39 protein-coding genes, 1 tRNA gene and 5 pseudogenes (1 of these 45 running past the window's edge) are annotated in these 57,671 nt (G+C 71.9%); 17 read left to right on the top strand and 28 right to left on the bottom strand.

The window, feature by feature from the left end:
- Both NX801_RS31070 and NX801_RS27095 read left to right on the top strand, forming a co-directional pair.
- Positions 1–129, top strand: a pseudogene (locus NX801_RS31070) (vitamin K epoxide reductase family protein); the annotation flags it as partial.
- A 257-nt stretch (positions 130–386) separates the two neighbouring features.
- The gene (locus NX801_RS27095) at positions 387–803 is read left to right on the top strand and encodes a hypothetical protein (RefSeq protein ID WP_258790578.1); all 417 of its coding nucleotides are present in this window, start codon (positions 387–389) and stop codon (positions 801–803) included.
- Positions 804–1,031: 228 nt separating this feature from the next.
- On the opposite strand, the pseudogene NX801_RS30865 reads toward NX801_RS27095, so the two are convergent.
- Both NX801_RS30865 and NX801_RS27105 read right to left on the bottom strand, forming a co-directional pair.
- Positions 1,032–1,178, bottom strand: a pseudogene (locus NX801_RS30865) (hypothetical protein); the annotation flags it as partial.
- 47 nt (positions 1,179–1,225) lie between these two features.
- Positions 1,226–1,483 carry a hypothetical protein gene (locus NX801_RS27105; protein WP_258790579.1) on the bottom strand — a complete coding sequence of 86 codons (258 nt, stop codon included), beginning with the start codon at positions 1,481–1,483 and terminating at the stop codon, positions 1,226–1,228.
- Between the two features lie 644 nt (positions 1,484–2,127).
- Between NX801_RS27105 and NX801_RS27110 the strand changes: the two genes are divergently transcribed.
- The 6 genes from NX801_RS27110 (at position 2,128) to NX801_RS27135 (ending at position 10,904) form a co-directional block, all read left to right on the top strand.
- Positions 2,128–3,159 carry a hypothetical protein gene (locus NX801_RS27110; RefSeq protein WP_258790580.1) on the top strand — a complete coding sequence of 344 codons (1,032 nt, stop codon included), beginning with the start codon at positions 2,128–2,130 and terminating at the stop codon, positions 3,157–3,159.
- A gap of 1,428 nt (positions 3,160–4,587) precedes the next feature.
- Entirely contained in the window at positions 4,588–5,667 is a 1,080-nt protein-coding gene (locus NX801_RS27115; protein ID WP_258790581.1) for a DNA adenine methylase, read from the top strand.
- Positions 5,664–7,871: an Eco57I restriction-modification methylase domain-containing protein gene (locus NX801_RS27120; RefSeq protein ID WP_258790582.1), complete on the top strand. Its 2,208-nt coding sequence runs from the start codon at positions 5,664–5,666 to the stop codon at positions 7,869–7,871. The genes NX801_RS27115 and NX801_RS27120 overlap by 4 nt, the downstream gene beginning before the upstream one ends.
- A 12-nt stretch (positions 7,872–7,883) precedes the next feature.
- Positions 7,884–8,483, top strand: coding sequence for a hypothetical protein (locus NX801_RS27125; protein WP_258790583.1), 600 nt, complete (start codon positions 7,884–7,886; stop codon positions 8,481–8,483).
- Positions 8,476–9,600 (top strand): AAA family ATPase, encoded by a 1,125-nt coding sequence (locus NX801_RS27130; RefSeq protein ID WP_258790584.1) that lies wholly within the window; start codon positions 8,476–8,478, stop codon positions 9,598–9,600. The genes NX801_RS27125 and NX801_RS27130 overlap by 8 nt, the downstream gene beginning before the upstream one ends.
- Positions 9,600–10,904, top strand: coding sequence for an McrC family protein (locus NX801_RS27135; protein ID WP_258790585.1), 1,305 nt, complete (start codon positions 9,600–9,602; stop codon positions 10,902–10,904). The genes NX801_RS27130 and NX801_RS27135 overlap by 1 nt, the downstream gene beginning before the upstream one ends.
- A gap of 127 nt (positions 10,905–11,031) precedes the next feature.
- Here NX801_RS27135 and NX801_RS27140 read toward each other — a convergent pair.
- The 12 genes and pseudogenes from NX801_RS27140 to NX801_RS27195 form a co-directional block, all read right to left on the bottom strand.
- A pseudogene (locus NX801_RS27140) lies at positions 11,032–11,316 on the bottom strand (transposase); the annotation flags it as partial.
- A gap of 226 nt (positions 11,317–11,542) precedes the next feature.
- Positions 11,543–11,616, bottom strand: a tRNA-Thr gene (locus NX801_RS27145).
- An 89-nt stretch (positions 11,617–11,705) separates the two neighbouring features.
- On the bottom strand, positions 11,706–13,238 hold the full coding sequence (locus tag NX801_RS27150) for an alpha/beta hydrolase (RefSeq protein WP_258790586.1): 1,533 nt from the start codon (positions 13,236–13,238) through the stop codon (positions 11,706–11,708).
- Positions 13,239–13,451: 213 nt separating this feature from the next.
- The gene (locus tag NX801_RS27155; RefSeq protein WP_258790587.1) at positions 13,452–14,657 is read right to left on the bottom strand and encodes a DNA polymerase III subunit delta'; all 1,206 of its coding nucleotides are present in this window, start codon (positions 14,655–14,657) and stop codon (positions 13,452–13,454) included.
- Positions 14,658–14,762: 105 nt separating this feature from the next.
- Positions 14,763–18,221, bottom strand: a complete 3,459-nt coding sequence (gene tmk / locus NX801_RS27160) for a dTMP kinase (RefSeq protein WP_258790588.1) — start codon at positions 18,219–18,221, stop codon at positions 14,763–14,765.
- Between the two features lie 731 nt (positions 18,222–18,952).
- Positions 18,953–21,856 (bottom strand): type I DNA topoisomerase, encoded by a 2,904-nt coding sequence (topA, locus tag NX801_RS27165; RefSeq protein ID WP_258790589.1) that lies wholly within the window; start codon positions 21,854–21,856, stop codon positions 18,953–18,955.
- A gap of 257 nt (positions 21,857–22,113) precedes the next feature.
- Positions 22,114–22,311, bottom strand: coding sequence for a hypothetical protein (locus NX801_RS27170; RefSeq protein ID WP_258790590.1), 198 nt, complete (start codon positions 22,309–22,311; stop codon positions 22,114–22,116).
- 258 nt (positions 22,312–22,569) lie between these two features.
- Positions 22,570–24,090: a class I SAM-dependent methyltransferase gene (locus NX801_RS27175; RefSeq protein ID WP_258790591.1), complete on the bottom strand. Its 1,521-nt coding sequence runs from the start codon at positions 24,088–24,090 to the stop codon at positions 22,570–22,572.
- Between the two features lie 294 nt (positions 24,091–24,384).
- On the bottom strand, positions 24,385–25,125 hold the full coding sequence (locus tag NX801_RS27180) for a small secreted protein (protein WP_258790592.1): 741 nt from the start codon (positions 25,123–25,125) through the stop codon (positions 24,385–24,387).
- A gap of 219 nt (positions 25,126–25,344) precedes the next feature.
- A complete protein-coding gene (locus NX801_RS27185; protein WP_258790593.1) occupies positions 25,345–27,741 on the bottom strand; it encodes a sodium-translocating pyrophosphatase in 2,397 nt (798 codons plus the stop codon).
- A gap of 738 nt (positions 27,742–28,479) precedes the next feature.
- Positions 28,480–28,938 (bottom strand): ATP-binding protein, encoded by a 459-nt coding sequence (locus NX801_RS27190; RefSeq protein WP_258790594.1) that lies wholly within the window; start codon positions 28,936–28,938, stop codon positions 28,480–28,482.
- A gap of 319 nt (positions 28,939–29,257) precedes the next feature.
- Positions 29,258–29,611, bottom strand: coding sequence for an STAS domain-containing protein (locus NX801_RS27195; protein WP_258790595.1), 354 nt, complete (start codon positions 29,609–29,611; stop codon positions 29,258–29,260).
- Between the two features lie 79 nt (positions 29,612–29,690).
- Between NX801_RS27195 and NX801_RS27200 the strand changes: the two genes are divergently transcribed.
- The gene (locus NX801_RS27200; protein ID WP_258790596.1) at positions 29,691–32,147 is read left to right on the top strand and encodes a DEAD/DEAH box helicase; all 2,457 of its coding nucleotides are present in this window, start codon (positions 29,691–29,693) and stop codon (positions 32,145–32,147) included.
- Between the two features lie 170 nt (positions 32,148–32,317).
- Here NX801_RS27200 and NX801_RS30870 read toward each other — a convergent pair.
- From NX801_RS30870 to ssd, 7 genes and pseudogenes are all read right to left on the bottom strand, one after another.
- Positions 32,318–32,758: pseudogene (locus tag NX801_RS30870) on the bottom strand (Rv3654c family TadE-like protein); the annotation flags it as partial.
- Positions 32,650–33,060: a TadE family type IV pilus minor pilin gene (locus NX801_RS27210; RefSeq protein ID WP_258790597.1), complete on the bottom strand. Its 411-nt coding sequence runs from the start codon at positions 33,058–33,060 to the stop codon at positions 32,650–32,652. The pseudogene NX801_RS30870 and the gene NX801_RS27210, both read right to left, overlap by 109 nt.
- The gene (locus NX801_RS31075; protein ID WP_428986247.1) at positions 33,047–33,310 is read right to left on the bottom strand and encodes a DUF4244 domain-containing protein; all 264 of its coding nucleotides are present in this window, start codon (positions 33,308–33,310) and stop codon (positions 33,047–33,049) included. The genes NX801_RS27210 and NX801_RS31075 overlap by 14 nt, the downstream gene beginning before the upstream one ends.
- A 136-nt stretch (positions 33,311–33,446) precedes the next feature.
- Entirely contained in the window at positions 33,447–34,217 is a 771-nt protein-coding gene (locus NX801_RS27220; protein WP_258790598.1) for a type II secretion system F family protein, read from the bottom strand.
- On the bottom strand, positions 34,214–35,044 hold the full coding sequence (locus NX801_RS27225) for a type II secretion system F family protein (RefSeq protein WP_309505915.1): 831 nt from the start codon (positions 35,042–35,044) through the stop codon (positions 34,214–34,216). The genes NX801_RS27220 and NX801_RS27225 overlap by 4 nt, the downstream gene beginning before the upstream one ends.
- A gap of 50 nt (positions 35,045–35,094) precedes the next feature.
- A complete protein-coding gene (locus tag NX801_RS27230) occupies positions 35,095–36,243 on the bottom strand; it encodes a TadA family conjugal transfer-associated ATPase (protein WP_258790600.1) in 1,149 nt (382 codons plus the stop codon).
- A pseudogene (gene ssd, locus NX801_RS27235) lies at positions 36,240–37,342 on the bottom strand (septum site-determining protein Ssd). Before ssd ends, NX801_RS27230 begins: the two are co-directional and overlap by 4 nt.
- A gap of 588 nt (positions 37,343–37,930) precedes the next feature.
- On the opposite strand from ssd, the gene NX801_RS27240 reads away from it, so the two are divergent.
- Positions 37,931–38,761 carry an HAD family hydrolase gene (locus tag NX801_RS27240; protein WP_258790601.1) on the top strand — a complete coding sequence of 277 codons (831 nt, stop codon included), beginning with the start codon at positions 37,931–37,933 and terminating at the stop codon, positions 38,759–38,761.
- Positions 38,762–39,363: 602 nt separating this feature from the next.
- On the opposite strand, the gene NX801_RS27245 is transcribed toward NX801_RS27240, so the two are convergent.
- On the bottom strand, positions 39,364–40,182 hold the full coding sequence (locus NX801_RS27245) for a Fic family protein (RefSeq protein WP_258790602.1): 819 nt from the start codon (positions 40,180–40,182) through the stop codon (positions 39,364–39,366).
- A 103-nt stretch (positions 40,183–40,285) separates the two neighbouring features.
- Here NX801_RS27245 and NX801_RS27250 point away from each other — a divergent pair, with 103 nt between their 5' ends.
- On the top strand, positions 40,286–41,272 hold the full coding sequence (locus NX801_RS27250; RefSeq protein WP_258790603.1) for an ATP-binding protein: 987 nt from the start codon (positions 40,286–40,288) through the stop codon (positions 41,270–41,272).
- Here the strand turns inward: NX801_RS27250 and NX801_RS27255 are convergent.
- Positions 41,250–42,701, bottom strand: a complete 1,452-nt coding sequence (locus NX801_RS27255; RefSeq protein ID WP_258790604.1) for a polysaccharide deacetylase family protein — start codon at positions 42,699–42,701, stop codon at positions 41,250–41,252. The genes NX801_RS27250 and NX801_RS27255 overlap by 23 nt on opposite strands.
- 350 nt (positions 42,702–43,051) lie before the next feature.
- Here NX801_RS27255 and NX801_RS27260 point away from each other — a divergent pair, with 350 nt between their 5' ends.
- The 5 genes from NX801_RS27260 (at position 43,052) to NX801_RS27280 (ending at position 51,129) form a co-directional block, all read left to right on the top strand.
- Positions 43,052–45,556, top strand: a complete 2,505-nt coding sequence (locus NX801_RS27260) for a bifunctional SulP family inorganic anion transporter/carbonic anhydrase (protein ID WP_258790605.1) — start codon at positions 43,052–43,054, stop codon at positions 45,554–45,556.
- Between the two features lie 92 nt (positions 45,557–45,648).
- Positions 45,649–47,604 (top strand): acetate--CoA ligase, encoded by a 1,956-nt coding sequence (gene acs, locus NX801_RS27265; RefSeq protein ID WP_258790606.1) that lies wholly within the window; start codon positions 45,649–45,651, stop codon positions 47,602–47,604.
- A 467-nt stretch (positions 47,605–48,071) separates the two neighbouring features.
- A complete protein-coding gene (nhaA, locus tag NX801_RS27270) occupies positions 48,072–49,625 on the top strand; it encodes a Na+/H+ antiporter NhaA (RefSeq protein ID WP_258790607.1) in 1,554 nt (517 codons plus the stop codon).
- 38 nt (positions 49,626–49,663) lie between these two features.
- Positions 49,664–50,167 carry a phage holin family protein gene (locus NX801_RS27275; protein ID WP_258790608.1) on the top strand — a complete coding sequence of 168 codons (504 nt, stop codon included), beginning with the start codon at positions 49,664–49,666 and terminating at the stop codon, positions 50,165–50,167.
- On the top strand, positions 50,164–51,129 hold the full coding sequence (locus NX801_RS27280; RefSeq protein ID WP_258790609.1) for an alpha/beta fold hydrolase: 966 nt from the start codon (positions 50,164–50,166) through the stop codon (positions 51,127–51,129). The genes NX801_RS27275 and NX801_RS27280 overlap by 4 nt, the downstream gene beginning before the upstream one ends.
- A gap of 687 nt (positions 51,130–51,816) precedes the next feature.
- Here the strand turns inward: NX801_RS27280 and NX801_RS27285 are convergent.
- The 3 genes from NX801_RS27285 to nth form a co-directional block, all read right to left on the bottom strand.
- Positions 51,817–53,016, bottom strand: a complete 1,200-nt coding sequence (locus NX801_RS27285; protein WP_258790610.1) for a MarP family serine protease — start codon at positions 53,014–53,016, stop codon at positions 51,817–51,819.
- Between the two features lie 67 nt (positions 53,017–53,083).
- Entirely contained in the window at positions 53,084–53,770 is a 687-nt protein-coding gene (locus NX801_RS27290; protein ID WP_428986249.1) for an NUDIX hydrolase, read from the bottom strand.
- A 282-nt stretch (positions 53,771–54,052) separates the two neighbouring features.
- Complete coding sequence (gene nth, locus NX801_RS27295) at positions 54,053–55,213, bottom strand: endonuclease III (RefSeq protein ID WP_428986248.1); 1,161 nt, start codon at positions 55,211–55,213, stop codon at positions 54,053–54,055.
- A gap of 317 nt (positions 55,214–55,530) precedes the next feature.
- On the opposite strand from nth, the gene NX801_RS27300 reads away from it, so the two are divergent.
- Positions 55,531–56,205, top strand: coding sequence for a Crp/Fnr family transcriptional regulator (locus NX801_RS27300; protein WP_258790612.1), 675 nt, complete (start codon positions 55,531–55,533; stop codon positions 56,203–56,205).
- A gap of 213 nt (positions 56,206–56,418) precedes the next feature.
- Here the strand turns inward: NX801_RS27300 and NX801_RS27305 are convergent, their stop codons facing one another.
- Both NX801_RS27305 and NX801_RS27310 read right to left on the bottom strand, forming a co-directional pair.
- Positions 56,419–57,303, bottom strand: coding sequence for a prohibitin family protein (locus NX801_RS27305; RefSeq protein ID WP_258790613.1), 885 nt, complete (start codon positions 57,301–57,303; stop codon positions 56,419–56,421).
- Between the two features lie 203 nt (positions 57,304–57,506).
- Positions 57,507–57,671, bottom strand: the 3' portion of a protein-coding gene (locus NX801_RS27310; protein WP_258790614.1) for an MBL fold metallo-hydrolase. The gene runs 666 nt beyond the window's last position; only the last 165 of its 831 coding nucleotides appear in the window; its start codon lies off the right edge, out of view — the gene reads right to left on this strand; it ends in the stop codon at positions 57,507–57,509.

Here is a 57,671-nt window from a genome sequence, read left to right on the forward strand (position 1 = left end):
AACCATCTGCCCGCCCCGGCCTGGGCGCGGGACTTCCTGGCCGAGTTCACCTGGGTCCTGCCGGTCCTGCACATCGGGGTCATCGGCATGCTGGTCCTGACCCGCTGGTGGGACTTCTGGACCAGCTGACCGACCGGCCGGCCCCGGGGTGACGCCGGCCGGAACCCTGGGGTGACGGCGGCCGGGGCCCCGGCCCCCACCCCTCCGGACCCGGCGGCCCGACCGCCGGCGGCAACCGCCGCGAGAAGCAACAGCGGCAACCGGCACCCGACAATGGATCGGCCTCTCCTATTCTGAGCTGACCCGAGCCGTCAGGCGATGCCGGCGAACACGGGTCGGATGGATGGGGTGCCACTCGGCGGTGGAAAGGGTGGGCGGTGGGGGAGGTGTCGGTTCTCCTTTCGGTGCCGGCCACGTGGGGCGGTGGGACCGGACCCGGTAATGGTGTCGATCTCGCTCAAAACTGTCTCGCGCAGGGATGGGTGCAAGCCTGCGAGTCGGGCGCGCACGTCGCTCTCGGTCTCTTCGGCATGGTGGCGCTCAAAGGCCAGGCAGAGGGCGCGAGCAGCGGTTTGATCGAGGCGGTCCTGGCCGAAACGCCACCGGGAGTCGATGTCGCAGGCACGGATCCACGCACCAAACCATCCGGCGAGATCCTCAACGTGTTCCGAAGTCACGGCGTCCAAGACCCTGAGGAGGGCCAGGAAGCGGTGAGGATGGGGCGGAAGGGCAACGCCTTTGAGGATGCGGGAAGCGGTGGAGCGCGGGATCAGCTTGTCGGTCCTGTCCTCGATGGTGCGTAGGCTGGGACGGCCCGCGCGCTGCCAGGCGAGATAGAGGGCAAGGGTGAGGTGGGCAGGGGTGGAGATCCGCTCCGGCCTGGGTGCCGGTATGCCTGGGTCCCCGACCACCGGATTGTGGAGTTGGGTGGTGTGACCAACCTCGGCATGGAGGGTGTCGAGACCACGAAGCGTCTCTTCGATGGCGCCGCAGCCCTGGGCGTAGGCGATGACGACGTCGAGACTGGTGCGCTCGCCGCGGGCGGCACGCTTGAGTTGGGTGGCGGAGAAGCCGGTGATCTCCGCCAGACGGCTGTAGGTGTGGCCGACGGTGAAGCGCAGTTCTCGCAGGCGGTGGGCGATGGTGGTGAGGTGAGGATCAGAGCAGGCAATGGCCAGCTCCGGCCGACCCGGCCGGCACGGAAAGGGTGGTGGTCATGACCGCTTCAGCCCCCGGAGCCGGAGACGAGCACACCGACACCGACCATCCCCAGCGAGCCGATCAGAACGCAGATGTCGCAGGTTGTCATGGTGGTGGACAGGCGCAGAACGATCCCGGCGGCGACGAAGCCTGTCAGGACGAGCGCGTGGGCAAAGCCGAACCCTGCCCGAGTAAGCGGGCAGGAAGCCTGCTCGACGGAGTCGTGGTGGGCGGTCGGCTCGCCCGGGATGGAGGCGGGTTCCTCCGCAGTGGTGGTGGTCATTTTTCCGTCCCTGAAGTTGATGGGACGGCGGCGTGGCCGCCGCCCCTGCTGCTGACTCGAGAACGACCCAGAGACCGCAGGCGCTGGCACGCCCAGGCGCGATCGTGTGGGGTAGTACTGAGGCATCTCACACATGTGTACGCATGCGAGGCGACGCCTCATCCTCAAACCATGTCAGTGCGCGCCAACGGCGGTAAAGAGTTGGAGAATTGGGCCACCGAGTGGCTCACTTTGTTACGCCATGAGGCATAGAACCTGACCAGCGATGATGCACAATCCGCGAATCAGGCACAGGTTGGTCCCTGGCCGCGTCCCATCCGCAGGGTTTACGCCGACTCGCGATGCGGACAAACTCTCCCTCAGTCGCGGGCCGGGAGAGCCGGCTCCGTGGCGCTTCCCTGAATTGCTGCTAACTCAACGATCCGGGGATGCGGACTTCTCACCGCGACAGCGGAGACGAGTCCCGGAGGAGAAAGTGAACTCTGCCTGGCAGCCGCGTTCACCCAACGCCTCCAGCGCAAGCTGCCATGCGGCGGGTCCTGCACAGGACCGCCGCAGCCATCGCAGCGACCGTGAGGGGCCCGGCGCCCTGCCGGGCCCCTCACCCCGCCCCCTTATCAGGATCTCCCACTACGCTGCTGAGCGTGGAGGAACCGGTGCCCGAAACGAACCTGCCAGCATGGTGGCGCCCACTGTCGCGTCTACACCACCGCTGGGTTGAGAAGCACGTGGTTCCTGCCGAGAAGGCTGCAGCCGAGCTGGGCATCGACTTCAATGCTTTAGCGATCCGCAAGGCCCTGGGCTACCAGCGGTGGACATACCTCCGAAGACTGAGAGGCCTCGCGATCTTCTTTGGCGCGCTGGCCCTGTTCGCTTTGGTGACGCGCCCGGCCACATGCCGGCCAGGCGGCCTGCTCACCACAGACCAAGCCCGCTGCCCTACCTACAACGAGTATGTCTTCGGACCGAGCACTGACCCGTGGGTGTCGATCACACCGACGCTGGGTGCGCTTGCCCTACTTTGGATCATTTCAGCCTGGCGGGGGGAGAACATACCTCGCCTCTACAAGCCGCTGTACCCGCTGCTTATCCTCCTCACCGCCAGTGTTGATCTGATCGCGATGGATGGCGGCCGGTACACGAAGGCCACTCGGCTCAGCGCCAAGGCCGCCGAGCTCGGGCTGCCCCTACGAACGATGGCCAGGAACGCTGCTTCCGACTTCGGGAATCGCAGGGTGCTCCGCAAGAGACTCCTCAGCCATGCGGAACTCGTTGAGACAGCGGTGATGCAAGCAGCGGATGGCCTCGTTCATGACCGGACGGCTTCAGCACGGAAGATCGGCACGCTCGCTGGCCTCATTGCCGGAAACATCGCAGATGGTCGATTCACCCAGATACTGCCGCCCGCGGAGCCACCGGAGGAGGCGGCCATCGCGCCCGACCGCCTCGATGGCGGCCGACTGGCCAAAGCCTGTCTCTGCTCGGCTATCACCGTCACCGCGTTCGCGCTACTCCTCGCAGGGTTGGGTACGCCGGTCGAACTTCTGGTGCCCCTGGCAGTAGTGGCCTTCGTGGTGACGGCGTACGTCCTCCTGGGACTCTGGTACGGCCTCGCCGAAGCGACCCGACTGACGCGAAGCCTCATGTCGTTCTTCTCCGCCAGCCCGCCCTTCTGATCAAGCCTCGTGAGTCGGCCCAGCGTCATTTGCACTTCAGCAACTCATCGCAAGCGTCACAAGGCAGGCGAGACTCGGTCCGACACGGGGGCCTCTCCAGCAAGATCGCCCTGGCCCTCTTCGGCGCGCTGGTCTTCGTCTTCATCGCCACCGAGGCCTCCCAGACCGACACCGAGGTCGCCGTGCCAGACCCGTCGACAGCGTCCCGGTGCCCGATCACGGCCGCCCCCGACTCAATCAGCTCTGCATCACGGGCGACGCGCGGCTGAGCCGCCTACGCCATGCGCTCCTCGCCAAAAGCCTAAGTAGCAAGCAACCACCGTCGCCACTAGCTTATTTAGACGTAACATCAACGCGAGCCGACCACACCGGCCTGACGGCCGTCCCAGCTCGCCACAGACTCGACAGCAGTGCGGGCGGTGAGGGGGATACGGGCAGTCCGGGCCTACCACCCGACCCTTCCCATGGAGCGCCGACGGTGCCTCACTTCTTGATGCGCAAGGCTCGCAGCGTCGATGGTGTTCTGCCTAGGCCAGGGTCGCTGTCGAGCTACTTTCCACAGCGGTGCGCTCGGCTGCGTTGAGGTGATCCTGGCCGTGACTCGCGGACCACTTCCACGGCTCCGGCGCCCCTCCGCACCCTGCCGGACTGACTGCCCACCGCCGACCCCGCTCGCAATGCAGCTGACGAGTGGCTCAAGCGAATCAGGGAGGCCCGCAGGGCTGCTGGCCTCCCCATGGTGGCGCAGGGCTGTGTCGACCGCGGCCTCGCGGAGATCATCAAGCACTCGCGAGTTCGCCCTCTCATCGCCGGGCGGCGGCCACCAGCTTGTCCACCCCTCTGCCCGCTCGCTGCACGCCTGCCCACTGGCGGTTACCGTGACGCCCCAAGAGGGGTGTCCCAACGCCACGGATTGATCTTAAGAAGCACAAAGGCCCAGGTCAGAGTATGTCTGTCCTGGGCCTTCACAGGGCCGCCTTCGAGATTCGAACCCGAGACCTACGCATTACGAGGGCCCTCAAGATCGTGACCGGTGATGGTCCACGATCACACTCGGTCCGGTTTCGCCTGGTCAGAAACTTGTCGAGCTCGACAGTGTGATCCTCGATCCAGCAAGTGCCGGCCCGTCCGCTCACGCATCGCTCACGCACACACTGGTGCGCTCAACCCGCTCCTCAATCTCCTGACGCAGAGGCTTCGGCCTCCCCACCGGTCCCTCCGCGAGATGATCTCGGGTATGTCCGGGCAGCTCGCTGCACACGGCCGCAAGTGCGACACATCACGGGGGGCTGCTTGGCCCGTGCCGTAAGCTTTGCTCGTTCCGAGGCATTGTCTGTGGGTGCGACGCGACTCCGGAGAACCCGGGCTGGCGGGTTCGAAGCGGCCGTGCAGAAACAGCAATGCCAGCGATGAGGGAGAAGGCAAGCGGTGAGCGTCCGATACATCGGCTCCAAGGCCAGAGTGTCCGGGTTGATCGCCAGTCTCACCGGCCCCCCTCCTTCCGATGCCGGGGTCTTTGTGGATGGCTTCAGCGGCACCGGTGCGGTCGCAAGCGCCGTGGCCGATCTCGGTTGGCCAGTACGGATCAACGACCACCTCACCAGCTCCGCCATCACTTCCGCGGCCCGGCTGATCTCCCGGAGCGCCGTACCGTTCGCCTCGTTCGGCGGCTATGAGAACGCTCTGGCGGAGCTGAGCGAAGTGGAGCCGTTTCCCGGCTTCATCGCACGCGAGTACAGCCCCGTCTCGGCACAGCACGCCGACGTGGAACGCCGATACTTCACCGAGGCGAACGCATCACGGCTAGACGCCATGCGGGCCCGTATCACCACCTGGCACGAGGACGGCACGATCAGTGCGACCGAGGAACGACTCCTGATCGCGGACCTCCTCGCAGCCGCCAATCGTGTGGCCAACATTGCCGGCACCTACGGTTGCTTTCTGCGCAATTGGTCCAGCACCGGCCTCCGCGAGCTGGAGCTGCAGCCTCGGACCCTGCGGAGCCGACCAGTCGAGATGGACGTCCACGTCGGAGACGTCACCCAGATCCCGGTCCGACCCGAAGATGTCGCGTACTTCGACCCGCCCTACACCAAGCGCCAGTACGCGGCGTATTACCACATTCTGGAGACCATCGCGTTGGGCGACGAACCTGAAGTGAGCGGGGTGACCGGCCTGCGTCCATGGCGGCATCTGGCCTCCGATTTCTGCTACCGGAAACGCGCACTCACAGCCCTGACTTCATTGGTGCGCAACTGCATCGCTGGGCGGGTGCTGTTGTCGTACAGCTCTGAGGGTCACATCAGCCAAGACGAGCTGGAGGCGGCTCTGGCACCCTTGGGCGAGCTGACAGTCCACTCACTCGGCGAGATCGGTCGCTACCGCCCGAACGATGTCGCGGTCCGCAATGCCGACTCGGTTCGCGAATACGTCTTCGAGCTGCGCCGCCCGACGCAAGGCGTCGCAGTCCAGCCGTCACTCCCGCTGGCTGTGCAGGGGGTCGCATGAGCGCTGTGCGGGCCTACGAAGAAGGTGTGCTGGCCAAGGCGGAAGCCGTGCTGAAGAAGGCCGCCGCTGGTGATCCGGAGCGGCGCCTTGAAGTACTGGAGGCCACTTCCTGCGCCTACGCGGGCCTTGATACTGGGGAGTACTGGGCCGCGTTCTGCGCCGATTCCCGAGCGCGGACCGGCACCGGGGAGGCCGCTGTCAAGGCTCGGGCCACCGAGCTGCTCCAAGCACTCGACTCTCCGGCCTGCACTGTCATTCCAGTACCGCTCGCGCTGGCCTCGCTGGCGCGGGCGGAGATCTCACACGGTGAGCGGCGCAGCACGGGTGCCTACTACACGGACTTCCGCCTCGCGCGCTACCTGGCCGGTGGAGTGGCGGAGCACATCACGCCCGGGGTGCGGGTGATCGACCCCGCAGCCGGCTCCGGCCTGCTACTGACCGCGCTCGCGCTGGCGGTCGGCGCCCAGGGGGACGTCAACGTCACGGACTTCGTCGCGAACGCCGTTTGCGCCGCGGACCTGTCCGATCTGGCACTGCGCGGCGCCCGGCTAGCGCTGGCCGCCACCACGGACGATCTCAAGGCCGTGCTGAGCCTGGACGAGCGACTGCTCCAGGGCGACAGCCTGCTCACCGACGATGCCGTCTGGGAACAGGTGAGCCCGGGCGGCTTCGACGTGGTGATCGGCAATCCGCCCTGGGAGAAGCTCAAGGTCACCCGCCATGAGCTTCTCGCCAACGCAGGCGTGGTCCGACACTACGGGGCCGACTACACGCCCCACGACGACGACCTCCCTGAGGCGCTCTCCCAGGAGCGCCGGAAGATGCTCGACTACCTTGAGCAGCTGGCCACCGGTGCCCAGCTGCAGGGGCGGGGCGAAGCCGACCTGTACAAACTCTTCCTGGAGTTCTCCTGCCGCCGCCTGCGTCCTGGGGGATGGCTCGCCCTCCTGGTCCCAGCCGGGCTGATCCGCTCACAAGGCACGGAGGCGCTGCGCCGATTCCTGTTCGAGAGCGCCGCAGAGCTGGATTTCACGATCGTGGAGAATCGCGCTCGGTTCTTCGCCATCGACACCCGCTTCAAGTTCCTCTCGGTCAAGGCTCAGCTGGCCGGAGACGCGGCGCCGGGCCCGATGGTACTCAAGCACGCCTCGGGAACGGACACCGGGCTGCGCGAGACCGCTCATGTCTCCATCGAACGCTCCGAACTCGCACGGGTCCGGCGGGACTTGACCGTCCCCGAGGTGCGCGGACAGGCGGAATGGGAACTGTTCGTACGGATGGCTCGTGCGGGCACTCCCTTCGGCGACGCGGACGGGCCGTGGCAGCCACACCTGGCCCGTGAAGTCGATATGTCGCGGGACCGCGCTGCCTTCCGGACCAGCCCTGCAGACGGCCATCTGCCGGTTGTCGAGGGCCGGATGGTCCATCAGTACCGATCGCGAGCCAAGGCGCACCGGTCAGGCACCGGGCGAGCCGCACAATGGGACGCGCTGGCCGCACAGGACGCGGTGGTCACTCCGCAGTACTGGTATCCCGCGAACAAGCTCCGCCGCGGGCTGGCCGAGCGGACACAAATGGTCCGTGCGGGCTTCTGCGACGTCACCGGGCAGACCAATGAGCGCACTCTGCTCACCGCGGTCATCCCGCCCGGGGTCGTGTGCGGCAACAAGGTACCGACCGTGCTTTTCAATGCCCCCTCGGGTGACGGGGAAGCACGGGTGCACCTGTGGGTGGCGCTGATGAACAGCATTCCGGTGGACTGGCTAGCTCGCCGGATCACCACCACCTCGATGAACTACTTCCTCCTCATGTCCATCCCGCTCCCGCCCATCGCACCGGACAGCCCCGACGGAGCCCGGATCATCGAGCTGTCCCGGGAGCTGACGGAGCTGGAAGGCAGGCGCTGCCCCACTCTGGACGCCGGTGCCGCCGCCCGGGCCCGGTCCGAGATCGACGTCCTGGTAGCCAGGGCGTACGGGCTCGGAGCCGAAGAGCTGCAGTTGATGCTTGAGGACTTCCCTCTGCTCGACCGTGGCCAGCCCGTACTCGATGCCGAGGAAGGCTCGACGATCACTCGCGACCTCGTACTGGCTCAAGCCCACTCCAACGTAGCCGCCGAGCCGTGGGCGGATCGGGTTTCCCGGGCGCAGCGGTTGGGAGCCGTGGGCTACGTACCGGCGGACTACGCACGATTCTGCGAGTAAGGGAGAGCAAGGGTGGCAGCCATCGGGCCGCTGCGGGAGGCCGGCATCCTGCGGGTGGTTTACAAGCAGTTGAGTCCCGGAGACCTGCGGAAGCTCCAGGCAAAATCGAATGACTCCCAGACGGGTGGTGGGGCACGGGACTTCCGGCTCCCCTACCGCGCCTTCGATCAGGTCATGCGCAAGCTCCTGCCACAGACCCGACAGGAAGAGCGGCGCCGAAACGGAGCAAAAACCACGGTGGTTTTCCACTGTGGCCCCGTGAAGTTCGGGGCGCAGGGCAAAGCAGTCGAGGTCGTCGACCTGGACTGGGAGAGCCCTACGGATGCCCGTCCCACGGAAGGCCGGATTTCACGGATTCACACGCACTTCAACCTGCCGAAGGAGGATCCTGCGCTCGGAGCGGTCCTCTTCCTGATAATGCAGCACGAGACCGAGGTCCGGGCCCACTACGCCTACGAACGGGATCTACGCGACGGCAAGTGGAACAGCGAACTGACCCAGCACGTGCTCGCTTGCATGGACAGCCCCAACCGTAGAGCGCGAAGTCTGGCCCAGGGTTTTATCGATTGCGTAGAAGACCTCAAGTACTGCCACGGGATCGCCGGTGAATGACCACAAGTACTCGAACGACTGCATCCGCATCATGGAACTACTGGGGGAGCGGAACAACGTACTGATCGGCGGTCCACCCGCCACGGGCAAGTCGCGGTTGCTGGCCGAGCTGAAGCACGCCTTTCGCGGAGGCTCCGAGACCGGATCGAGCTACCAGCCGGATGCAGACATCCCGCTGCCTAACATGGGCAATACCGCCGTCCCTGCCTGGTTGCCCAGCCAGGACCGCACGGACCGCAGGGTGTTCATCACTGCCTTCGATCAGAGCACGCATCAGCGGGACGTACTGCGTGGCTTGGTACCCAAGGTCCTCAGTGGAGGGGCACAGCTGGGCTTCAGCGTGTCCAAGGGCATTCTCTACCGGGCAGCCGAACACGCCCGGAAGTCGGACGGGGCGGCTCTGCTCATAGTCGATGAGATCAACAGGGGTCCGGCCGTGGCCGCCTTCGGCGCGAGCATCGTCTCGTTGGAGAGCGACAAGCGCCTGGGGGCCGACGGCAAGCTCACCCCGGCCACCCAGACCTTCGAGTTGCTCGATGACAGCGGTCAGATGGTCGACTACGCACTGCCGCGGCACCTCTACATCGTCGGCGCGATGAACCAGGCAGATGCGTCGGTCGCGCCACTGGACGTTGCCTTCCAGCGGCGGTTCGCGCCGTTCTGGCTGACCCCCGACGAGTCGGTCCTGTACAGGCACTTCGGGCTGGACAGCAACGCCACCGGACAGCTCCCCAGCCAGGCGGCCAGCAGCAAGGACGTCTACGCAGCGCTGGTACGCGGCTGGCAGAAGGTGAACGAGCGACTTGCTCTGGGGCGGGGGGCGGCCTTCCAGCTGGGCCACGGCGCACTCATGCACGCGGATGCGCCGGCGCATTCGAACAAGGCGCTGCGGTACGCGGCCGACTGCTGGTCTCTTATGAGGGCGCACATCGACGAGGTCTTCTTCGGTGACCTCCGAGGCGTCGCCGAGACGATCTCCGCCGATGCTCCGGGCAGCCCCTTCACCCTGACGTCGGCAACCTTCGCCGAACAGCCGGTGCTCCAGCTTTCCCCTTCCGGCGAGTTGAAGCCGGACCAGGTCTATCCAGCCCTCAAGGCCATCGTCGAGTCGCCCTGATGAACAGTCCCAGTCCCGTACTGCACCGTGTCCGCGTCGCCGAGAACCGCGATGCGTCACGGCTGGTGCCGGAGCTGGCCGGAGTGACGGGCCAGTCGGAACCGGAGATCGAGGGCCTACTCCTCCGCGCGGGGCGGCGCCTCACCGAACTACTGGGCCATGAGCAGCTCCCACTGCGAATCTCGTCGGCCGGATCAGTCCGGATCGAAGGTGTGGCCGGGCTGCTCCGGCTGTCGCCCCGGTTGGAACTGGAGATCGTGCCGAAGTTCCTCGAGGGCACGGACGCGGACTGGCGGCAGGACTTCTTCCGGGTGGCGCTGCTGAGCAAGACGGGCAAACTGCTGCCGCGCGAGCACCTGCGAGCCGACTTCGCCGCCCGTGGCGACCTCACCACGCTGGTCGGCCGGACCCTCGCAAACCTGTACTGGGAGAGCCATCGGCGCCCGCTGCGCGAATACCGCTCGCGCACCGTGCGCGACTATGCCGTCGTCGGTGATCTCGACCCGGTGGGGATCGTTCTGCCAGAAGCGGGCGGCTTCAAGCAGGAGCAGCTGGTCTTCGATCATGTGAACTCCTGGAACGCGGTCATCTCAGCGGCGGCGAGCGTCCTGCTGCCCGAGGTTCGGGACGGCGAGACACTGCGCCAACTTCTGCGGGTGCGCCAGGCTCTGGCCCCTCAGCGAGAGGTCCGCTCCGCCCAACACCGCAGGCTGCCGAACCGCTACCACCACTGGCAGGCCCTGTACGACCTCTCTGTGGAGGTGCTCAACGGCTTCGGCGTGGGCTATGACGAGCAGCATCTGCGCGCACCCGGCTACGTAATGGTGATGTGGTCCACCTGGCAGCACCTGTGTGAACTCGCCCTAAGACTGGGGCTTGCCCCGGCGGAGGTGCACGCCTCGCCGGCCTTTCCCCTCGGCATGAGGAACAACAAGGTGCTCAAGGTCACTCCGGATATAGCGGTGGGGCCGCGGAACGCCCCCATGCTGCTCCTCGACGCCAAGTACCGAACACGGCTGAACGGCAGGGCGTCCGTGGGTAACTCCGACATCTACGAGTCCCTCGCTTTCCTGCGTGCCACGGGGGCCAAGCAAATGGTCCTGCTCTACCCCCGCCCTGCCTCGGACGGCGCCCCGCTGGAGCCAGGTGCCACGAGGCTTTTCCAGACCGTCACCGTCAGCGGGGAACGGATCGACGCCTTGCTGGTCGAGTGCCGTGGCATTGGAGCCGCACAGGGCTTCGAGATGTTCAGCCGGAACCTCGCGTCAGGGATTGAGAACATTCAGCTGTCCAGCGACGCGTAGGACCTGCAAGATCGCAATAGATGCTCAGCGATTACTTTCGGTCCGGATCCGCCTCGCCAGAGGTCTGTCAACCTCGATCGCCACGGTGACCGGGCTCCGGTCAGGCCACCGAGACACGCGGACAGTCGCCGCGTTCGTCGAGGATCACGCGGTAGAGCCTCGCCCAGACCCGGTCCCGGCTCCACTGGGCGAACCGGCGGTAGACCGTGTGGCAGGCCGGGCCGAACACCGGCGGCAGCTGCCGTCAGGTGCAGCCAGAGGTCGCCACGAAGATGATCGCGGCCAGGGCTTCACGGTCCCCAGCCCGGCGTCGGCCACCGCCCTGCGCACGTGTCACCACTGTCGGTGGCACCACCCGTCGGAACAACACCCACAACTCGTCCGGCACCGACCGCTTAACCAGATCGGTCATGCGCGGATCAACGAACGATCACGCCATGGGAAACGACGTCCAAGAAAGACAAGGCGACAGCCCGGGCCAAGACCGCCAAGAAGGCCACACGCCGCAAGCCCAAGAAGTAGGTCCCGAGCGGCCCCGTTCACGCGGGCGACTTCACGGCGCCCCGGCCATGTGACCCGTCATGCCCCGAGCAACAGAAAACCCCAAGTCACGGACTATGTGACCTGGGGTTCCTCTGAGCCGCCTTCGGGATTCGAACCCGAGACCTACGCATTACGAGTGCGTTGCTCTGGCCAACTGAGCTAAGGCGGCATGCCACGAACACCCCGGGGGTGCAGCGGCGGGCTCAAGTCTACACAGGTCCGGAGGGTGCTCCGCGCACCCTCCGGACCGGTCCGGGGTCAGGCGCAGCGCTTGCCGGACGGGGGGACGGTGCCGTCCAGGAGGTAGGCGTTGATCGCGGTGTCGACGCAGTCACTGCCCCGGCCGTACGCGGTGTGGCCGTCGCCCTCGTAGGTGAGCAGGGTGCCGGAGGAGAGCTGGGCGGCGAGGGAGCGGGCCCACTTGTAGGGGGTGGCCGGGTCGCGGGTGGTGCCGACCACCACGATGGGAGCCGCGCCCCCGGCCTCGATGCGGTGGGCGGTGCCGGTGGGCTCGGCGGTCCAGTAGGCGCAGTTCAGGGACGCCCAGGCCAGGCCCTCGCCGAAGACGGGGGACGCCTTCTCGAAGGAGGACATCGCCTTCCGGACGTCCTCCGGGGAGGAGAAGGCGGGCGGCTGGTCCAGGCAGTTCACGGCGGCGTTGGCGAACATGAGGTTGGAGTAGGTGCCGTCGGCCTCGCGCTCGTAGTAGCCGTCCGCCAGGGCCAGCAGGTCCGCGCCGTCGCCGCGCTGGGCCCGGGCCAGTGCCTCGCGCAGCTGGGGCCAGGCGGACTCGTCGTACATGGCGGCGATCACGCCCGTGGTGGCCAGCGCCTCGCCGAGCCGGCGGCGCTCGCCGGTCCGCAGCGGCTGGGCATCCAGCCGCTCGAAGAGGGTCTTCAGCCGGGCGGCGGCGTCGGTCGGTGAGCCGGTGCCGAGCGGGCAGTCCCGGCGGCGTACGCAGTCGGCGGCGAAGGACCGGAAGGCCGTCTCGAACCCGGCCGTCTGGTCCCGGTTCAGCTCCGCCGTCGTCAGGGACGGGTCCATCGCCCCGTCGAGGACCAGCCGGCCGGTGCGCCCGGGGAAGAGCTCGGCGTAGGTCGCGCCGAGGAAGGTGCCGTACGAGGCGCCGACGTAGTGCAGCTTCCGGTCACCGAGCAGCTCGCGCAGGATGTCCATGTCGCGGGCCGTCTCGACGGTCGAGACATGCGGCAGCACGGCACCCGAGCGCTTGGCGCACCCCGCCGCGAAGTTCTTGAAGGCCGCCGCCAGCCGGTCCTGCTCGCGCCGGTCGTCGGGGGTCGTGTCGACCTGGGTGTACGCGTCCATCGCCGGGCCGTCCAGGCACTCGACCGGCTCGCTGTGGGCCACTCCGCGCGGGTCGACGGCCACCATGTCGTACCGGGCGCGCACCGGGGCGGGGTAGCCGATACCGGCGTACCCCTGGAGGTAGCCGACGGCGGAACCGCCGGGCCCGCCCGGGTTCACCAGCAGCGAGCCGATGCGCTTGCCCGGGCCGGTCGCCCTGATCCGGGCCACCGCCAGTCCGATCTGCTTGCCGCCGGGGCGGGCGTAGTCGAGCGGCGCCTTCATGGTGGCGCACTCGAAGTCGGGCACCCCGCACGCCTTCCAGGCCAGCCGCTGGCCGTAGTAGGGCTCCAGCTCCTCCCGGGTCGCGGCGGTGCCCGACGCGGAGGCGGCGGGGGCGGTACCGCCGTCGGTGCAACCGGAGAGGAGCAGGCCGAACGCCGAGAACGCGACGGCGGCGGTACGGAAGAGACGGCGCGAGTCCATTCCCGGAGCGTAGCGGGGCGGGGACGGATTGCGGATCTTCGTACCCGTACGGGTGAATTTCCCCCGGGGTTCTGTTTTCCGTCGCTGTTCGGTCGCTGTTCCCGTGGCCGCGAGGGCTCCCCGGCGGGCGCGGGGCACTTCACGGTCCGTGGCCCACGGCGGCTCGCGCCCCAGGCACGCGGCTCCGGCCCGGTGGCGGCCGGGCCCCGGGGCTCAGCTGGCGCGGAGGGCCATGGTCATCGCCTCCACCGCGAGCAGCGGCGCCACATTGCGGTCCAGCGCCTGGCGGCAGGCGAAGATCGCCTCGATCCGGCGCAGCGTCCGCTCGGGCGCCGACTCCCGGGCGACCCGGTCCAGGGCGTCCCGGACGTCCTCGTTGGCGAGCGCGGCACGGGTGCCGAGCTGAAGCGCCAGCACATCGCGGTAGAACCCGGTCAGGTCGCTGAGCGCCAGGTCCAGACTGTCGCGCTGGGTCCGGGTCCGGCGGCGCTTCTGTTTGTCCTCCAGCTCCTTCATGGCGCCCGCGGTGCCACGCGGCATCCGGCCGCCCTGGGCCGCGCCGAGCGCCGCTCGCAGGTCCTCGGTCTCCTTGGCATCCAGCTCCTCGGACGCCTGGGTCGCGTCCTCCCCCGCCGCGTCGATCAGCTCCTGGGCCGCCTTGAGGCAGCCGCCGATGTCCGCGACGCGCAGCGGGAGCTTCAGGACGGTGGCCCGCCGCGCCCGGGCGCGCTCGTCCGTGGCGAGCCGGCGGGCCCGGCCGATGTGCCCCTGGGTGGCCCGGGCCGCCACCGCCGCGGCTGCAGGCTCGATCCCGTCCCGGCGGACGAGCACCTCGGCCACGGCCTCCACCGGGGGCGTCCGCAGGGTGAGGTGACGGCAGCGGGAACGAATGGTGGGCAGCACGTCCTCCTGGGACGGCGCGCAGAGCAGCCAGACCGTGCGCGGCGCGGGCTCCTCCACGGCCTTCAGCAGCACATTGCCCGCGCCCTCGGTCAGCCGGTCGGCGTCCTCCAGGACGATCACCTGCCAGCGGCCGCCGGCCGGCGAGAGCTGGGCCCGCCGGACCAGCTCGCGGGTCTCCTTGACGCCGATGGAGAGAAGATCGGTGCGGACGATCTCCACATCGGCGTGGGTACCGACGAGGGTGGTGTGGCACCCCTCGCAGAAACCGCAGCCGGGCTCCCCGCCGAGCGCCCGGTCCGGACTGACGCACTGCAGGGCGGCGGCGAACGCCCGGGCGGCGGTGGCCCGTCCGGAGCCCGGCGGCCCGGTGAACAGCCAGGCATGGGTCATCTTGGACGCCTCGGGCGGCGGGGCGCCCCCGGCCACGGCGGTCACGAAGGCGTCCGCGTCCCGGGCGGCGGCGGCCAGCTGCGCCTGGACGCGGTCCTGGCCGACCAGGTCGTCCCATACGGGCACGGGGCACCACCCTTCCGGAGGCATGACGGGAGCGGACCGGGGGCGGGTGAGCCCCCGTACGGACATTGTGGGGCAGGGGTACGACAACCCCTGCCCCACGGCAGGTCAGCGCCGGCGGTCCTCGTCGTCGTGCGGGCCGAGCAGCTCGTCCGCCAGCGACGGCAGATCGTCGAGCGGGGTCTCCTCCGCCCAGTCGGACCGGCGCTTCGGCCGGCCCTCCTCGTCCACCTGCGGCAGCTCCCGGGTCCGCTCGGTCCCTCCGGAGGCCTCCGGTCCGCCGGACGACGTACCGGCGGATGAACCCGGCCGACCGCCGGAGGACGTACCGCCGCCGGACTCCGGACGGCCGCCGCGACCGGGCACCTCGTCCCGGAAGAACCCCGGCGGCACCCGGTCCGCGGCGCTCTCCCGGGCCGGACCGCCCTCCCCGATCGGACCGCCCGGACCTTCCGGCCGGGCCGGACCGTCCGGCCGGACCGGGGGCAGCACCGCCGTCTCGGCGGCGTCGTCCGGGCCGGTGTCCCGGACGGGCGGGAGCACGGCCGTCTCGGCGGCGTCGGCGGCGGAGCCCGCGGAGCCGCGAGCGGCCCGGTCCTCGGACACGGCCGGGGCGTGCGGTTCGCCCGGCTCGTCCTTGCGCATCCGGACGCGGGGAAGCTCCTCCGTCACCTCGTCCTTGCGCATCCGGACCCGAGGCTGGGGCAGCTCCTCGGTCACCGCGTCCCGGCGGTCACCGCGTACGTCCCCGGCACCGCGTACGTCCCCGGAGTCCTCGCGCACGTCCCGGAGGTCTTCGCCCCCGGCGTCCTTGCGCATGTCGACGCGGGGCGCCGGCACCTCCTCGGTCACCTCGTCCGGCCGGACGACCGGGGTGGGCACGGTGATCTCCTCCGGCCGTACCACCGGAGTCGGCACGGTGATCTCACTGGCCGACTCCTCGGCGGCGGCCGACGCAGCGGCCGAAGCAGCTGCCGCCGCCTCCGCCTGGCGCCGCGCCTCCTCGGCGCGCAGCAGGGCCTCCTCGGCCTTCCGCTGCTTCTCCAGCCGGCGCGCCTCGGCCTCCTCCCGGATCCGGACCTGCTCCTCGTGCAGCAGGCGCAACCGCTCCTGCTCCTCGCGGCGGGCCTTCTCCTCGGCCTCCCGGCGCCGGCGCTCCTCCTCCGCCTTGCGGGCGGCCTCCTCGGCAAGGCGGCGCTCCTCCTCCGCCTTCCGCTCGGCCTCCCGTTCGGCCTCGCGCTGCCGGGCCTCTTCCTCCTCCCGGCGCTTGCGCTCCTCCTCCTCGGCCCGCAACCGGGCGAGCTGCTCCTGGCGCTCCCGCTCCAGGCGCTCCTCCTCCGCCTTGCGGGCCGCCTCCTTCTCGGCCTTGCGCCGGGCCGCCTCCTCGGCCGCCCGGCGGGCCTCCTCACGGGCCTTGATCTCGGCCTCGGAGAGCGGCAGCAGCTGGTCGAGACGATGGCGGACGACGGTGGCCACCTCCTCCGGCCGGCGGCCCGCGTCGACCACCAGATAGCGGGAGGAGTCCGCCGCCGCGAGGGCCAGGAAGCCGGCCCGTACCCGCCGGTGGAACTCCGCGGGCTCCGACTCCAGCCGGTCCGGCGCCTCGGTGAACCGCTCCCGGGCCGTCTCCGGGGAGACGTCGAGCAGCACCGTGAGGTGCGGGACCAGCCCACCGGTCGCCCAGCGCGAGATGCGGGCGATCTCGGTCGGGGAGAGGTCCCGGCCGGCGCCCTGGTAGGCCACCGACGAGTCGATGTACCGGTCCGAGATGACCACGGCGCCCCGCGCCAGCGCGGGCCGGACCAGCGAGTCGACGTGCTCGGCGCGATCGGCGGCGTACAGCAGCGCCTCCGCGCGGTTGGAGAGCCCGGCCGACGAGATGTCCAGAAGGATCGAGCGGAGCCGCTTGCCCATGGGGGTGGCCCCCGGCTCGCGGGTGACGACCACCTCGTGGCCCTTGGCCCTGATCCACTCGGCCAGCGTCTCCACCTGGGTGGACTTCCCGGCCCCGTCACCGCCCTCCAGGGCGATGAAGAAGCCGGTGGCGGCGGGTGCCTGCACCGGGTCGGCGCCGCGCAGCGCGTCCAGCAGGTCCCGGCGCAGCGGCACCCCGGAGCGGTCGTCGGCCTTGGCCAGCACCAGGGCGGCGACCGGCAGCAGCAGGGCGCCGACCAGCATCAGGGTGAAGGCGGCGCCGCCGTGGGCGAAGACGAAGTCGCCGCTGGAGAGACGGTGCGGCCCGATCGCGGCGGCGAGCAGCGGGGCGACCAGGGCGCCGAGCGCCACGGCGACCCGGACGACCGCCTGGAGGTGCTCGGTGATCCGGGCCCGGCGGGGCTCCTCGGTCTCCTGATCGATCAGTACGTGTCCGGTGTTGGCGGCGACACCGGCCGCGTACCCGGCGCCCAGCGCCAGGAAGAGCACCGTCGCCAGGTCGGGCACCAGGCCCATGGCGAGCAGCGCCGCCCCGGTCGCGGTCAGCGCCAGGGCGAGCAGCCGGCGGCGGGAGAGCGCGGGCAGTACGGCCCCGGCGGTGCGGATGCCTGCCCCGGTACCGCCGGTCAGGGCGAGGACGAGGAGCGCGTACGCGACCGGCCCGCCGCCCAGGTCACCGCCGTGCAGCACGGCGACGGCGGCGGCGGAGGCGATCGCCCCGGCCACCGCCGCGCAGGCGAGCACCAGCAGCGGTACGGCTCCGGTACGGCCCCGCTCCGCCGCGCCCCCGGACACCGGCCGGCGCAGCCCCTCCAGCGGCGAGCGCGGGCGCGGCGCGGGGAGCCCGGGCAGTTCCAGGGAGGTGAGGACCGAGACGGAGGCGGCGAAGAGCCCCGCGGCGACGTACGAGCCCAGGGCGGCCTGGTGGAGCGTGAACCACTCGACGCCCGTCCCGAGCAGGTTGCCGATCAGGGTGGCGACCAGCAGCGTGACGGCGGCGCCGGGGATCGTGGCGAAGCTCGTGCGCAGGGAGAGGCGGCGCAGCGCGTCCAGGTGGTCCGGCAGCGGGCGCACCGCGGCGCCCTCCGGCGGCGGCGCGGGCAGCAGGGCGGGAGCGGCGCTCTCCCGGGCGACCGTCCAGAACCGCTCGGCGACGCCGGCCAGGAACACCGTCCCCAGCAGGAAGGCGAGCGCCAGGCCCGGCGTCCAGTCGAGCCACAGCGGGGCGACGACCAGCAGCGCCACCCGCACTCCGTCGGCGGCGACCATGGTCCAGCGCCGGTCCAGCGGCCCGCCGGGCGTGGTCAGGGTGGTCAGCGGCCCCAGCAGTACGGCTCCGAAGAGCACCGTGGCCAGCACCCGCGCCCCGAAGACCGCGGCGACCGCGAAGGCCGCGCCCCGGTACCCGCCGCCGAACGCGTCCTCGGCGACCGCCGCCTGGAGCGCGAGCAGCACCAGGACGAGCAGGGCGAGGGCGTCACCGATCCCGCCCACGAGTTGCGCGCTCCACAATCGCCGCAACGGCTGCTGGCGCAACAGGGCCCGCACGGCACGCTCGCGGGAGTCCGCGGCGAGGGCGGCGTCGGTGTCCGAGGTGGGGCTCAGGACCGTTGGCTGCTCGGCTCGCGTCATCCCCTCAGCCTATCCGGCGGGGCCGACACCCAGTCGTCCCCGCCCGAACACGTGCACGGCCCGGGCCGTCACGGCGCCCGGCACCCCGGCCGCCGGGCGCTCACCGCCGGGCGCCGACCCCACGACCGCCGGCGCCCGGCGGCGCCGGCGGCCACCACGGCGACCGCTTCCGGGCGACCCGGGAACAACCCGGGGCGCCCGGAAACAACCCGTCGGCAGCGCACGAACAGGAACGGTCCGCCCGGCACCGGACACACGGCGACGACAGCTCCGGCGCACAGCGGCCGACCGCCCGGCCGATCGGCGCACGGCACCCGGCCGCCAGTCGCCCGGCGCACGGCCTCCGCCCCCTGGGCCCGGTCACCCGGCGCAGGGCCTCCGCCCCCGGGCCCCGGTCGCCCGGCGCCCGGCGACGCACCGCCCGGCGCCCGGCGTCGAGCCGTCAGCGCCGAGCCACCCTTCACCGGCATCCGGCTGATCATGCGCCCGGATGCGGGCACTGCCCAGCACCACCCGGAGCCCTCCGGCCCCGCCCGGCACAGGCCCCGCCCGGCACCCGGCACCCGGCACCCGGCACGCGGCACGCAACCGGATGCGAGCACCACCCGGCGCCGCGCGGAACCTCCCGGGTCCGCCTGGAAGCGGGCCCGGTACCGGGCCGGACCGACGCCCGGAAATCCGAGCGCGGGCCGAGCCCCCCCAAGGAAGCCCCGGGGGTCATCCGGCCGGGCCTACTCCTCGCCCGCGCCCCGCTGCTCGGCGGCCGCACCCGTGCCCGAGCCGGCGGCGGACGCGGCACGCGCCGACGACGCGGCGGTGGTGGTCTTCTTCGCCGCCGTCTTCTTGGCGGCCGCCGTGGTGCTCTTCTTGGCCGTCGCCGTCTTTTTCGCGGCCGTCTTCTTGGCCGGAGCCTTCTTCGCGGTGGCGGTCTTCTTGGCCGGGGCCTTCTTCGCCGCCTTCTTGGCGGTCTTCTTGGCCGGGCCCTTCGCCCGCTTCTCCGCGAGCAGCTCGTACCCGCGCTCCGGTGTGATCGTCTCCACGCTGTCGCCGGTCCGCAGTGTCGCGTTGGTCTCGCCGTCCGTGACGTACGGACCGAACCGGCCGTCCTTGACCACCACCGGACGCTCGCTCACCGGGTCGGTGCCCAGCTCCTTCAGCGGCGGCTTGGCGGCCGCCCGGCCCCGCTGCTTGGGCTGCGCGTAGATCGCGAGCGCCTCCTCCAGCGTGATGGTGAAGAGCTGCTCCTCGTCGGTCAGCGAGCGGGAGTCCGTCCCCTTCTTCAGATACGGGCCGTACCTGCCGTTCTGCGCGGTGATCTCCACGCCCTCCGGGTCGGCGCCCACCACCCGGGGCAGCGACATCAGCCGCAGGGCGTCCTCCAGGGTGACCGTGTCCAGGCTCATGGTCTTGAAGAGCGAGGCGGTGCGCGGCTTCACCGCGTTCTTGCCGGTCTTCGGGGTGCCCTCGGGCAGCACCTCGGTGACATACGGGCCGTACCGGCCGTCCTTGGCGACGATGGCGTGCCCGGTCGACGGGTCCGTGCCCAGCTCGAAGTCGCCGCTCGGCTTGGCCAGCAGTTCCTCGGCGTACTCCACCGAGAGCTCGTCCGGCGCCAGGTCCTCCGGGACGTCGGCGCGCTGGTGGCCCTCCGCGTCCTTCTCGCCGCGCTCGACGTACGGGCCGTAGCGGCCGACCCGGAGCACGATGTCGTTGCCCACCGGGAAGGAGGAGATCTCCCGGGCGTCGATCGCGCCCAGGTCGGTGACCAGTTCCTTCAGCCCGCCGAGGTGGTCGCCGTCGCCGTTGCCCGCCGCGGCGGCGGCACCGGCGGCGGGGTCGCCCTCGCCGAAGTAGAAGCGCTTCAGCCACGGCACGGCCTGCGCCTCGCCGCGCGCGATCCGGTCGAGGTCGTCCTCCATCCGCGCGGTGAAGTCGTAGTCGACCAGCCGGCCGAAGTGCTTCTCCAGCAGATTGACCACGGCGAAGGAGAGGAAGGACGGCACGAGTGCCGTGCCCTTCTTGAAGACATAGCCGCGGTCGAGGATGGTGCCCAGGATCGAGGCGTACGTCGAGGGGCGCCCGATCTCGCGCTCCTCCAGCTCCTTGACGAGCGAGGCCTCGGTGTAGCGGGCGGGCGGCTTGGTGGCGTGCCCGTCCGCGGTGATCTCCTCGGCGGTCAGCGCGTCGCCCTCCGCGACCTGCGGCAGCCGGCGCTCACGGTCGTCGAGCTCGGCGTTGGGGTCGTCGGCCCCCTCCACATACGCCTTCATGAAGCCGTGGAAGGTGATCGTCTTGCCGGACGCGGTGAACTCGGCGTCCCGGCCGTCGCTCGCCCGGCCGCCGATCCGCACGGTGACCGAGTTGCCGGTGGCGTCCTTCATCTGGGAGGCGACGGTCCGCTTCCAGATCAGCTCGTACAGCTTGAACTGGTCGCCGGTGAGACCGGTCTCGGCGGGGGTGCGGAAACGGTCGCCCGACGGGCGGATGGCCTCGTGCGCCTCCTGCGCGTTCTTCACCTTGCCCGCGTAGACGCGCGGCGCGGCCGGCAGGTAGTCGGCGCCGTAGAGCTGCGTGACCTGCGAGCGGGCGGCCGCCACGGCGGTGTCGGAGAGCACCGTGGAGTCGGTACGCATATAGGTGATGAAGCCGTTCTCGTACAGCTTCTGCGCGACCTGCATCGTCGCCTTCGCCCCGAAGCCGAGCTTGCGGCTCGCCTCCTGCTGGAGCGTGGTGGTGCGGAACGGCGCGTAGGGCGAGCGGCGGTACGGCTTGGACTCGACCGAGCGGACGCCGAACGCGGTGTCGGCGAGCGCGGCGGCCAGCGCGCGGGCGCTGGCCTCGTCCAGGTGGAGCACCTGGCCGGTCTTGAGCCGGCCGTCCGGGCCGAAGTCGCGGCCCTGGGCGACCCGCCGGCCGTCGACCGAGGCCAGCCGGGCCACCAGGTTCGCCGGGTCGGAGGCGTCGCCGGTCCGGCCGGTACCGAAGGTGCCGGTCAGGTCCCAGTACTCGGCGGAGCGGAAGGCGATCCGCTCCCGCTCGCGCTCCACCACCAGCCGGGTGGCGACGGACTGCACCCGGCCGGCCGACAGCCGGGGCATGACCTTCTTCCACAGCACCGGCGAGACCTCGTAGCCGTACAGCCGGTCGAGGATGCGGCGGGTCTCCTGGGCGTCGACCATCCGCTGGTTCAGCTGGCGCGGGTTGGCGACGGCGGCGCGGATCGCGTCCTTGGTGATCTCGTGGAAGACCATCCGGTGGACGGGGACCTTGGGCTTCAGGACCTCCAGCAGATGCCAGGCGATGGCCTCGCCCTCGCGGTCCTCATCGGTGGCGAGGTAGAGCTCGTCGGACTCCGCGAGCTGTTCCTTCAACTTGCGGACCTGGGCCTTCTTGTCCGCGTTGACGACGTAGATGGGCTGGAAGTCGTGCTCGACGTCCACCCCGAGGCGGCGCACCTCACCGGTGTACTTCTCGGGCACCTCGGCGGCGCCGTTGGGGAGGTCGCGGATGTGCCCGACGCTCGCCTCGACGACATAGCCGGGGCCGAGGTAGCCCTTGATCGTCTTCGCCTTGGCAGGCGACTCGACGATGACGAGTCGGCGGCCGCCCTGTGCGGTCTCGCTGGTCGGGGACAACTTGGCTCTTCTCTCCGGTCGACGCTCGGTGGCAGGTGCGGAGCGGTCGGTCGTACCACGCGCACTGCCGTGACGCTGCTGTCGCTGCGGAGTGTGACGGTACAACCCGCCGCCGTGTCAAACGGCGAAAGCCCGCAACGGCCACTCGAACGGTAACCCGAGTCCTGGCATTCCTGCCGCCCGGACTCCTCAGAAGCTCCCTGCCCTGACCGGAGCCGCCCATTCCGCCGCGTACCGGGGAAGGGGGGTGCGAACGCTCAGATCCGGCCGAAGCACCACACCCCGAGAATCACGAAGGCCGCGCCCAGCGTCACGGCGAAGGTGGCCGCCGCGGCCGGGGCGGTGCCCAGGGCCACCGGCACCCGGTGCAGGGTGCGTGCCCCCGTCCACACCAGCAGCCCGGCACCGAACAGTGTGAACGCCAGCCCGGCGAAGATGGCCGGTCCCGTCTCCATGTCGTACCCCGTTCCGCTCCTCGGACCTTTCGGATGTCCCCGAGGGGGAGGCTGACACCTCCGGACATCGGCGGCGCGAATTGCGGGTGAACGGAACGCGAGCCGCCCCCGGTTTCACCCGCCCGGCGCCGCCGGGGGCCGCCCCCCGCACCGCGCCGGCGGCCCCGTCCGCCTCCGGCACACCCGCGGCCCGGGCCCCGCCGGTCCGACGGACCCCGCGCGGCCCGTACGATCCCGTGCGGCCCCGCGCGGGTCCCCTCACCCGGTCGCGGCGGGCGGCTCCAGGAAGCCCTCCGCCACCAACAGCCGGATGGCCTCGGGGGTGCGGTCCCGGAGCAGCACCGGGTCCTCCCCCATCAGCTGGGCGATCGCGTCCAGGATCCGTCCGGCGCTGAGCGTCCCGTCGCAGACCCCGGCGAAGCCGGCGGCGACCGCGTCCACCTTGGTGGCCCGGCGCATGCCCCGGTTCTGCCGGAGCAGCACGTGCTCCGGGTCCTCCGCCCCCGGCAGTCCCACCTGCTCCTGCACCACCTCGGGGGCGAGCAGGAAGTGCGTCTCCAGCAGGGCCGCGTCGTCATGGGCGCGCAGGAAGTCCTGGCGCGCGAAGTGCGCTCGTACGGTCTCGCCCAGCGGCTGCTCCACCGGGTGCGGCCACTCCTCGGTCACGATCGACGGCTCGGCCGCGCCCGACTTGCGCAGGGTGATCCAGCCGAAGCCGACCGCCCTGGTCCGCCGCGCCTCGAACTCGTCCAGCCAGGCTCCGTACAACTCCGCGTACCGTGCCGGGTCGTCGCGGTGGTCCCCGGCGTCCCGCAGCCACAGCTCGGCGTACTGGGTGACGTCCTGCACCTCGCGCTGGACGATCCAGGCGTCGCAGCCGGGCGGCACCCAGGAACGGAGCCGGTCCTGCCAGTCCTCGTCCGCCACGTGCTGCCAGTTGGCCAGAAAGTGCGCGTACCCCCCTTCGTTGAGCCGGTCGCCCGCCTGCCGCACCAGGGTCCGGCACAGGTCGTCCCCGCCCATGCCGCCGTCCCGGTAGGTGAGGCGGGCACCGGGCGAGATGACGAACGGCGGGTTGGAGACGATCAGGTCGTACATCTCCGACCCCACCGGCGCGAAGAGCGAGCCGGCGCGCAGATCGGCCTCGGGGGCACCGGAGAGCGCCAGCGTGAGCCGGGTGAACTCCAGCGCCCGGGGGTTGAGGTCGGTCGCCGTCACCCGGATGGCCTGCTGTGCGGCGTGCAGCGCCTGGATACCGGAGCCGGTCCCGAGGTCCAGCGCGGCGGCGACGGGCATGCGCACGGTGAGGCCGGCGAGCGTGGTGGACGCTCCGCCGACGCCCAGCACCACCCCCTCGGCCCGGCCGCTCGCCCCGCCGGCGCCGCCGACCGAGCAGCCGAGGTCGGAGACGACGAACCAGTCCTCGCCCTCGGGACCGCCGTACGGGCGAATGTCCACGGTGGCGGCGACCTCCCCGCCCGGACACTCGGTCACCCATCCGTCCGCGAGCGCCTCGTCCAGCGGCAGGGCGGCGCGGGCCCGGTCGGGCGCCACCGGGCGCTGGAGCAGGAAGAGCCGGACGAGCGTGTCGAGCGGGCCGTCCCCCCGGGTGGCGCGCAGGGCGGGCACCGTCTCGCCGCGGGCGAGGGCGGCGTAGGCGGCGGCGCCGAGCCGCTCCAGCAGGCCGTCGGCGGTGAAGTCGGCGGCGAGCAGGGCTGCGCGGAGGCGGTCGGCGCGCGCGGGCACCGGGAGGCTGGCGGTAAGGCTGGTCGTACTCACCCGCTCATTGTGACCACGACCACGGAGGGAAGACGAGCGGCCCGGCCTTCCTGTGGAAAACCGGGCCGCCCGGACCCGGACGACGGCCGGCCTGTGGACAACCCGGCGGTGAACACCCCCACAGCTCGCCAACCTCCGGCCCGGCGGCCTGTCAGCCTGTCAGCCCATCGGCTCGTCGGCCGCGGCCGCCGGTCCGTCAGCCGTCAGCCGTCAGCCGCCAGCCGCCAGCCGTCAGCCGTCAGCCGCCGGCCATCGGCCACCCGCCGGCGGTCGCCCGTCACTCGCCGCCGGCCGTCAGTCGGCCGAGGCGGAGGCCGAGGCGCTCGTCTTCACCGGCGCCGAGGGCTTGGCCGAACCGGCGGACGAGGCGGACGCCTTCGCGGAAGCGGAGGCGGAGGCCGGACCCGCGGCCGGGGCGGAGGCGGACGACGAGGCACTCGCACCCGGCTTGGCCGACGGGGCGGAGGCGGTCCTGGAGGGCGACGCCTGGGCCTTCTGGCAGCCGGGCTGCTTGGCCATGGCCTGGCCGAGCCGGCCGGACTGCAGCTTCGACAGCGCGTCCTGGTCCATCTTCTCGATCTTCTTCAGCCCGTCCGCGACCCCCTGGAGGCCGTCCGCGAACTTCTGCTGGTTCTTCGGGTCGAGCGCGTCGACCTGCTTCTTCAGCCCCTGGTACGCCGCGGCGGTGGCGTTGAGCTCCTTGACCGCGTCCTGCTGGACGGAGTCGCCGTTGTCGACCGGCGGGCTGCCGGCGTCCTGGACGGCCTTGGCCAGCGCCTTGTCGGCGTCCGCGATGTCCTGGAACGCCTTGGAGTCGGCCGACTGGATGTCGGCGGGGCGGCCGTCCGCCGCGGTCGAGATGATGGCCTGCTGGGCGTCGGCCCGCTTCTGGATCTGCGGACGTGCCTGGTCGCAGACCTTCTTGGCCCAGGCGTCCACCTTCCCACCGCTGTCGTCGTCATCATCACTGCAGCCCGACAGCGCGAGTACCAGCACCGCACCGCCGGACAGTGCGGCCGCAAGCTTCTTGTTCACCGGTTTGGTCCCTTCCGAGGCTCTCGGCCCCGGAACATACACGCCACCCGGGTGACTCTCGTATGCCGTACGACCGCTATGTACGTCATTGCAGCCATTTGCACCAAGAGAGAGACGGGTCACCCCGGGCACTCCGGAGGCGTACGGGACGTCAGCACGCCCCGCACGCCTCCCCGATGACCACCAGTCACACCGGTGACCCGCCGGCTGGAACCGGGGCTAGGGCACCGAGGCGTGGCCCGGGGCCCGCCGCGGAGTGCTGCCCCCGCCGTCGACCGCGACGGGGCGGCGCTTGGAGACGTACACCGCGCCGACGATCACCACGGCGGCGAACACCGCCACCACGGCACGGACGGCCGGGCTCGCGTCCACGCCGTAGCTGAACTGCACGACGGCGGGCGCGATGAGCAGCGCCACCAGGTTCATGACCTTGAGCAGCGGGTTGATCGCCGGTCCCGCGGTGTCCTTGAAGGGATCGCCCACGGTGTCCCCGATCACGGTCGCGGCGTGCGCCTCGCTGCCCTTGCCGCCGTGGTGGCCGTCCTCCACCAGCTTCTTGGCGTTGTCCCAGGCGCCCCCGGAGTTGGCGAGGAAGACCGCCATCAGGGTGCCGGTGCCGATGGCGCCCGCGAGGTACGCGCCGAGAGCGCCGACACCGAAGGTGAACCCGACCGCGATGGGGGCCATCACGGCGAGCAGCCCCGGGGTCGCGAGCTCCCGGAGCGCGTCCTTGGTGCAGATGTCCACGACCCGTCCGTACTCCGGCTTCTCGGTGTGGTCCATGATCCCGGGGTGGTCGCGGAACTGCCGCCGGACCTCGAAGACCACGGCCCCCGCGGAGCGTGAGACGGCGTTGATGGCGAGCCCGGAGAAGAGGAAGACCACGGCCGCCCCGAGCACCAGTCCCACCAGGTTGTTGGGCTGGGAGATGTCCATGCTCAGATTGGTCTCGGTGGCCCGGGCGCCCACGTCCACGACGGCGGTGGCGATGGCGTCCCGGTAGGAGCCGAAGAGCGCGGCGGCCGCCAGCACCGCCGTGGCGATGGCGATGCCCTTGGTGATCGCCTTGGTGGTGTTGCCCACGGCGTCGAGGTCGGTGAGAACCTGCGCCCCGGCTCCCTGCACGTCACCGGACATCTCCGCGATGCCCTGGGCGTTGTCGGAGACCGGTCCGAAGGTGTCCATGGCGACGATCACACCCACCGTGGTGAGCAGCCCCGTTCCCGCCAGGGCGACGGCGAAGAGGGCCAGGGTGATCGACGCGCCGCCGAGCAGGAAGGTCCCGTAGACGGAGAGTCCGATCAGCAGCGCCGTGTAGACGGCGGACTCCAGCCCGATGGAGATGCCCGCGAGGACGACGGTGGCAGGTCCGGTCAGCGAGGACGTGCCGATGTCCCGCACGGGGCGGCGGCTGGTTTCGGTGAAGTATCCGGTGAGCTGCTGGATCAGCGCGGCGAGCACGATGCCGATGGCCACGGCGACCAGGGCGAGGATCCGGGGGTCGCCGTCGTGCGCCAGGATCGCCGGGTCGGTCACGCCGTCCAGGGCGGCGTAGGACGAGGGCAGGTGGAGGAAGACCGCGACCGCCACCAGGGCCAGCGAGATGAAGGCGGAGATGAAGAAGCCGCGGTTGATGGCGGTCATACCGCTGCGGTCGGAGCGGCGGGGGGCGACCGCGAAGATTCCGGCCATCGCGGTGAGCACCCCGATCGCCGGGACGATCAGCGGGAAGGCGAGACCGAGATCCCCGAAGGCCGCCTTGCCCAGGATCAGCGCCGCGACCAGGGTCACGGCATAGGACTCGAACAGGTCGGCGGCCATGCCGGCGCAGTCGCCCACGTTGTCCCCGACGTTGTCCGCGATGGTGGCGGCGTTGCGCGGGTCGTCCTCGGGGATGCCCTGCTCGACCTTGCCCACCAGGTCGGCACCGACGTCGGCGGCCTTGGTGAAGATGCCGCCGCCGACCCGCATGAACATCGCGATGAGCGCGGCACCGAGGCCGAACCCCTCCAGCACCTTGGGCGCGTCCGCGGCGTAGACGAGCACGACGCAGGAGGCACCGAGCAGGCCGAGCCCCACCGTGCACATGCCGACCACGCCACCGGTGCGAAAAGCGATCTTCATGGCCCGATGGGCGACGGTGGTGAGATCCCTTTCCGGCGCTCCGGCGGCCGGAGTGGCCTCCCGGGCGGCCGCCGCCACCCGTACATTGCTGCGTACGGCGAGACGCATACCGAGGTATCCGGTGACCGCCGAGAAAAGCGCGCCCACCAGAAAGAAGAGCGAGCGGCCCCAGCGCTGTGTCCCGTTGTCGGCGGGCAGCAGCAGAAGGAGGAAGAACACCACGACGGCGAAGATCCCGAGCGTCCGCATCTGCCGCGTCAGATAGGCGTTGGCGCCCTCCTGGACGGCGGCCGCGATCTTCTTCATGGAGGCGGTGCCCTCGCCCGCGGCCAGCACCTGCCGTACGAGCAGCTGGGCGACGACCAGGGCGGCCAGCGCCACCCCGGCGATGACGATCACGATGATCCGGTTCTCGCCGGTGAGCACCGCGGCGGCGAGCGAGCTGGAGTGTTCGGTTTGTTCGGTCAGCCGTGAGAAGTCGAGCCCCGCCATTCGTCCTCCTTGACGTCAGAAGAGCTCAAGATGTGGACGGATTGTAGGGAGCATGACCCGATCGAGACAGAGTGCCGTAGAACAGAATCGACCGGTACTCGACGTACGGCAAATGATCGACGGACTTCATTCACCCGCTGGGAGTAATACCGACCTGCGCGTGCGCCGTCACGAATGATCGAACGGCGACCCCGCACCGCGCCCGCAAAAGGATCACGGGGGAATGGGGAATGGCCCGGAAACACCGGAAGACCCCCGCCGACGGAGCCTTCCGGTGATCTTCGAAGGCTTCCGGTGTGCGCGTCGTGTCGTCCGGTGTACGCGCACGGGTGCGGGGATGCGGGATACGGGCCCGGGTTCGCGAAGGGCATCGGCGTACGGCGGTGTGTGTACGGGCCGGCCGGGGCCCACGCCCTCCGCGAGCCCCCGGCGGCTCTCCGGGGACCGGCTCGTGGCTCACCCTTGAGGCCCGGTCGACTCGCCGGGGTCCCGAGCGCGCGTGAGCACCGGGGCAGCCGCACGCGTCCGCGCCGGTCTCGGCGGGGATTCCGCCGGTCCAGGGAGCTCCCGGACAACAGTCTGGATTACGGGCCCGGGCACGGAGAAGCCCCTCGGAGGGTCCTCCCGCCTTCCCTGCCCCTGCGGATCCCCAGCACCCCACTCACCCTCGGGGCCGTCGGCTTCTCCGGGGTCAGCGGTCAGCGGGTCGGTAGGTCAGAGGGTCAGAGGGTCAGAGGGTCAGAGAAGGGTCGTCGGAGAAGTGGTGGGCCAGCTCATCCGGATGACCCCGCCCCGCTCGCCGGCGGAGACCTCCATGTCGTCCACGAGACCACTGATCACGGCGAGGCCCATCTCGTCCTCGCCCTCGGCGTCGTCGAACTGCTCCGCCGGTGCCGCGTCCCGGCTGCCCGGCACCCCGGCGGCATCCGCCGCGGCGACGCCGGCGCCCGGCACCTCGTCGCCGACCTCGATGGAGAAGGTCTTCTCCTCCTCGGTCAGCACCACCCGCACCGGTGAGGTCACGTCGTTGCTGCGGTGGAGTCCGACCGCACGGGAACACGCCTCGCCCACGGCCAGCCTGACCTCGTCCAGCACCGCCTCGTCCACGCCGGCCCGGCGCGCCACGGCGGCGGCCACCAGACGGGCCGTCCTGACGTGCTCGGGCTGGGCGCTGAAGCGGAGTTCGACGGTGGCCATGCTGTCCCCCTCGGACGTACGAGCCTGTGTGCCACGGGACCGGGCCGACTGCCCGGTGCCCCTGCTCCCGGTGCTCCCGGCGAGCCCCGGAACACCGCCCGGCGGCGATACGGGTCACCTCCGGGAGCGGTGCCACACCCGCGTCCCGGCACGGCACCGGTCCGGTGGCGCGGACGTACGGTCCGGTCCGCGCACGGACGGTCCGACGACCGGGCCCGCACCGTCCGGGACGGCCGGGGCCGCCCCGAACAGCAGGGCCATGGAGCACACGGCGGGCGCCGGGCCCGGCGCCCGGCCGCCCGGGGCCGGACGTACCGCCTCAGTCGGTGGCCTCGATGGCCTCTTCCACCGTGGTGTGGATTGGGAACACCTTGGTCAGACCGGTGATCCGGAAGATCTTCAGAATGCGCTCCTGGTTGCAGACCAGGCGCAGCGAGCCCTCGTGCGCGCGGACGCGCTTGAGGCCGCCCACGAGCACGCCGAGGCCGGTCGAGTCGAGGAAGTCCACGCCCTCCATGTCGACGACCAGGTGATAACTGCCGTCGTTCACCAACTCGACCAACTGCTCGCGCAGCTTGGGCGCGGTATACACATCAATCTCGCCACCGACCTCGACGACCGTACGGTCGCCGCCAGGGCCGGTCACATTGCGAGTCGACAGGGACAGGTCCACGGATCCTCCAGCACCTTGCTATCGAGCGGTCGCCCCTCGGGTCTCCCCGACGGAGCCAGGGGACGGATCGCCAGCCGCGATGGCATTCAATCACTTACCAGCAGCCATGCACGACGCCTTGGGAGCATTGTCCGTCACGCCAGTGACACACTCGGTGCCGATGGCCATGAATCACCGCCCCAGTCGACCGCCCGGGAACGGGGAAAGCCGCCCCTCCCCCGGTGCCGTCCTCGACCGGCTCGCCGCAGGAGCGAACCGGGCTGCGCGCATCACTCATACGGAGCACCTGCCCCCGAGGGAGGGCAGGCATGCCCTCTGGCCCGCGCGTATCCGACCTGAAGTGATCAAGGCCCTGCGCGACTGCGGCATCGACCATCCGTGGGAGCACCAGGCGGCCGCCGCCGACCATGCCCTGGACGGCGAGTCGGTGGTCATCGCCACCGGAACCGCCTCGGGCAAGTCGCTGGCCTATCTGCTGCCGGTGCTGTCCACCCTGCTCGACGGGTCCGAGGCGGCCAACGGCCGGGGCGCGACCGCCCTGTACCTCGCTCCCACCAAGGCGCTCGCGGCCGATCAGCGGCGGGCGGTGCGGTCCCTGGCCGCGCCGCTGGGAAACCGGATCCGCCCCGCCGTGTACGACGGCGACACCCCCGTGGAGGAGCGGGAGTGGGTCCGCCAGTACGCCAACTACGTCCTGACCAACCCCGACATGCTCCACCGGGGCATACTCCCCTCCCATCCGCGCTGGTCCGCCTTTCTGCGGGCGCTGCGCTTCGTGGTCGTCGACGAGTGCCACACCTACCGCGGGGTCTTCGGCTCGCACGTCGCCCAGGTACTGCGCCGGCTGCGCCGACTCTGCGCCCGGTACGGCTCCGAGCCGGTCTTCCTCCTCGCCTCCGCCACCGCCGCCCGGCCGGCCGACGCCGCCGGACGGCTGACCGGGCTTCCGGTGACCGAGGTCGCGGACGACGCCTCGCCCCGGGGCGAGCTGGTCTTCGCCCTCTGGGAGCCGCCGCTCACCGCACTGGAGGGCGAGCGCGGTGCCCCGGTGCGCCGCACCGCCACCGCGGAGACCGCCGACCTCCTCACCGATCTGACCGTCCAGGGCGTCCGCTCCGTGGCCTTCGTACGCTCCCGGCGCGGCGCCGAGCTCATTTCCGTCATCGCCCAGGAGCGGCTGGCCGAGGTGGACCGCTCCCTGGCCCGCCGGGTCGCCGCCTACCGGGGCGGCTATCTGCCGGAGGAGCGCCGCGCCCTGGAGCGCGCCCTGCACTCCGGGGAACTGCTCGGGCTGGCCGCGACCACCGCCCTGGAGCTGGGCATCGACGTGTCCGGACTGGACGCCGTGGTCATCGCCGGCTATCCGGGCACCCGGGCCTCGCTCTGGCAGCAGGCGGGCCGGGCCGGCCGCTCCGGGCAGGGGGCGCTCGCCGTGCTCGTGGCCCGGGACGACCCGCTGGACACCTTCCTGGTCCATCACCCGGAGGCGCTCTTCCGGCAGCCCGTGGAGTCCACCGTGCTGGACCCGGACAACCCGTATGTGCTCGCGCCCCATCTGTGCGCCGCCGCCGCGGAGCAGCCGCTCACCGAGGACGACCTGCCGCTCTTCGGACCGGCCGCGCCGGGGCTGCTGCCCCAGCTGGAGGCGGCCGGACTGCTGCGCCGGCGGGCCTCCGGCTGGTACTGGACGCGCCGGGAACGTGCCGCCGACCTCGCGGACATCCGGGGCGCGGGCGGCAGCCCGGTGCGGATCGTCGAGGAGGGCACCGGCCGGCTGCTCGGCACCGTGGACGAACCCGCCTCCCACGGCGCCGTCCACGAGGGCGCCGTCCATCTGCACCAGGGCCGCACGTATCTGGTGCGCCGGCTGGACCTGAAGGACTCGGTGGCGCTGGTGGAGGAGGCGAACCCGCCGTACTCGACGACCGCCCGCGACACCACCGCCATCGCGGTACTGGAGACCGACGCCGAGGTCCCCTGGGGCCGGGGACGGCTCTGCTACGGCTCCGTCGAGGTCACCAACCAGGTGGTCTCCTTCCTGCGCCGCCGTCTCATCACGGGCGAGGTGCTCGGTGAGACCAAGCTGGACCTGCCGCCACGCATACTCCGCACCCGTGCCGTGTGGTGGACGGTCACCGAGGACCAGCTGGACGCGGCCCGGGTGAATCCGGAACAGCTGGGCGGCGCCCTGCACGCCGCCGAGCACGCCTCCATCGGTCTGCTGCCGCTCTTCGCCACCTGCGACCGCTGGGACATCGGAGGTGTGTCCGTACCACTGCACCCCGACACCCTGCTGCCCACGGTCTTCGTGTACGACGGCCATCCCGGGGGCGCCGGATTCGCGGAGCGCGCCTTCCGCACCGCACGGGACTGGCTCACCGCCACCCGGGACGCCATCGCCTCCTGCGAGTGCGTGGCCGGCTGCCCGTCCTGTGTGCAGTCGCCCAAGTGCGGCAACGGCAATGACCCGCTGCACAAGCGGGGAGCGGTGCGCCTGCTCACCGAACTGCTCCGGGGCGCACCGCCCACGCCCTGACGGACGCTCGCCCACGGGCCGGGCGGCGGCCCGGTACCCGGGGTCGAACCCGCCACGGCCGCGCCCGTCACCGCCGGGCCGGCCGCCGCCGAGCCGGCCCGAGGCCCCGTACCCGAGGCCGGGCCCGCCGGATCGACAAGACCAGTCCCCGCAACCGGGCCCGCCGGGCCGCTCCCCGCTGCCGGGCCCGCGCGCGACCTGCTCTCGGGCGTGTAGGGCCCGAAGCGCGAGCGGACGGTGACCTCGGCGGTCTCGCCGCGCAGACCGCAGCCCGTCAGCTCCGCGCCCTGGGCCCGGGCGACCCGGGCGGCGGCCCGGCAGGCGTGGCCGGCGCCCCACAGCGCCCGGTCGGCCGCCGCGAGCGCCGCGAGGTCGGCGGCGCCGGCCGCCCGGTGCCGTGCGGCCACCGCCTGGCCCAGGGCGAGGACGGCCGCGAACACGGTGCCCAGGACCGTCGCCGCCATGGCCACCCATACGGTCGCGGAGCCCCGGTCGCGGCCGCTCACGGGGTGACTCCGACCGTCTCCTCGGCGAGCGCCGCCGCCTCCGCGTGGAGGGTCAGGGCCAGCGAACCCGGCCCCGGGGTCGGCGCCTCCACCCGGACCCGCCACAGGTCACCGGCGCGCTCCACCGCCACCCGGGCGCCGTCCGGGGCGGCCGCCCGGGCGGCGGCCGCGGCGGCCGCGGCCGGCTCCGAGCGGGCCGCCGCGCGCGCCCCGGCCCGTGCCGCGTCCACGCACCGGATCTGCGCGGCGGCGGCCGTGAGTGCCCAGACCAGCGCCATGGTGAGCACCAGCAGGGCGGGCACCGTGACCGCGGCCTCGGCGGTGACCGCGCCCTGGTCGCGCGGCCTCCGGCCCGGCCGTGCCCGGGAGGCCCCGCCCGGTCGGCCGGACCGGTCAGAACTGGGCATTGAGTGCCTTGCCGATCAGCGACTGCAAACCGCTGGAGACCGTGTCGCTGGTGACGATCCGGTAGAGCACGGCGGCGAAGGCGCAGGCCGCGATGGTGCCCATGGCGTATTCGGCTGTGGTCATGCCGGTGTCCTGGCCGGAGGGACGCATCCGGGCCCCGAGCCACGCCCGGATCCGCCGGTACCGGAAGCGCACATCGGCTCCCTGAATCGCCCCGGCCCGCTTCTCGTTCTCCATGGTGACCTCCATCGGTTGTCGTTCTCCTTTCTCCCGCGCCACGCGGGCGCGGGGGTCAAGCGCGCGTCCTGGGCTTCGGGCTCCGGTGGGTCCGGGCCACCCGCGAGGTGGCCGGGCGCCCCCGGAGGTCCGGCCCCGCTACCACCGCTCACAACAGCCCGCTCGCCAGTCCGACGACCACCGGAGCCACGCCGACGGCCAGAAAGGCGGGCAGGAAGCACAGCCCCACCGGCGCCGTCATCAGCACCTGGGCCCGCTGTGCCCGGGCGGCGCCCCGGCGGCCCCGCTCGGCCCGGAGCCCGGTGGCCAGCCGGGCGACGCCATCGGCGGCCGGGGCGCCCGAGGCATCCGCCCGCTCCAGGCAGCGGGCCAGCGGCCCGGCACCCGGCAGGGCGCCCAGACGGGCCCATGCCTCGGTCGGTTCGCCGCCGAGTCGCAGCTCGGCCGCGGCCCGGGCCAGCCGGTCGCCCAGCGGCCCGCCCAGGGAGCGTCCGACCGCGTCGGCCGCCTGCTGGGGGCCGGCCCCGGCCGAGAGGCACGCCGCCAGCAGATCCGCCGCCAGCGGAAGCCGGCGTTCCGCGTCCTGGGCCGTCTCGTCGGGGGCCGGAGGCGACCGCCGCAGCCAACCGCGCACGCCCCAGGCCGCCACGGCGCCCAACAGGCCACCGGATGCACCGCCGACCACCGCCGCCACCGTGATCGCGGCCCCCAGCGGAGCCGCCCAACCGCGGGCCCGGGCCATCGCCCCGACGGCCGGCCGTCGGCCGGCTCCGCGTCGGGCGGGCCGGCCCAGCAGGGCACCACCCCGGTGGCGCACCCGGTGCCCGGCCCGGCGGTCCGACACCGACCGGGCCGCCCACAGCCAACCCGCCGAGACGGTGAGCACCAGGGCGACCGGGCTCGCCGATCCACCGGTCATGGCTCCTCACCCGCCCGCACGATCCGGCCGGCCCACCACAGCCCGGCCGCCTCCAGCAGCCCTCCGACCACCAGACAGCCCAGGCCCGCCGGTGTGTGCAGCAGCACCCGCAGCGGGTCCGCGCCCAGCGCCCACCCCATCACCAGGGCGACCAGCGGCAGCAGGGCGAGCAGTACGACGGTCGACCAGGCGCCCGCCAGCTGCGCCCGCAATCGCTCCCGCTGATCCCGCAGTTCCCGCAGCGCGGCCTCCAGCCGGTCGAGGCCCGCGGCGAGCCCGGCTCCCCCGTCCACGGCGACCTGCCAGCAAGCCGCCATCCCGGCGAGTCCCGCCGCCCCCTCCTCCCGCGCTGACGACCGCAGCGCGGCCGGCACATCCCCACCGAACCGGGCCGCGGCCAGCACCGCGGCCTCCTCGCCACCCAGGGCAGCCGAGCCCCGGGCCGCCACCAGCAGAGCCCGAGCGGGCTGGGAACCGGCCCGGAGCTCGCCCGCGACCGCCCCGCAGAGACCGATCACGGCCTCCTCCCGGCGCTCCCCGGCCCGTCTCCGCTCCCCGGCCCGCAGCCGCCGTGCCACCAGCGGTACCGCGACGCACGCCGCCATCAGGGGCAGTACCGACCGGCCGGGCAGCGCCAGGGCGGCACCGGCCGGCAGGCAGAGCCACTCGCGCCGCTCACGGATCCAGGGGCCCCGGCCCCGCCACCACCGGAGGAGTGGCGGCTCCGCCCCGGGCGGCCACGGCCCCACCGGCCCGGCCCGGTCCGCGCCGTCCGCCGGCCACAGCAGCCGGGCCCGTCGTGCCATCCGCTTCCGTCCGGAGGACATCAGGCCCACCGCCGGACCGCCCGGCCCGGGAACACCGGAAAGCATCCTTCTCACGGGGCACTTCCGATCAGTCGCCGCAGCCGCTCCCAGCCCCGCTCGTACCGGAAGCCGTCGGGCGCCCAGCGCAGCGCGGGGAGGGTCCTCACCAGACCGTCCGGGCCCCGTTCGAGCACATGCACCTCCGCGACACGGCGGCGCCCGCCGGGGTCCCGCACCAGATGGACCACGACCGAGAGGCCGGCGGCCAACTGGCTGTGCAGCGCGGCCCGGTCGAGTCCGGCGGCCGTCCCGAGCGCCTCCAGCCGGGCCGGGACGGCGGCAGCCGTATTGGCGTGCACCGTCCCGCAGCCGCCCTCGTGCCCGGTGTTGAGCGCGGCCAGCAGATCGGCCACCTCCTCGCCCCGGCACTCGCCCACGACCAGCCGGTCGGGCCGCATCCGCAGCGCCTGGCGGACCAGGTCCCGCAGCGTCACCAGGCCGGCGCCCTCCTGGTTGGCCGGCCGGGCCTCCAGCCGCACCACATGGGGATGGTCGGGGCGCAGCTCCGCGGAGTCCTCCGCCAGGACGATCCGCTCGCGCTCGTCCACCAGGCCCAGCAGGGTGGAGAGCAACGTCGTCTTGCCCGACCCGGTACCGCCGCTCACGAGGTACGACACCCGGGCCGCCACCAGGGCTCCGAGCAGCCGGGCGCCGCCCGGCGGCACCGTCCCCGCCGCGGTGAGTTCGGTGAGCGAGAAGGCGCGCGGCCGCACCACCCGCAGGGAGAGAAAGGTGGAGCCGACAGCCACCGGGGGCAGTACCGCGTGCATCCGGGTGCCGTCGGGGAGCCGGGCGTCCACCCAGGGCCGGGCGTCGTCCAGCCGGCGCCCCGCCACCGCGGCCAGTCGCTGCGCCAGTCTGCGCACCGCGGCCGCGTCCGGGAACACGACGTCCGACAGCTCCAGTCCGGTACCCCGGTCCACCCACACCCGGTCCGGCGCGGACACCAGCACATCGGTGACCGCCGGTTCGGCGAGCAGTGGTTCCAGCGGTCCGGTGCCGACGAGTTCACAGCGCAGTTCCCTGGCCGCGCCCAGCACTTCGGCGTCCCCCAGCAGCCGCCCCTGGGCCCGCAGCGCGGCAGCCACCCCGGCGGGGGTGGGCTCGGTGCCGCTCACCGCCAGCCGCTGCCGTACGGCTTCCAGCAGCCCGGTGGTCATGACGCACGCTCCCCGGCCAGCGCCCGCTCCCAGAACTCCCCGCAGAACCGGCCCAGCGGATCCCGGGCGCCGGCCCCCGGCGGGGCACCGGTGTCGAGAGCGGCGGCGAGCGCCGGATCCAGTGGCAGCTCACCGGCGAGCGGCAGCCCCAGCACGTCCGCCACCCAGCGCTCGTCGATGGGGGTGCGTACGGTCCCCGTACCACCACGCGGACGTCCCGGAGGATCGTGCCCATCAGTGCCGCCACCCGCCGGGCACCGGCCACCGCTCGCAGTTCCCCGGGCACGACCAGCAGACCGAGGTCGATCTGGGCCAGCGCCTCGGCGGTGCCCTCGTCCAGTCGTCGCGGCAGATCCACGACGACCGCCCCACCGCCCCTGCGGGCGGCCGCGAGGACCGACCGCATCGCCTCCGGCGGGATCGTCACCGCATCTCCCCGGTCCCAGCTCAGAAAGCGCAGTCCGTGCAGCGAGGGCAGCGATTCCTCCAGCGCCCGGCCGGCGACCCGCCCCTTGGACGTCGCGAAGTCAGGCCACCGCAGGCCGTCCGCGCCCTCGCCGCCGAGCAGGACGTCGAGGCCGCCGCCGAGCGGGTCGCCGTCGACGAGCACCGCACGCCTGCCGGCGCGGGCGGCGCCGACCGCGAGCGCGCAGGCCAGGGTGGAGGCGCCCGCGCCGCCCCGGCCGCCGATCACACCGACCGTCAGCGCGGGCCGGCCCGCGCCCTCGGCCGCGTCCGCGATCCGGTCGACCAGCCAGCTCTCGGCGTCGGGGAGTCGCAGAACCCAGTCGGCGCCGATCTCCACCGCCCGGCGCCAGGCACCCGGTTCGATCTCGTCTCCGGCCACCAGCAGGACACCGCGCCGGCGTGCCGCTCCCCGGCAGGACGCGGCAGCGTCGTCGCCGACCAGGACGAGGGGCGCGGTGTCCCACTCCGCCCGTTGCTCCGGCAGTGTGTGGTGCACCGCGGGCTGGGCCCCGGCCGCGGCGCACAATCGCAGCAGATCGTCGAGCAGATCTCCGTCCGCCGTGATGATCAGCGGTCCCGCCCGCCGGTCGTCCTCCGCCGGCCGGCGGTCGTCGGTGATGGATCGAGCCATCGCCGTCACTCCTCTCTCGCGTACTTCCTGCCGGGGAGCGGCCGCTGCGCACCGCCCTGGCCGTGCGGGCCACGAGGGTGCTCAGGGCGTCCCCGGAAGATCTCCGCCGCGCCTGGCCGGGCGGCGTTGCGGCCGTCCCGGACCGGCGGAGACCGGTGATTCCCGCCGGGCGCCGAGTGGCAGCCGGAATCACCGTGCGGGAGATTCGGAAATGAAGTGGATCTTGGTGAAAAACTGTGGACAACGCCGCGCTTGTGAATAACTCGTTCACCCGGACCAGCGACTTCCACAGCGGAGCCCGATCGATACTCTGAGTGACGAAGCAGGGCATGGCCGAGCGGCCGGGCAACGAGGCGAAGGAGGGCGGCATGAGAGACACGCAGCGCCGGATCACGGGCGAAAAGGCGTCCGGACATGCGACGACCCCCGCCGGGGGGGAGAGCGGGGGTCGTCCTTGCCGGCCGACTCGGGGGGGAGGAGCCGGACCGGCTTAGCACGGTCGCGAACGATCCGTGACTTCCATGGTGTACCCGAGAGCCCTCTCAGGCAAACCCACACGCCTGAGCGTACGCCGAATGGCGGGCACCTATGCTCAGGTCCGTGGAAAACCACTCCTTGCCGCGCACCGCAGCCTTCTTCGATCTGGACAAGACGGTCATTGCGAAGTCGTCCGCCCTGACCTTCAGCAAGTCCTTCTACCAAGGCGGACTGATCAACCGCCGCGCCGTCCTGCGCACCGCCTACATCCAGTTCGTCTTCCTCGTGGGCGGGGCCGACCACGAGCAGATGGAGCGGATGCGCGCCTATCTGTCGGCGCTCTGCCGGGGCTGGAACGTGCAGCAGGTCAAGGAGCTGGTCGCCGAGACACTGCACGAGCTGATCGATCCGATCATCTACGACGAGGCGGCCTCCCTCATCGAGGAGCACCACGCCGCCGGCCGGGACGTGGTGATCGTCTCCACCTCCGGGGCCGAGGTGGTGGAACCGATCGGCGAGCTGCTCGGTGCCGACCGTGTGGTGGCCACGCGCATGGTGGTGGGAGAGGACGGCTGCTACACGGGCGAGGTGGAGTATTACGCGTACGGCCCCACCAAGGCGGACGCGATCAGGGAGCTCGCCGCCTCCGAGGGGTACGACCTGGCGCGCTGTTACGCGTACAGCGACTCGGCCACCGACCTGCCGATGCTGGAGTCGGTGGGCAACCCCTGCGCGGTCAACCCGGATCGGGCGCTGCGGCGCGAGGCGGTCGCCCGCGACTGGCCGGTCCTGGTATTCAACCGCCCGGTCCGGCTGAAGCAGCGCCTGCCCGGCTTCCGGATGCCGCCGCGGCCGGCGCTGATGGCCGCGGCAGCGGTGGGCGCGGCGGCCGCCACCGCCGGGCTGGTCTGGTACACGAGCAAGCGGCGCCGGCCGGCCTGATCCTTTCGGCAGCCGGGTCTCCACGGGCGCCGGCGAGGCCGGAACCCGCCCCCACCGCGACCGTCCGTCGGCCCGGGCCGTCGAAGCTCGGGCCTGCTCCGGACCGACGGGCCGGACGAACCGGACGGACCGGAGGGCGTCGCCTGCGGGGACTTCGACCCCCTTTGCCGGGAAAGTAAAGAAGTGCGGCCAGGGCTTTCGTATCCCGACGTACGGGAGTACAAAGGAATTAACGGCCCGCGAGACCAAGGACGTCCGAGAGGATCACCTGTTGAGCATGAAGGCCCCACGGACCGAGCACGAAAGCTGAGCACCCACGCGACGTCGACCCGTCGATTACGGGCCAGCCGCACCAGGCGTCGGGCAAAGTCCCCGCCTGATGGGCACTTCACGAGGACGCATGGTAACTCGGCGGCCGTGCCAGCGGCGGTACCGGCAATCGGTACCGCCGCAACCCGTTCTTCCGCCTTCTCCCGGGGAATTCACGGCTGGGGCCCGTCCGGCCGGGCGGCACCCATGTGCGATGCGCGTCGTGATCGCGGTTTCCCGGGGCAACCCCGACCGAACCGGCCGGAATGCGGTGCGCCGTCGGCGGAGTCCGGCTACGCGGCGCCCCGCTGAAGCGCCTCGCACACCGCGGTGGACTCCCGCACACCGAGTTCGACCGCGCGACCGCAGTGCGCGATCCAGGCACCCACACCTTCCGGAGTCCCCGACAGATAGCCCTCGAACGCGGCGACATACGCCGCCCGGCCCTGCTCGGCGTGACCCACCTCGGCCGGACAGATCGCCTTGGGGTCCAGGCCGCTGCCGACCAGCACGATCCGCTCGGCCGCCCGCGCCACCAGCCCGCTGCCGGAGGTGAACGGCCGCAGCGCCAGCAGTTCGCCGTGCACGACCGCGGCCGTCACCAGCGCGGGCGCCGAACCACCCGCGACGATCAGCTCGGAGAGCCCCTCAAGCCGCCCCGACATCTCGGCCACGCCCGGCAGCGGCGCCTCGATCAGGGGTTCGTCCACGGCCTCCCCCTCCCGCCGGGGCCGGCCCACCGAGTCCCCGGTGCCGGGGGCCGCCACCAGATGAAGCCGGGCCAGCACCCGCAGCGGCGACTGCCGCCAGATGGAAAGGAGTTGACCGGCCTCCGCATTCAGCCGGAGGGCCGCGCCGACCGTCCGCGCCGCGTCGTCACCACCGAAGTCGGTCCGCCTGCGCACCTCCTCCAGCACCCAGTCGGCGCCGGAGAGCGCCGCCGAGCCCCTGGCCCCGCGCAGCGCGGCCTCCGCGGTGATCTCATGGCTGCGGCGCCGCATCACACGGTGCCCGTACACCCGGTCGACTGCCTTGCGCACGGATTCCACGGCATCGGGCACTCCGGGCAGCGCACCGAGCGCGACCAGCGGATCAGCGGCGTTCGTACTCATAACCCAGGAGGCTACGCGTCCGCCTCACCCGCACCCCCACGAAAGTGGTGTTCTTCATAGGCATCGACGACACCGGGCAACGAAACCACTACCCTAGTTGAACATGAAGATCGCTTTCGTAGGGAAGGGCGGCAGCGGCAAGACGACGCTGTCCTCGCTCTTCATCCGTCAGCTGGCCGCCCACGAGGCGCCCGTCGTCGCGGTGGACGCCGACATCAACCAGCACCTCGGCGCGGCGCTCGGTCTGGACGAGGAGGAGGCCGCCGCGCTGCCCGCGATGGGCGCGCGACTCCCACTGATCAAGGACTATCTGCGAGGCACCAATCCCCGGATCGCCTCGGCCGAGACCATGATCAAGACAACTCCGCCCGGTCTTGGGTCCCGGCTGCTGCGGGTGCGCGAGGACAACCCCGTCTACGCGGCGTGCGCCCGGACGGTGCCACTGGACGGCGGCGCCGTCAGGCTGATGGCGACCGGGCCGTTCAACGAGTCCGACCTCGGCGTGGCCTGCTACCACTCCAAGGTCGGCGCCGTCGAGCTCTGCCTCAACCACCTGGTGGACGGCCCCGACGAGTACGTGGTGGTCGACATGACCGCGGGCTCCGACTCCTTCGCCTCCGGAATGTTCACCCGCTTCGACATGACCTTTCTCGTGGCCGAGCCGACCCGCAAGGGCGTCTCCGTCTACCGCCAGTACAAGGAGTACGCCCGGGACTTCGGCGTGGCTCTGCGCGTCGTCGGCAACAAGGTGCAGGGGGCGGAGGACGTCGCGTTCCTGCGCGAAGAGGTCGGAGACGACCTGCTGGTGACGGTCGGCCACTCGGACTGGGTCCGGGCGATGGAGAAGGGGCGCCCGTCACCGTTCGGCCAGCTGGAGCCGGCGAACCGGGCGGCGCTGGAGGCACTCCGGGAGGCGGCGGACGCCTGCTACGCGCGGCGCGACTGGGAGCGGTACACCCGGCAGATGGTGCACTTCCATCTGAGGAACGCGGAGAGCTGGGGCAACGCGAAGACGGGCGCCGATCTGGCCGCGCAGATCGACCCCGCCTTCGTGCTGAGCGAGAACGTCAGTACCGTGCAACCGGCCTGACGGCGGGTGAGGCGGCCGGCACTCCCCCGGCCGCCTCGACCGACTGGGCCATACGGGCGGGACGCCGCGCGGGGTGCTCCGCCGGGACGACACGGGCCGATGACACCGCACCGTGCGGCGCGGAAGCGGTGGTGGCGCGGGAGGCGGTGGGCGAGGCCGGGGCCTTCGGGCTCTTCGGGGCGGCGCTGCCCGGGGTCGTCGGCCGGGCGGCGAGGAAGGTTGGCCAGCCGGACGTCGGAGTCTCCCCCACCTTCAGGGTCCGCAACTTCGCCAGCGTCTCCTGGTCCTGGACGTCCAGCCAGTCGGCGAGCTGGCGGAAGGAGACACAGCGCACGTCCGGCTTGCCGCAGACGGTGGCGATGGTCTCCTCGATGGCGCGCATATAGGTGCCACCGTTCCAGGACTCGAAGTGGTTCCCGATGATCAGGGGTGCGCGATTCCCCTGGTACGCCCGGTCGAAGGCCTGGACCAGCCCGTCCCGCATCTGGTCGCCCCAGAACTTGTGCATCGACGGGTCGCCCTTGGTCGTCGTCCCGGACTGGTTGACCATGAAGTTGTAGTCCATCGAGAGGGTCTCGAAGGCGCGTCCGGGCACCGGGACCATCTGCATGGACAGGTCCCACAGACCTTGCTTCTTCTGCGGCCAGACCTGGTCGTTCACCCCACTCGTGTCATAGCGCCAGCCCAGTTCGCTCGCCGCGCGCACGAAGTTGTCCCGGCCCTCCAGGCAGGGGGTGCGGGCGCCGATGAGTTCCTTGTCGTAGTCGAACGGCAGGGGCTTCTCACCGGTCAGACCGGAGTTGGTCCGCCACTGCTTGACGAATGTCTTGGCCTGGTTGATCTCGCTCTTCCAGTCCGCGACGGACCAGGTGCCGACACCGCTCTCCGGTCCACAGAAGTGGCCGTTGAAATGGGTGCCGACCTCATTGCCCTCCAGCCAGGCGCCGCGCAGTTCCCGGACGGTGGCGCGGATGCCCTCGGTGTCGTTGAAGCCGATGTCGGAGCGGCCGGGCGCGTGGCCGGGTGCCTCGTAGAGCGTGGACTTGTTCTCCGGCAGGAGGTAGACCCCACTGAGGAAGTAGGTCATCGTCGCGCCGTGTTTCTTGGCCACCGTGCGGAAGTGGGAGAAGAGCTTCTGGCTGTCCTCACCCGCGCCGTCCCAGGAGAACACGACGAATTGCGGGGGCTTCTGGCCGGGCTTCAGACGCTCGGGCTTTCTGAGCCCCGGCTGGACGCCGGTGAAGGAGGTCGACCCGTCACCGATGAGGCGGACCGGACTCCTGGGAGCCGCCGCCTTCTTGGGGCCGGGGGCACCCTCGGAGGAATCGGCGCCCGGGCCGGCGCATCCGGCCAGTCCGGCTGCCAGCGCCACCGCGGCCGCGCCGACGGTGATTCTTCGTGTGGCGGCACTCTGTCTCGTGGCGGCCATTTCCGCCCACCCTTCTCTTCTGTCACGGGCCTGCTGAGAGCGCCGCCCAAGTTCGCACCGAACCGATCAGAAGAAAATATGACAAGCCGAACTAGAACTATTAATCACCGCTCCGAGTGAACACTTGCGCCATTTGCCTCGAAAAGAATGTCGCAGCCTTTACCGTGCATTACGATTCATTTACTCAGAGTTGGCACTTCTGCTCAGCGTCGGAACGTCGCTCCGCACCGCCCATTCGCCCGTCCTCCGGGGCCCGCCGCCCGACGGCCCACCCCGCATGTACGGCCCTCGCACTCGCCTTCGCCCGCTCCGCACGCACCGCGACCACGCCCCCGGAGGAGACCGAGACCATGACTCGCCCGACCGCCTGGGCCGCTCCGGCCCAGCCGCAGCACCCCGGACGCGTCCCCGACGACGCCCACGCCCCGCGCACTCAGCAGCCCCACGGCCCCCCACCGGGCGGGCGCCTCCGGCTGGACGGAGCCGATCTCTCCGCCTCTGTCTCCGTCTTCCTCATCGCCCTCCCGCTCTCCCTGGGCATCGCGCTCGCCACCGGGGCGCCGCTCCAGGCCGGGCTGGTGGCGGCCGCCGCCGGCGGGCTGGTCGCCGGCCGTCTCGGCGGCACACCGCTCCAGGTCAGCGGGCCCGCGGCCGGGCTGACCGTTGTCACGGCCGACCTCATCCAGACCTACGGCTGGCGAGTGACCTGCGCCATCACCGTGCTCGCCGGGCTCACCCAGATCTGCCTTTCCACCCTGCGCGTGGCCCGGTCCGCCCTGGCGGTCTCCCCCGCGATCGTCCACGGCATGATCGCCGGTATCGGCGTCACCATCGCGCTCGCCCAGCTCCACATCGTCCTCGGCGGTACCCCGCAGAGTTCCGTCGTCGACAACCTGCTGGGCCTGCCCGGGCAGATGGCCCGTCCGCACCCGGCGGCCCTGTCGGTCAGCGCGCTCACCGTGGCGGTTCTGCTGGCATGGCCGCGTCTCCCCGGCCGGACCGGCCGGGTGCTCCGCAAGACCCCCGCCCCACTGGTGGCGGTGGCGGCGGCGACCGCCCTGGCCGTCGCGGCCGGACTCGGCGTCCCCCGGGTCCATCTGCCCTCGTGGAGCAACCATGCCCTGCCCGGCCTGCCCGAGGGGCCGGTGCTCGGGATCCTGGCGGGCGTCCTGACCATCACTCTGGTGACCAGCGTCCAGTCGCTGCTCTCCGCCGTGGCCGTCGACAAACTCACCGCCGCCCGGGAGGAGCCGAGAGTGCGGGTGCCGCGCGCCGATCTCGACCGGGAACTGGCCGGCCAGGGCGCGGCCAACCTCGTCTCGGGGGCCCTCGGCGGATTGCCGGTCGCCGGGGTCGCGGTGCGCAGTGTCGCCAATGTGTCGGCGGGCGCGGTGAGCCGGAACTCCACGATGCTGCACGGCCTCTGGGTCGTCCTGGCCGCTCTGCTCCTGGTCCCCGTCCTGGATCTGATCCCGCTGGCCGCACTCGCCGCGCTGGTGATGGTCGTCGGGGTGCAGATGGTCAGCATCACCCATATGCGCAGCGTCACCCGGCACCGGGAGGCACCGGTCTACGCCATCACGGTCGCCGGTGTCATGGTGGGCGGGGTGCTGGAGGGGGTGGGGCTGGGCATCGTGGTCGCCACCGCCCTGGCCCTGCGCCGGGTGGCCCGCACCCGGATCATGCGCCGGTCGGCCGGCGGGCGTGAGTACGTCACCGTACGGGGCCAGTTGACCTTCCTCGCCGTGCCCCGGCTCAGCCGGGCCCTCCACCAGGTTCCCCCGGGGGCCGACACGGTGGTCGAGCTGGACGGATCGTTCATGGACCACGCCGCCTACGAAGCCCTGCGGGACTGGCGGTCCGCCCATCTGGCGGGCGGGGGCCGGGTCGAGCTGACCGGGCGGTCCGGAAGACGGATCGCCACGACGGCCTCCGGGGCCCATGGGTGCTGCCGGCCCTGGACCCCCTGGCGCAATCACCACTGCGGCGACCGGCGGGCGCCCGGGTTCCAGCACCCGACCGGGCATCAGCTGGCGAGCGGGCTGAGTTCCTTCCAGCGCCATACGGCCCCGCTGGTGCGCGAGGAGCTGTCACGGCTCGCCCGGGAGGGTCAGAGCCCCTCCCAGCTCTTTCTCACCTGCGCCGACTCCCGCCTGGTGACCAGCATGATCACATCGAGCGGACCGGGCGACCTCTTCACCGTACGGAACGTGGGCAATCTGGTTCCGGCCCCGGGCGAGGAGACCGGGGACGACTCGGTGGCCGCCGCCATCGAGTACGCGGTCGACGTCCTCCGGGTGCGGTCCATCACCGTCTGCGGGCACTCCGGCTGCGGCGCGATGCAGGCCCTGCTCGACGGCGACGACAGGACCGGCGGGGACGACAGGACCGGCGAAGACGGCGGAGACGGCGGGGAGATCAACGGGGGCGGGGGCGGGGGCCGGGCGGAGGACGCCGGGGACGACACCGGTGGCGGCCCCGCCGGCGGTGAGAAGGCACCCCGGACTCCGCTCGGGCGCTGGCTGCGGCACGGGCTGCCGAGCCTGGAGCGGGCGGGCGCACGACCCGGGGAGGGACCCGCAGGCGGGGTCCGTATCGCGGGGCGGGAGCCGGCCGATGCGGTGGAGCGGCTCTGTCTGAGCAATGTCGTCCAGCAGTTGGAGCATCTGCGGGCACACGAGGCCGTGTCCCGCCGCCTCGACGCGGCTGAGCTGGAGCTGCACGGCATGTACTTCCACGTGGGTGAGGCCCAGACCTATCTGCTGACCCGCACGGCCGGCGGCACGGCCGTCTTCGACCGGGTTTCCGCCGCCGCGCCGCCCCGCCCGGAGCCGAAGGAGCGTCAACAGGTCTAAACCAATCAACCGGATCCCCTTGTCACTGGGCGCGTTCGGCTGATGAGCTATGGCCTGGGACACATCGGACGCCCCTGGGAATGGGAGAAGTCGTGAGCAACGAGAGCCTGGCCAACCTCCTCAAGGAGGAGCGGCGCTTCGCACCGCCCGCCGAGCTGGCGGCGCACGCCAATGTGACGGCGGACGCGTACGAGCGGGCCCGGGCCGACCGGCTCGGCTTCTGGGCCGAGCAGGCCCGCAGGCTGAGCTGGGAGACCGAGCCGACCGAGACCCTGGACTGGTCGAACCCGCCGTTCGCCAAGTGGTTCGCCGACGGCCGGCTGAACGTGGCGTACAACTGCGTGGACCGTCATGTCGAGGCGGGGCACGGCGACCGGGTCGCCATCCACTTCGAGGGCGAGCCCGGCGACAGCCGGGCGCTCACCTACGCCGAGCTGAAGGACAAGGTCTCCCGGGCGGCCAACGCGCTGACCGAGCTGGGGGTGCGCAAGGGCGACCGGGTCGCCGTCTATCTGCCGATGATTCCCGAGGCGGCCATCGCCATGCTGGCCTGCGCCCGGGTCGGCGCCGCCCACTCGGTGGTCTTCGGCGGGTTCTCGGCCGACGCCGTCGCCTCGCGCATCCAGGACGCCGACGCCAAGCTGGTCATCACCGCCGACGGCGGCTACCGCCGGGGCAAGCCCTCCGCCCTCAAGCCGGCCATCGACGAGGCGGTCGCCAAGTGCCCGCAGGTCGAGCACGTCCTGGTCGTGCGCCGTACCGGTCAGGACACCGCCGTCACCGAGGGCCGCGACGTCTGGTGGCACGAGATCGTCGGCCGTCAGTCCGCCGAGCACACCCCCGAGCCCTTCGACGCGGAGCACCCGCTCTTCATCCTCTACACCTCCGGCACCACCGGAAAGCCGAAGGGCATTCTGCACACCTCGGGCGGCTACCTCACCCAGGCGGCCTACACCCACCACGCCGTCTTCGACCTCAAGCCGGAGACCGACGTCTACTGGTGCACCGCCGACATCGGCTGGGTGACGGGACACTCGTACATCGTCTACGGGCCGCTGGCCAACGGCGCCACCCAGGTCATCTACGAGGGCACCCCCGACACCCCGCACCAGGGACGCTTCTGGGAGATCGTCCAGAAGTACGGCGTCACCATCCTCTACACGGCGCCCACCGCCATCCGGACATTCATGAAGTGGGGCGACGACATCCCCGCCAAGTTCGACCTGTCGTCGCTGCGGGTGCTCGGCTCGGTGGGTGAGCCGATCAACCCGGAGGCATGGATCTGGTACCGGGAGAACATCGGGGCCGGGAAGACGCCGGTCGTGGACACCTGGTGGCAGACCGAGACCGGCGCCATGATGATCTCGCCGCTGCCGGGCGTCACCGAGACCAAGCCCGGCTCGGCCCAGCGCGCGCTGCCCGGCATCGCCGCGACCGTGGTGGACGACGAGGGCAACGAGGTGCCCGACGGCAGGGGTGGCTATCTGGTGCTCACCGAGCCGTGGCCGTCCATGCTCCGCACCATCTGGGGCGACGACCAGCGGTTCCTCGACACCTACTGGTCGCGGTTCCCGGACCGGTACTTCGCCGGGGACGGCGCCAAGAAGGACGAGGACGGAGACATCTGGCTGCTCGGCCGGGTGGACGACGTCATGCTGGTCTCCGGCCACAACATCTCCACCACCGAGGTGGAATCGGCGCTGGTCAGCCACCCCAAGGTCGCCGAGGCGGCGGTCGTCGGCGCGGCGGACGAGACCACCGGCCAGGCCATCGTGGCCTTCGTCATCCTGCGCGGCACCGCCAGCGAGGACGCCGGGCTGGTGGACGAGCTGCGCAACCACGTGGGCACCGCACTCGGGCCGATCGCCAAGCCGAAGCGGGTGCTGCCGGTGGCGGAGCTGCCCAAGACCCGGTCGGGCAAGATCATGCGCCGGCTGCTGCGGGACGTGGCGGAGAACCGGCAGCTGGGTGATGTCACCACGCTGACCGACTCCTCCGTCATGGACCTCATCCAGTCCAAGCTGCCGTCCGCCTCCAGCGAGGACTGACCGGGTACTGCTTCCGCACCCGGCGGAACGGCACCGGCCCCGGCACCCCGACCGCCGTCGCGGGAGACCGGGGCCGGGCCCTGCCCGGGGACGTACCGGGCCCGGGCCCCCGCTGCCGGCCGGGGCCCGGGCGGCCCGCGCGAAGTGTGCCGGAGACCCAGGCGGGCGGGGGTGTGCCGTGGTCCGGGTGCCCGTAGCGGCGGGCGCGTGCCGGAGGCTCCGGAAACGGGGGGCCGGGTGGCCTCGGTGGACGGCTCCGGAGGAGGCGCGGGCGGTCGGGGCGGTCGGGGCAGCGGCGGTGGACGGCTCCGGAGGGGCGGGCGGCCAGGGCGGTCCGGGCGGGACGGTCGTGGCCGGGCGGGTCACGGGGCTCGCCGGGTACAGTGAAGATCTCGTCAAGAAGCGATCGTGTGTTCAGATCGTCGGTTCAGGGTGCGCCGGGAAGTCTGGTCGGCAGGTAGTCCGCCATGCCCGCCCACCGACCGGAGGTCCGCCCCGTGGCCGCCCCCAAGCCCCCGCAGTCGTCGCGTCCCCCGCTGGCCCGCAAGGTCCTCGCCCGGCTTCCCTTGCCCGAGCGGACCTACGTACTGGACGCGCTGCGCGCGGAGACCGTGGGCGGAGTGCTGCTGCTCGTCGCCGCCGTCGCCGCCTTGATCTGGGCCAACACCCCGCTGGCCGGGGCGTACGAGACCGTCCGCGACTTCCCTCTCGGCCCCGCCGCGCTCGGCCTGAACCTGTCGGTCCAGCACTGGGCGGCGGACGGCCTGCTCGCGGTGTTCTTCTTCGTCGCCGGCATCGAGCTCAAGCGGGAGCTGGTCGCCGGTGAGCTGCGCGACCCCCGGGCCGCCGCCCTGCCCGTGATGGCGGCGCTCTGCGGCATGATCGCCCCCGCCCTGGTCTATCTGCTGGTCAATGTCCTCGGCGGCGGCTCCACCACCGGCTGGGCGGTGCCGACCGCCACCGACATCGCGTTCGCCCTCGCCGTACTCGCCGTACTCGGCACCTCGCTGCCGTCCGCCCTGCGTGCCTTTCTGCTCACCCTCGCCGTCGTGGACGACCTGTTCGCGATCCTGATCATCGCCGTCTTCTTCACCGGCGACCTGAACTTCGCGGCGCTCGGCGGGGCCTTCGCCGGGCTGGTCCTCTTCTGGGTGCTGCTCCGCGCCGGAGTGCGCGGCTGGTACGTCCATGTACCGCTGGCGCTGGTGATCTGGGCGCTGATGTACAACAGCGGGGTCCACGCCACGATCGCCGGGGTGGCCATGGGGCTGATGCTCCGTTGCACCCGCCGCGACGGGGAGGAGCACTCGCCGGGCGAGCACATCGAGCACCTGGTGCGGCCGCTGTCGGCCGGGCTCGCCGTGCCGCTCTTCGCGCTGTTCTCGGCCGGGGTCTCGGTCTCCGGCGGGGCGCTGGCCGATGTCTTCACCTCCCCCGAGACCCTCGGGGTCGTCCTGGGACTGGTGATCGGCAAGGCCGTCGGGGTCTTCGGCGGCACCTGGCTCACCGCCCGCTTCACCCGGGCCGAGCTCAACGAGGACCTGGCCTGGGCGGACCTCTTCGCCGTGGCCGCGCTCGCCGGGATCGGGTTCACCGTCTCCCTGCTCATCGGCGAGCTGGCCTTCGCGGGGGACACGGCCCTGACCGACGAGGTCAAGGCCGCGGTGCTGACGGGTTCGCTGATCGCCGCCGTCTTCGCCGCCGTACTGCTGAAGCTGCGCGTGCGCCGGTACCAGGCCCTGGTCACCGAGGAGGAGCGGGACGACGACCTCAGCGGCGTACCGGACGTCTATGAGGTGGGTGACCCGGCGTATCACCTGCGCATGGCCGCGATCTACGAGCGGAAGGCCGCCGAACAGCGCCGGCTGGCCGAGGCCGCCACGGCGTCCCCGGAGGGGCGTACCGGCGCCGGAGAGGTCGCGGCTTCCGGCGCGCACGAGGATCCGCGGCGGCCGGCGAAGGGCACGGACGGAAGCAAAGTCGCGGGGGCGTCGCGCGATGACGGCGGCCGTCCGGCATGATCTGAGGTCGGACTGGTAGGAGAGATGAGGGAGCGACGATGAGCGACCCCGCCGGCAACGGTACGGAGCAGAGCCTCGGCCAGCTGGTCGCCTCGGCGACCGCCGAGATGTCCGCGCTGGTGCACGACGAGATCGCGCTGGCCAAGGCCCAGCTGCGACAGGACGTCAAGAAAGCCGGGGTCAGCGGCGGTGCGTTCAGCGCCGCCGGAGCGGTTCTGATCTTCTCGCTGCCGATGCTGAGCTTCGCGCTGGCCTACGGCATCCACGCCTGGAGCGGCTGGCACCTCTCGGTCTGCTTCCTGCTCTCCTTCGCCGCGAACGTCCTGGTCGCCGGCTTGCTCGCGCTGATCGGCGTCGTCTTCGCCAAGAAGGCGAAGAAGGGCAAGGGCCCGCAGAAGACGGTCGCCTCGGCCAAGCAGACGGCCGCCGTGCTGGGCAACGCCAAGCCGCATCCGCGTGGCGTGATCGCGGGGTCGCCCGCCGGTGCGGCCATCGGTTCGGTCAAGGAGGAGGTCCGGGCTGTGGGACGCTCGACCGCATGACGGTCCCTGAGTTCCCCGAAGTCCCCGAGTTCCCCGAGAGCGGTACGGGGGGCACGGGCGGTCCGGTACGGATCGACGGTCCCTGGACCCACCGGGACGTGGCCGCCAACGGAGCGCGCTTCCACATCGCGGAGCTGGGCGACGGGCCGCTGGTGCTGCTTCTGCACGGCTTCCCGCAGTTCTGGTGGACCTGGCGGCACCAGCTCACCGCGCTCGCCGACGCCGGCTTCCGGGCCGTCGCGATGGACCTGCGCGGAGTGGGCGGCAGCGACCGTACGCCCCGGGGCTACGATCCCGCCAACCTGGCGCTCGACATCACCGGCGTGGTGCGCTCGCTCGGCGAACCGGACGCCGCGCTGGTCGGTCACGACCTGGGCGGCTATCTGGCGTGGACGGCCGCCGTGATGCGGCCGAAGCTGGTGCGGCGGCTCGCCGTCTCCGCGATGCCGCATCCGCGCCGCTGGCGTTCGGCCATGCTCTCGGACTTCGCGCAGTCCCGGGCGGGGTCGTACATCTGGGGGTTCCAGCGGCCCTGGATCCCCGAGCGGCGGCTGGTCGCGGACGACGCGGCGCTGGTCGGCCGGCTGATCGAGGACTGGTCGGGGCCCCGGCTGCCCGACGAGGGGGCGCTCGGGGTGTACCGGCGGGCGATGGCCATCCCTTCGACGGCGCACTGCTCGATCGAGCCGTACCGGTGGATGGTCCGCTCGCTGGCCCGGCCGGACGGTTTCCAGTTCAACCGGCGCATGAAGCGGCCCGTACGGGTGCCCACGCTGCATCTGCACGGCTCCATGGACCCGGTGATGCGGACGCGCAGCGCGGCGGGCTCGGGCGAGTACGTGGAAGCGCCCTACCGCTGGCGGCTGTTCGACGGGCTGGGGCACTTCCCGCACGAGGAGGACCCGGCCGCGTTCTCGACCGAACTCGTCAACTGGCTGAAGGACCCCGAGCCCGACCGCTGACGGCTCCGGGCGCGCGGGGAGACGGGGCGGTGACCGGTGGGGAACGCTTGTCCTACGCGTGGCCAAATGCCTGGCGCATAGGCCAATTGGCGAAGCCTCAGGTGGTTACCGACCATGAGTACCGGGCACACGTCGGGGTATGGGCTGGACGCACGACTACGCTGACGCAGCACGCAATCGCCGCTCGGTCACCGCGCCGATTCCCCCGAGGAACACCCCCCAGGGCCAGGGGCTCGATCCCCGCCTCGGCATTCCCCGCATCCTTCGCCGCCGCGCCCGCTGGGTGTCCGCCCGGCTGCGTCAGACGCGCACCTGACCCACGCGGCACCCACCGCGCACGACGCCCGGCGAGCGACCGGGTCCACACCCGTGCGACGACGCACATCCCGTTCCGGCGCCGCCCGCCCTACGAGCCGCTCCGGGGGCGTACGCCGGTGCGCGCGGGTGGTCTGTTCGGTGGTGCGTGCCTGTTGCCCCATTGACCGGTGCGCCCCACGGGGCGTGCGGTGTCCTGGCCCTGACGGGGCGTCCGGCGTCGGGCCGCGCCTCCGACGGGGCGTACGGCCGTGTCCCCCGGGTATCCCGGCAGGTGTACGGGTGCGACCCCGGCCGCTCCCCGACCGGGGAGCGGCCGGGGCCCAGCGGCTCCGGGAGCAGCGGGCGGCGCGGGCGGGAGGCCGGGGAGCGTCAGATGGCGCAGCCCTGGCTGTCCACCTGCTGGGTGGCGGCCAGGCCCTCGGTGATGTCGTCGCGGATCTCGTCGGCCGTCAGCGCGTAACCGGTGTTGGTGTCGTCCAGCGACCTCGCGAAGATCACACCGGACACCTCCCCCTCCGGAGTCAGCAGCGGGCCACCGGAGTTGCCCTGGCGTACGGTCGTGAAGAGCGAGTAGACATCGCGCCGCACCTCGCCGCGGCGGTAGATGTCCGGCCCGTTGGCGTTGATCCGGCCGCGGACCCGGGCCGAGCGGACGTCGTAGGAGCCGTTCTCCGGGAAGCCGGCGACGATCGCCCCGTCCCCGGAGTTCGCGTCCTTGTCGGTGAACCGGAGCGGGGTGGCCTCCAGATCGGGCACGTCCAGGACGGCGATGTCGCGGCGCCAGTCGTAGAGGACGACCCTGGCGTCGTACAGCCGTCCCTCCCCGCCTATCTGAACGGTCGGTTCGTCGACACCACCGACCACATGGGCATTGGTCATCACCCGGCGGTCGGAGAAGACGAATCCGGTGCCCTCCAGGACCTTGCCGCAGCTCTGTGCCGTACCGACGACCTTCACGATGGACTTCTGGGCCCGAGCGGCCACCGGGCTGTCGACCAGGGCCGGGTCGGGCGCGCGCACATTGGTGATGGGCTCGTTGGCGAACGGGTTGAAGACCTGGGGGAAGCCGTTCTGCGCCAGGACGGACTGGAAGTCCGAGAACCAGGTGGGCTTCGGCTCGGGCATCACCCGGGAGACCCCGAGCAGCACCTTGGAGTCGCGCACCTCCCTGCCGATCTTCGGCACGGTCGTACCGGCCAGGAGCAGGCCGATCAGCCAGGCGACCAGCAGCATCGCCACCACATTGACCAGGGCACCGCCGGTGGCGTCCAGGGCGCGGGCGGGCGACCAGGTGATGTGACGGCGCAGCTTGTTGCCGAGGTGGGTGGTGAACGCCTGCCCCACGGAGGCGCAGACGATGACGACGGCGACGGCGCCGATCGCGGCGGTGGTCGAGACCTTGGCGTTGTCGGTGAGCGGGCCCCAGACGAGCGGCAGCAGATAGACGGCGACGAGGCCGCCGCCGAGAAAGCCGATCACCGAGAGGATGCCGACGACGAAGCCTTGGCGGTAGCCGACGATCGCGAACCACACGGCGGCGAGCAGCAGCAGAATGTCCAGCACGTTCACCGTCATTAGCCTCGCAGATTCGTCTCCGGTCGCCCCGCCGGACCGGAGCACAGCAGCAGTCAGCCTGTCATGACCGCCAGTCGAGCGGGACCCGCTTCGTCCGGTCCCAGGGCTCTTCCCAGCCCGCGTAGTGCAGCAGACGGTCGATGACTCCGGCCGTGAAACCCCAGACCAGGGACGATTCGACCAGGAACGCCGGACCCCGGTGGCCGCTCGGGCTGACGGTCGTCGCGCGGTTGGCGGGGTCGGTGAGATCCGCCACCGGGACGGTGAAGACCCGGGCGGTCTCGGCCGGGTCCACCGCGTGGACAGGAGTCGGCGCACGCCACCAGCCGAGCACCGGGGTGACGACGAATCCGCTCACCGGGATGTAGAGGCGCGGCAGTACGCCGAAGACCTGGACGCCGGCGGGGTCGAGCCCGGTCTCCTCCTCGGCCTCCCGCAGCGCGGCGCGCAGCAGCCCGTCCGCCTCCGGGTCGCCGTCCGCCGGGTCCAGCGCCCCGCCGGGGAAGGACAACTGCCCGGCGTGGGCCCGGAGGCTGCCGGCCCGCTCCATGAGCAGCAGCTCCGGCCCCCGGTCCCCCTCGCCGAACAGGATCAGCACGGCGGACTGGCGGCCGCCGCGACTGGGCGGCAGAAAGCTGCTGAGCTGCTCGGGGGCGATGGTGGTCACCGCCCGGGCGACCGGGTCCAGCCAGCCGGGCAGCCCCTCCGCCGAGACCCGTACCGGCACGGGGGCGCCGGCCCCGTACACGTCTTCCCCGGTTCTGTTCACAGGCTCCACCCCCCGCTCTGCCCACTCTCCTCACGCGGTCCGGCCGGTGAGCGGTTCCACGGCCCGGGCCGTGACCCGGGATGCTCGCGGATGAAGGAGCGTCGGGAATCGGTGAGGGTGTCGGGGCGGCACCGGCGGGTGGGCGGGCCGGCCGGACGGGCCGGGACCGCGGGGCGGGTCGGGACCGCGGGGCGAGTCGGGACCGCGGGGCGAGTCGGGACCGCGGGGCGAGTCGGGGGCTCATGGAGGGTCATACGTCGCTCATTCCGCCGTGTTCAACGGCGCCGCCGGACGGCCGGGGTAGTCCGGGGGCGGGGCGAGGCGCTGGCCGGGGTAGCCACCCTTCTCGTACTTCAGCAGCTTGCGCGCCTTCTCGGGGTCGGTCTCCCCCTCGCCGTACGACGGGCAGAGGTGGTCGATCGGGCACGCCCCGCAGGCGGGCTTGCGGGAGTGGCAGATACGGCGGCCGTGGAAGATGGTGCGGTGCGACAGCATCGTCCACTCGGACTCGGGGAAGATGGCGCAGATCTCCGCCTCGACCTTCTCCGGCTCCTCCCGCTCGGTGAGCCGCCAGCGCCGTACGAGCCTGCCGAAGTGGGTGTCGACGGTGATCCCCGGTACGCCGTAGGCGTTGCCCAGCACCACGTTCGCCGTCTTGCGGCCGACGCCGGGGAGCGTGACCAGGTCCTCCAGCCGGTCCGGCACCCGGCCGCCGAAGTTGTCCCGGAGACCGGCCGAGAGCCCGAGCAGCGACTTCGCCTTGGCCCGGAAGAAGCCCGTCGGGCGGATGAGCTCCTCCAGCTCCTCGGGCGGTGCGGCGGCCATGTCCTCGGGCGTCGGGTACTTCGCGAACAGCGCGGGGGTGGTCTGGTTCACCCGCAGGTCGGTGGTCTGGGCGGAGAGGACGGTCGCGACCAGAAGCTCGAAGGGGTTGCGGAAATCCAGCTCCGGGTGCGCGTACGGATACACGTCGGCCAGCTCCCGGTTGATCCGGCGGGCGCGCCTGACCATCGCCAGATGGGACTCGCCGGTCGGCGGCCTCCCGGCGGCCGGGGTCCGCGCGGCGGCCGGGGCCTTCCCGGCGGATGGCTTCTGCCTGGCAGGCGCCTTCTTGGCAGCGGCGCCTTCGGGGGCGGTCGTGGTCCTCCCCGCGGCCGCCTTCTTGGCAGGAGCCCTCTTGGCCGGAGCCTTCTTGGCGGGGGCCTTCTTCTTGGCGGGGGCCTGCCCGGGCGCCGCCGATCCCGGCGTGGCGGATCCGGCGGCCGGTGCCTTCCCTGCGGGGCTCGTCCTCCCGGCGTGGTCCGCCCCGGTGCGGGCCGTCCTTCCGGCGCGGGTCACCGGTGCGGCGGTGTCGCTTCCGGACGACGACTCGGGGGCGGACGCCTTGCCCGGCGACGGCGTCCCGGCCCGTTTGCCCACCATGGAGGACGATGAACCTTTAGACCTATTTGTCGCTTTATCGGAGTCGGGCGACCCTTGTTCGCCCACAGCGGAACTCTTCTCCCCGGACACTCTGCTTGCCCCCTTGGCCTGCGCTCTCACCGGCGAATTGGACACCCGGCCACCCTACGGGCCGCCACTGACATCTGCCCCGGGCTCCGATGATCAAGACCCAATCGGGCCCCTGCCGTACGGACACGCGTACCAGTGCGTCAAACTTGTTGTGATTGATCGCACTGTTTTACCGTCCGGCATCATGGGACCCACTGTCCCTGAGCAGGTCGACATAGGAGAGATTCGTGGACGACGTTCTGCGGCGCGCCCCGCTCTTCGCGGCGCTCGATGACGAGCAGGCCGCGGAGCTCCGCGCCTCGATGAGTGAGGTGACGCTCGCCCGCGGCGACGCTCTCTTCCACGAGGGCGAACCGGGCGACCGGCTCTACGTGGTCACCGAGGGCAAGGTCAAGCTGCACCGGACCTCCCCCGACGGCCGGGAGAACATGCTGGCCGTGCTGGGCCCCGGCGAGCTGATCGGCGAGCTGTCGCTGTTCGACCCGGGCCCGCGCACCGCCACTTCGACGGCACTGACCGAGGTCAAGCTGCTCGGCCTGGGCCACGGCGACCTCCAGCCCTGGCTGAACGCCCGCCCGGAGGTGGCCACCGCCCTGCTGCGCGCGGTCGCGCGGCGGCTTCGCAAGACCAATGACCAGATGTCCGACCTGGTCTTCTCCGACGTACCGGGCCGGGTCGCCCGGGCGCTGCTGGACCTCTCGCGCCGCTTCGGCGTGCAGTCGGAGGAAGGCATCCATGTGGTGCACGACCTCACCCAGGAGGAACTGGCTCAGCTGGTCGGCGCCTCCCGTGAGACGGTCAACAAGGCGCTCGCCGACTTCGCGGGCCGTGGCTGGCTGCGGCTGGAGGCGCGCGCGGTGATCCTGCTGGACGTCGAGCGTCTCGCAAAGCGGTCCCGCTAGCACCCGTATTCGGGGAATTCCCACCCTGACGCGTGACGGAGGGCCGCCCCGGTGACGTCCGGGGCGGCCCTCCGTCTCGGGTACGGCTCCGCCGCGCGGGCGTGCGCGGGGCCTCATGCGCGCCCGTCTGTACGCACCCGCGCCCATGGGCACGCGTATGCGTTCATGCCGTTCGTACGCGTACGCAGCCGCGCCGGCGACTGCTTCCGGCCGCTACTTCTTCGTACCGTCCACGATCAGCGGGGTGCTGCCGCCGGAGCCGCAGGGCACGGCGTAGACCGGCTGCTTGTTGGCGGCCTCCTTGAACGCCTCGATGCACTGGTTCAGCAGCACCTTGTCGGTGAGCGAGGCGCTGAGGATCTTGTTGGCCCGCGCCACGCCCTCGGCCTCGATCCGGCGCCGCTCCGCGTCCGCCTTCGCCGTCCGGGTGGCCTCCGTGGCCCGCTCGGTGGCCTGCTGCTGCTGTATCTTCCGGTCGATCTGCTCCTGGAGCGGGTCCGAGGGCTTGACGTTCCGCAGGTTCACCGTGGTGACATCGATGCCCCGGGGCGCCAGGCGCTCCTTGATCAGGTTCCCGATCTCGGTGTTGATCTTCTCCCGGGCGGAGGCGTACCCCTCCTCGCTCGTGTGGCGGGCGAAGACATTGCGGACGATCTCACGGCTGTCGGGGAAGACCAGCCGCTGCTGGATCGCCTCCTCGCTTCCGGCCAGCCGGTAGAGCTCGACCGCCTTCGAGGGGTGGACCGCCCACTTCACGGTCACCTCCGCGTACATCACCCCGCCCTGCGAGGAGCGGACCTCGACCACGTCCTTGTCGGAGAGGTTCAGATCGACGGGGCGGGTCGAGAAGGTGGTGACGGCGGTGAACGGCGAGGTGACATTGAGACCGGACGTCATCGGCGTACCGACCTTGCCGAAGGCGACCGGCACCCCGACCTCGTACGCGCTGATCACATGCAGGCAACTGGTCAGCGCGGAGATCAGAGCGGCGATCAGCGCTCCGGCGGAGCCCAGCTTGAGGCCGAGGCTCTCGTTGCTCCGGCCGACGAAGTACAGCACCACGGCCGCTATGAGCAGCAGAATGGCGAGAACGAACATGACATCCCCCCTGGGACCCTGACCGGGCGGAGAACGCCCGGAAGTATGCGGAGCGTAAGTCATCACGCCGGAGAGCCGTCCGCCGTTCCCGTCCGGTACGACAAAATCGTCTCGGACGCGGTGTGGTGCCGGGACGCGGTGTGGCGCCGCTCAGCGGCCGGGCATCCGGGGGGCGGTCCGGGGGAGGGGAGCCGGCCGGGTCGTCAGATCAGGCCGTGCTCGTCGAGATACTCCAGCTGCGCCCGGACCGAGAGCTCGGCGGCGGGCCAGAGCGCCCGGTCCACCCCCGCGTAGACATGTGCCACCACCTCGGACGCCGTACGGTGGCCGTCCTCGACCGCCGTCTCGACCTGGGCCAGCCGGGTCGC

The sequence above is a fragment of the Streptomyces pyxinae genome (assembly GCF_024756275.1).
GTDB classification, from domain to species: Bacteria; Actinomycetota; Actinomycetes; order Streptomycetales; family Streptomycetaceae; genus Streptomyces; species Streptomyces pyxinae.

Excerpts from the sequence above, each read along its gene's own strand:
- NX801_RS27275 (WP_258790608.1), top strand. The coding sequence starts at position 49,664 with ATGAGCGACCCCGCCGGCAACGGTACGGAGCAGAGCCTCGGCCAGCTG.
- NX801_RS27135 (WP_258790585.1), top strand. The coding sequence starts at position 9,600 with ATGAACAGTCCCAGTCCCGTACTGCACCGTGTCCGCGTCGCCGAGAAC.
- NX801_RS27190 (WP_258790594.1), bottom strand. The coding sequence starts at position 28,938 with ATGGCCACCGTCGAACTCCGCTTCAGCGCCCAGCCCGAGCACGTCAGG.
- NX801_RS27225 (WP_309505915.1), bottom strand. The coding sequence starts at position 35,044 with ATGTCCTCCGGACGGAAGCGGATGGCACGACGGGCCCGGCTGCTGTGG.
- NX801_RS27170 (WP_258790590.1), bottom strand. The coding sequence starts at position 22,311 with ATGGAGACGGGACCGGCCATCTTCGCCGGGCTGGCGTTCACACTGTTC.
- NX801_RS27105 (WP_258790579.1), bottom strand. The coding sequence starts at position 1,483 with ATGACCACCACCACTGCGGAGGAACCCGCCTCCATCCCGGGCGAGCCG.
- nth (WP_428986248.1), bottom strand. The coding sequence starts at position 55,213 with ATGGTGGGCAAACGGGCCGGGACGCCGTCGCCGGGCAAGGCGTCCGCC.
- NX801_RS27305 (WP_258790613.1), bottom strand. The coding sequence starts at position 57,303 with ATGTTCGTTCTCGCCATTCTGCTGCTCATAGCGGCCGTGGTGCTGTAC.
- NX801_RS27220 (WP_258790598.1), bottom strand. The coding sequence starts at position 34,217 with ATGACCGGTGGATCGGCGAGCCCGGTCGCCCTGGTGCTCACCGTCTCG.
- NX801_RS27250 (WP_258790603.1), top strand. The coding sequence starts at position 40,286 with ATGAAGATCGCTTTCGTAGGGAAGGGCGGCAGCGGCAAGACGACGCTG.
- NX801_RS27280 (WP_258790609.1), top strand. The coding sequence starts at position 50,164 with ATGACGGTCCCTGAGTTCCCCGAAGTCCCCGAGTTCCCCGAGAGCGGT.
- nhaA (WP_258790607.1), top strand. The coding sequence starts at position 48,072 with ATGCCCGCCCACCGACCGGAGGTCCGCCCCGTGGCCGCCCCCAAGCCC.
- tmk (WP_258790588.1), bottom strand. The coding sequence starts at position 18,221 with ATGACGCGAGCCGAGCAGCCAACGGTCCTGAGCCCCACCTCGGACACC.
- NX801_RS27260 (WP_258790605.1), top strand. The coding sequence starts at position 43,052 with ATGACTCGCCCGACCGCCTGGGCCGCTCCGGCCCAGCCGCAGCACCCC.
- NX801_RS27255 (WP_258790604.1), bottom strand. The coding sequence starts at position 42,701 with ATGGCCGCCACGAGACAGAGTGCCGCCACACGAAGAATCACCGTCGGC.
- NX801_RS27210 (WP_258790597.1), bottom strand. The coding sequence starts at position 33,060 with ATGCCCAGTTCTGACCGGTCCGGCCGACCGGGCGGGGCCTCCCGGGCA.
- NX801_RS27185 (WP_258790593.1), bottom strand. The coding sequence starts at position 27,741 with ATGGCGGGGCTCGACTTCTCACGGCTGACCGAACAAACCGAACACTCC.
- NX801_RS31075 (WP_428986247.1), bottom strand. The coding sequence starts at position 33,310 with ATGGAGGTCACCATGGAGAACGAGAAGCGGGCCGGGGCGATTCAGGGA.
- NX801_RS27120 (WP_258790582.1), top strand. The coding sequence starts at position 5,664 with ATGAGCGCTGTGCGGGCCTACGAAGAAGGTGTGCTGGCCAAGGCGGAA.
- NX801_RS27240 (WP_258790601.1), top strand. The coding sequence starts at position 37,931 with ATGCTCAGGTCCGTGGAAAACCACTCCTTGCCGCGCACCGCAGCCTTC.
- NX801_RS27200 (WP_258790596.1), top strand. The coding sequence starts at position 29,691 with ATGGCATTCAATCACTTACCAGCAGCCATGCACGACGCCTTGGGAGCA.
- NX801_RS27230 (WP_258790600.1), bottom strand. The coding sequence starts at position 36,243 with ATGACCACCGGGCTGCTGGAAGCCGTACGGCAGCGGCTGGCGGTGAGC.
- NX801_RS27245 (WP_258790602.1), bottom strand. The coding sequence starts at position 40,182 with ATGAGTACGAACGCCGCTGATCCGCTGGTCGCGCTCGGTGCGCTGCCC.
- NX801_RS27150 (WP_258790586.1), bottom strand. The coding sequence starts at position 13,238 with ATGGACTCGCGCCGTCTCTTCCGTACCGCCGCCGTCGCGTTCTCGGCG.